Origin of the sequence: Sunxiuqinia dokdonensis (assembly GCF_001270965.1) — a bacterium.
Taxonomy (GTDB): Bacteria; Bacteroidota; Bacteroidia; order Bacteroidales; family Prolixibacteraceae; genus Sunxiuqinia; species Sunxiuqinia dokdonensis.
The window spans coordinates 1-57,671 of record NZ_LGIA01000018.1 but is presented as its reverse complement, the minus strand read 5'-3'; the positions used below and the strand labels follow the sequence as shown (position 1 = coordinate 57,671).

General features: G+C 45.0%; 45 protein-coding genes (1 of these 45 running past the window's edge). 24 read left to right on the top strand and 21 right to left on the bottom strand.

Annotated features, from left to right (window positions below; genetic code table 11):
• Together NC99_RS01865 and NC99_RS01860 are read right to left on the bottom strand one after the other, a co-directional pair.
• On the bottom strand, positions 1–406 hold the beginning of the coding sequence (locus NC99_RS01865; RefSeq protein WP_082326257.1) for a DUF349 domain-containing protein. 1,823 nt of this gene lie to the left of the window's left edge; 406 of the gene's 2,229 nt are visible here — the first part of the coding sequence; the start codon lies at positions 404–406; the stop codon falls past the left edge of the window.
• Positions 407–590: 184 nt separating this feature from the next.
• The gene (locus tag NC99_RS01860) at positions 591–1,049 is read right to left on the bottom strand and encodes an Hsp20/alpha crystallin family protein (RefSeq protein WP_082326256.1); all 459 of its coding nucleotides are present in this window, start codon (positions 1,047–1,049) and stop codon (positions 591–593) included.
• A 253-nt stretch (positions 1,050–1,302) separates the two neighbouring features.
• On the opposite strand from NC99_RS01860, the gene trmD reads away from it, so the two are divergent.
• A complete protein-coding gene (gene trmD / locus NC99_RS01855) occupies positions 1,303–1,980 on the top strand; it encodes a tRNA (guanosine(37)-N1)-methyltransferase TrmD (protein ID WP_053179261.1) in 678 nt (225 codons plus the stop codon).
• On the opposite strand, the gene NC99_RS01850 is transcribed toward trmD, so the two are convergent.
• Positions 1,977–4,814 (bottom strand): PD-(D/E)XK nuclease family protein, encoded by a 2,838-nt coding sequence (locus tag NC99_RS01850; protein WP_053179259.1) that lies wholly within the window; start codon positions 4,812–4,814, stop codon positions 1,977–1,979. The two genes, trmD and NC99_RS01850, sit on opposite strands and share 4 nt — an antisense overlap.
• 248 nt (positions 4,815–5,062) lie before the next feature.
• Between NC99_RS01850 and NC99_RS01845 the strand changes: the two genes are divergently transcribed.
• From NC99_RS01845 to NC99_RS01780, 14 genes are all read left to right on the top strand, one after another.
• Positions 5,063–5,989: an oxidoreductase gene (locus NC99_RS01845; protein ID WP_053179257.1), complete on the top strand. Its 927-nt coding sequence runs from the start codon at positions 5,063–5,065 to the stop codon at positions 5,987–5,989.
• Positions 5,990–5,993: 4 nt separating this feature from the next.
• The gene (locus tag NC99_RS01840; protein ID WP_053179254.1) at positions 5,994–6,392 is read left to right on the top strand and encodes a pyridoxamine 5'-phosphate oxidase family protein; all 399 of its coding nucleotides are present in this window, start codon (positions 5,994–5,996) and stop codon (positions 6,390–6,392) included.
• Positions 6,393–6,431: 39 nt separating this feature from the next.
• On the top strand, positions 6,432–7,208 hold the full coding sequence (locus NC99_RS01835) for a DUF169 domain-containing protein (RefSeq protein WP_053179251.1): 777 nt from the start codon (positions 6,432–6,434) through the stop codon (positions 7,206–7,208).
• A 15-nt stretch (positions 7,209–7,223) separates the two neighbouring features.
• The gene (locus NC99_RS01830) at positions 7,224–7,532 is read left to right on the top strand and encodes a hypothetical protein (protein ID WP_053179249.1); all 309 of its coding nucleotides are present in this window, start codon (positions 7,224–7,226) and stop codon (positions 7,530–7,532) included.
• 20 nt (positions 7,533–7,552) lie between these two features.
• The gene (locus NC99_RS01825; protein WP_053179247.1) at positions 7,553–8,038 is read left to right on the top strand and encodes a glutathione peroxidase; all 486 of its coding nucleotides are present in this window, start codon (positions 7,553–7,555) and stop codon (positions 8,036–8,038) included.
• A gap of 140 nt (positions 8,039–8,178) precedes the next feature.
• A complete protein-coding gene (locus NC99_RS01820; RefSeq protein ID WP_053179245.1) occupies positions 8,179–8,484 on the top strand; it encodes an LLM class oxidoreductase in 306 nt (101 codons plus the stop codon).
• A 22-nt stretch (positions 8,485–8,506) separates the two neighbouring features.
• Complete coding sequence (locus NC99_RS01815) at positions 8,507–9,538, top strand: aldo/keto reductase (RefSeq protein WP_053179243.1); 1,032 nt, start codon at positions 8,507–8,509, stop codon at positions 9,536–9,538.
• A gap of 72 nt (positions 9,539–9,610) precedes the next feature.
• Positions 9,611–10,573 (top strand): 2-hydroxyacid dehydrogenase, encoded by a 963-nt coding sequence (locus NC99_RS01810; RefSeq protein ID WP_158869012.1) that lies wholly within the window; start codon positions 9,611–9,613, stop codon positions 10,571–10,573.
• 125 nt (positions 10,574–10,698) lie between these two features.
• Positions 10,699–11,148 carry a PaaI family thioesterase gene (locus NC99_RS01805; protein ID WP_053179236.1) on the top strand — a complete coding sequence of 150 codons (450 nt, stop codon included), beginning with the start codon at positions 10,699–10,701 and terminating at the stop codon, positions 11,146–11,148.
• 24 nt (positions 11,149–11,172) lie between these two features.
• Complete coding sequence (locus tag NC99_RS01800; protein WP_053179234.1) at positions 11,173–11,730, top strand: NADPH-dependent FMN reductase; 558 nt, start codon at positions 11,173–11,175, stop codon at positions 11,728–11,730.
• Between the two features lie 168 nt (positions 11,731–11,898).
• Positions 11,899–12,489: a DsbA family oxidoreductase gene (locus NC99_RS01795; protein WP_082326254.1), complete on the top strand. Its 591-nt coding sequence runs from the start codon at positions 11,899–11,901 to the stop codon at positions 12,487–12,489.
• A 14-nt stretch (positions 12,490–12,503) separates the two neighbouring features.
• Complete coding sequence (locus NC99_RS01790; protein WP_053179231.1) at positions 12,504–13,376, top strand: SDR family oxidoreductase; 873 nt, start codon at positions 12,504–12,506, stop codon at positions 13,374–13,376.
• Between the two features lie 22 nt (positions 13,377–13,398).
• Positions 13,399–13,758 carry a DoxX family protein gene (locus tag NC99_RS01785; protein ID WP_239684388.1) on the top strand — a complete coding sequence of 120 codons (360 nt, stop codon included), beginning with the start codon at positions 13,399–13,401 and terminating at the stop codon, positions 13,756–13,758.
• 2 nt (positions 13,759–13,760) lie between these two features.
• Positions 13,761–14,219, top strand: coding sequence for a MarR family winged helix-turn-helix transcriptional regulator (locus NC99_RS01780; protein ID WP_053179230.1), 459 nt, complete (start codon positions 13,761–13,763; stop codon positions 14,217–14,219).
• Positions 14,220–14,569: 350 nt separating this feature from the next.
• Here NC99_RS01780 and NC99_RS01775 read toward each other — a convergent pair whose 3' ends face one another.
• Positions 14,570–14,950, bottom strand: coding sequence for a hypothetical protein (locus NC99_RS01775; protein ID WP_053179229.1), 381 nt, complete (start codon positions 14,948–14,950; stop codon positions 14,570–14,572).
• 229 nt (positions 14,951–15,179) lie between these two features.
• Here NC99_RS01775 and NC99_RS01770 point away from each other — a divergent pair, with 229 nt between their 5' ends.
• Both NC99_RS01770 and NC99_RS01765 read left to right on the top strand, forming a co-directional pair.
• The gene (locus NC99_RS01770; protein WP_053179227.1) at positions 15,180–15,914 is read left to right on the top strand and encodes an SIMPL domain-containing protein; all 735 of its coding nucleotides are present in this window, start codon (positions 15,180–15,182) and stop codon (positions 15,912–15,914) included.
• A 56-nt stretch (positions 15,915–15,970) separates the two neighbouring features.
• Complete coding sequence (locus tag NC99_RS01765; RefSeq protein WP_053179225.1) at positions 15,971–17,707, top strand: cellulase family glycosylhydrolase; 1,737 nt, start codon at positions 15,971–15,973, stop codon at positions 17,705–17,707.
• Here NC99_RS01765 and NC99_RS01760 read toward each other — a convergent pair.
• The 4 genes from NC99_RS01760 to NC99_RS01745 form a co-directional block, all read right to left on the bottom strand.
• A complete protein-coding gene (locus NC99_RS01760) occupies positions 17,704–18,162 on the bottom strand; it encodes a c-type cytochrome (RefSeq protein ID WP_204374867.1) in 459 nt (152 codons plus the stop codon). The genes NC99_RS01765 and NC99_RS01760 overlap by 4 nt on opposite strands.
• A 29-nt stretch (positions 18,163–18,191) precedes the next feature.
• Entirely contained in the window at positions 18,192–19,469 is a 1,278-nt protein-coding gene (locus tag NC99_RS01755; protein ID WP_053179223.1) for a PQQ-dependent sugar dehydrogenase, read from the bottom strand.
• A gap of 296 nt (positions 19,470–19,765) precedes the next feature.
• Positions 19,766–21,088 carry an MFS transporter gene (locus NC99_RS01750; protein ID WP_053179221.1) on the bottom strand — a complete coding sequence of 441 codons (1,323 nt, stop codon included), beginning with the start codon at positions 21,086–21,088 and terminating at the stop codon, positions 19,766–19,768.
• Between the two features lie 34 nt (positions 21,089–21,122).
• Entirely contained in the window at positions 21,123–21,836 is a 714-nt protein-coding gene (locus tag NC99_RS01745) for a ThuA domain-containing protein (protein ID WP_053179219.1), read from the bottom strand.
• 293 nt (positions 21,837–22,129) lie between these two features.
• Between NC99_RS01745 and NC99_RS01740 the strand changes: the two genes are divergently transcribed.
• Both NC99_RS01740 and NC99_RS01735 read left to right on the top strand, forming a co-directional pair.
• The gene (locus NC99_RS01740; protein ID WP_053179217.1) at positions 22,130–26,383 is read left to right on the top strand and encodes a hypothetical protein; all 4,254 of its coding nucleotides are present in this window, start codon (positions 22,130–22,132) and stop codon (positions 26,381–26,383) included.
• A 72-nt stretch (positions 26,384–26,455) separates the two neighbouring features.
• The gene (locus NC99_RS01735) at positions 26,456–28,681 is read left to right on the top strand and encodes a sensor histidine kinase (RefSeq protein ID WP_053179216.1); all 2,226 of its coding nucleotides are present in this window, start codon (positions 26,456–26,458) and stop codon (positions 28,679–28,681) included.
• 5 nt (positions 28,682–28,686) lie between these two features.
• Here NC99_RS01735 and NC99_RS01730 read toward each other — a convergent pair whose 3' ends face one another.
• Positions 28,687–29,631, bottom strand: coding sequence for a glycosyltransferase family 2 protein (locus NC99_RS01730; protein ID WP_053179215.1), 945 nt, complete (start codon positions 29,629–29,631; stop codon positions 28,687–28,689).
• A 122-nt stretch (positions 29,632–29,753) separates the two neighbouring features.
• Here NC99_RS01730 and NC99_RS01725 point away from each other — a divergent pair, with 122 nt between their 5' ends.
• Positions 29,754–31,322: an ArnT family glycosyltransferase gene (locus NC99_RS01725; RefSeq protein ID WP_053179214.1), complete on the top strand. Its 1,569-nt coding sequence runs from the start codon at positions 29,754–29,756 to the stop codon at positions 31,320–31,322.
• A 6-nt stretch (positions 31,323–31,328) separates the two neighbouring features.
• Here the strand turns inward: NC99_RS01725 and NC99_RS01720 are convergent, their stop codons facing one another.
• Together NC99_RS01720 and NC99_RS01715 are read right to left on the bottom strand one after the other, a co-directional pair.
• Positions 31,329–32,663, bottom strand: a complete 1,335-nt coding sequence (locus NC99_RS01720; RefSeq protein WP_053179212.1) for an MATE family efflux transporter — start codon at positions 32,661–32,663, stop codon at positions 31,329–31,331.
• A 190-nt stretch (positions 32,664–32,853) separates the two neighbouring features.
• Positions 32,854–35,388: a DUF5916 domain-containing protein gene (locus NC99_RS01715; protein ID WP_162231120.1), complete on the bottom strand. Its 2,535-nt coding sequence runs from the start codon at positions 35,386–35,388 to the stop codon at positions 32,854–32,856.
• 294 nt (positions 35,389–35,682) lie between these two features.
• Between NC99_RS01715 and accC the strand changes: the two genes are divergently transcribed.
• The 4 genes from accC to NC99_RS01695 all read left to right on the top strand — a co-directional run bounded on the left by accC (position 35,683) and on the right by NC99_RS01695 (position 41,959).
• The gene (gene accC / locus NC99_RS01710) at positions 35,683–37,197 is read left to right on the top strand and encodes an acetyl-CoA carboxylase biotin carboxylase subunit (RefSeq protein ID WP_053179206.1); all 1,515 of its coding nucleotides are present in this window, start codon (positions 35,683–35,685) and stop codon (positions 37,195–37,197) included.
• Between the two features lie 11 nt (positions 37,198–37,208).
• On the top strand, positions 37,209–37,718 hold the full coding sequence (locus tag NC99_RS01705) for an acetyl-CoA carboxylase biotin carboxyl carrier protein subunit (RefSeq protein WP_082326250.1): 510 nt from the start codon (positions 37,209–37,211) through the stop codon (positions 37,716–37,718).
• 10 nt (positions 37,719–37,728) lie between these two features.
• Entirely contained in the window at positions 37,729–39,264 is a 1,536-nt protein-coding gene (locus NC99_RS01700) for an acyl-CoA carboxylase subunit beta (RefSeq protein ID WP_053179205.1), read from the top strand.
• 274 nt (positions 39,265–39,538) lie between these two features.
• Positions 39,539–41,959, top strand: a complete 2,421-nt coding sequence (locus tag NC99_RS01695; protein ID WP_053179203.1) for an alpha-ketoacid dehydrogenase subunit alpha/beta — start codon at positions 39,539–39,541, stop codon at positions 41,957–41,959.
• A gap of 357 nt (positions 41,960–42,316) precedes the next feature.
• On the opposite strand, the gene NC99_RS01690 is transcribed toward NC99_RS01695, so the two are convergent.
• From NC99_RS01690 to vgrG, 10 genes are all read right to left on the bottom strand, one after another.
• Positions 42,317–42,721: a hypothetical protein gene (locus tag NC99_RS01690; protein WP_053179201.1), complete on the bottom strand. Its 405-nt coding sequence runs from the start codon at positions 42,719–42,721 to the stop codon at positions 42,317–42,319.
• Between the two features lie 82 nt (positions 42,722–42,803).
• Positions 42,804–43,844 carry an eCIS core domain-containing protein gene (locus NC99_RS01685; RefSeq protein WP_162231119.1) on the bottom strand — a complete coding sequence of 347 codons (1,041 nt, stop codon included), beginning with the start codon at positions 43,842–43,844 and terminating at the stop codon, positions 42,804–42,806.
• Between the two features lie 50 nt (positions 43,845–43,894).
• A complete protein-coding gene (locus tag NC99_RS01680; RefSeq protein ID WP_053179197.1) occupies positions 43,895–45,247 on the bottom strand; it encodes an ATP-binding protein in 1,353 nt (450 codons plus the stop codon).
• Positions 45,241–46,725 carry a contractile injection system tape measure protein gene (locus tag NC99_RS01675; RefSeq protein WP_053179195.1) on the bottom strand — a complete coding sequence of 495 codons (1,485 nt, stop codon included), beginning with the start codon at positions 46,723–46,725 and terminating at the stop codon, positions 45,241–45,243. The genes NC99_RS01680 and NC99_RS01675 overlap by 7 nt, the downstream gene beginning before the upstream one ends.
• Before the next feature lie 22 nt (positions 46,726–46,747).
• Positions 46,748–49,456: a hypothetical protein gene (locus tag NC99_RS01670; RefSeq protein WP_053179193.1), complete on the bottom strand. Its 2,709-nt coding sequence runs from the start codon at positions 49,454–49,456 to the stop codon at positions 46,748–46,750.
• Between the two features lie 64 nt (positions 49,457–49,520).
• Positions 49,521–52,124 (bottom strand): YegP family protein, encoded by a 2,604-nt coding sequence (locus tag NC99_RS01665; protein WP_053179192.1) that lies wholly within the window; start codon positions 52,122–52,124, stop codon positions 49,521–49,523.
• 4 nt (positions 52,125–52,128) lie between these two features.
• Positions 52,129–55,194: a baseplate J/gp47 family protein gene (locus NC99_RS01660; protein ID WP_053179190.1), complete on the bottom strand. Its 3,066-nt coding sequence runs from the start codon at positions 55,192–55,194 to the stop codon at positions 52,129–52,131.
• On the bottom strand, positions 55,191–55,616 hold the full coding sequence (locus NC99_RS01655) for a GPW/gp25 family protein (RefSeq protein ID WP_053179188.1): 426 nt from the start codon (positions 55,614–55,616) through the stop codon (positions 55,191–55,193). The genes NC99_RS01660 and NC99_RS01655 overlap by 4 nt, the downstream gene beginning before the upstream one ends.
• 40 nt (positions 55,617–55,656) lie before the next feature.
• Positions 55,657–55,947, bottom strand: coding sequence for a PAAR domain-containing protein (locus tag NC99_RS01650; protein WP_053179186.1), 291 nt, complete (start codon positions 55,945–55,947; stop codon positions 55,657–55,659).
• Between the two features lie 11 nt (positions 55,948–55,958).
• The coding region (gene vgrG / locus NC99_RS01645; RefSeq protein ID WP_053179184.1) for a type VI secretion system tip protein VgrG at positions 55,959–57,671 on the bottom strand (1,713 nt) is incomplete at its 5' end.

Here is a 57,671-nt window from a genome sequence, read left to right as displayed (position 1 = left end):
AATTACCGGCAACTTCCGCTACCGCCTTTTCTGGTTCCGATTCAGCCTCACCTTCCCGATCAAGCTGATCATCCGGCTCTGCCAATTTCTCGCAACTTTCAGTTTCGGCATCCGAACCTTCGGCTGACGACTCAGGTTGATCAGCTTGGTTGGCCGCTTCAATCGGTGGTTCTTCACGAACGGAATCTCCGTCTTCAGCATCAACTGGCTTTTGTTCTTCAGCCGATTCGGATGGTACCTCAGCTGCAGCTGGCACGTTTTCCAATTCTGCTGCCGATTTTTCTGGTTGCTCCGGCTGTTCTGCCGAACTGGCTTCCGGGTTCGATTCTGGCGTATGAGCAGCACCTTTTTCTTCGGATGTTGCTTTTAACTCATCGTTTGAGTTTTTCAGGTCTTCAGGTGTCATGTAATAAATTTTTAAATTACTAAGTAACTCTCAGAGAATTAGGCTCCCTATTTGCATACGAAAATAGAATATAATGTACGAATACTCAAAGAAATCAGCAATAAAGTAAGAAAAACATCCGATCAGAAACAACAAATGCCACTTATTTAAGTAGCATTTGTTTATGATATCAGACTGAAGCTGATTAGGCAATCTCAATTTGGCGCTTTACCGGTATGGCCTCTTTCTTCTTTTGAATGGTGATTTTAAGTATTCCGTTGTTAACTTCAGCATGAATCTCCTCTTGGTTCAGCTTGTCCGACAATCGGAACTTCTTCTCAAAATTCCGCTTTTCAAATTCGATCCGCGAATATTTCAGTGTTTTGGCTTCTTCGGCGTCAGCATCTTTATCCTCATTGAGTTCACTTTTCACGGTCAAAACATTATTCTCAACAGCAAGCTCAATTTGGTCTTTTGAAAACCCCGGAATCAGAAGTTCCAATGCAATTTCCGTTTCACTTTCCAATACATTGGTCGAAGGGCTATATGCTAATTCAGCCTTCTCCAAACGGTCTGATGCCAAGTTGGTTTTAAAAAAATCATTCAATAAAGAATCTACTGGATTTGTGCGATAAACCGGACGACTAACATTTACTAATTTCATAATTTGTTTCCTCCTTAATTGTTTGTATTGATAATATTTTATTGTTTCTGGCTGTCCTTTTTCAAATTATATTCCAGCTCAAAAAATCGGACAAAACTTTTGCTTCACCTTTGAACAACCAGTCATAATTTCCGAAATTCAATAAAATTAAGTGTCAATATGGCATCTTATACACATAAATAGATATTACAAACGAAAAAATCACCGCTTTGAATTTGCTAAATGTTGCTACTTTTGCACAAAATTTACAATCATGCGCATCGATATCTTAACGGTTGTTCCGGAATTATTGGAAAGCCCGTTTAATCACTCCATCATCAAAAGAGGAAAAGAAAAAGGTTTGGTTGAAATACACGTGCACAACATCCGTGATTTTTCTACCGACAAACATAAGCGAACCGATGATTACGCTTTTAGCGGCGGTGCCGGCATGGTAATGACGATTCAACCCATTGAAGCGGCGATCGAACATCTAAAGGCGCAACGCCACTACGATGAAATTATTTACACCAGTCCCGACGGTGAGCAATTCACCCAGGGAATCGCCAATCAACTGTCACTAAAAGGAAACCTCATGATTCTTTGCGGTCATTACAAAGGTGTGGACCAACGCGTTCGCGAACATCTGGTTACCCGTGAAATTTCGATTGGCGATTACGTTCTGACTGGTGGAGAATTGGCCGCAGCGGTGATGGCCGACAGCATTGTCCGGCTGATTCCAGGGGTAATTTCGGACGAAACATCGGCGCTGACCGATTCGTTTCAGGACAACCTGCTGAGTCCGCCTGTTTACACACGGCCTGCCGACTACAAGGGCTGGAAAGTGCCCCATGTTTTGATTAGCGGCAACGATCGAAAAATCAACGAATGGAAAGAAAAACAGGCCTACGAACGCACCAAACAACTTCGCCCCGACCTGCTCAAAGATTAAGTGCGACGGCAAATGACATTGTACGGACACATGCGGCATTTTCGGTCATCTTCAGTTTGATTGTAAACCTGCCCTACGCTAAACATCTCATTGAGCAGCTCCTCCAAACTCAAGCGAAAATCGCCTTCAACATCGCGATAATTTAACGGATGACCTTGGAAGATGACCTCGGGATGAAATTCATCATGGAAGAAATCATCAATCTTATAAATTGTCGGTAACAAATCGCCGGCTCCGGTTGAACGCCTGAAAATTTCGGAATAAACCAGCGTTTGAAAAATTTCTTTGGGTCGATTGCTGCCATCACGCTCGTAAAACTGGGCGACATCTTTAAAACTCAGGCTCAAGTGGCGTCCGGTTTTGTAGTCGATAATCCGAATACCTTGCGGGGTTTCATCAATCCGATCAATCGTTCCACCCAACAAAATTTGTTGCTTGCCGTTCCCGGCCGCCACATCAAAGGCGGACTCGTATTGGCCTTCCAAAGCAATAACCTTAAAAGGAGCAAATGCCAAATCGTTCATCAACAACTGGTTCAGGTATGTCTCTAAATGATCCTTTACCAGAATATTTTTACCGCTTATCCTCACCTCGTTCAACTCCTTATCCTTGTAATATTCTTTGGCGAAGGCGGCGCGGATGACCTGTTCCAATTTTGCCTTATTGACCAGCAAAGCTTTTAAATGATCTTTCTGCACTTCTTTCCCAACAAAATCGCGGTAAAGCAATTCCATGGCGTAGTGAAAGAGGTTGCCGAACAAGCGCGGATCCACATCTTCCAGCACATCGTCCGACTCTTTAATAAAGGCAATGTGTTTAAAATAGAACTTCAATTTACAATCGAGGTAGGTATTCAGGGCACTTGGGCTCAGCTTACGCGTGGTGTAATTTCGCAGCAATTTTTCCTGGTGGGCCGCGGTGGCCGGAATAGCAATGGGCCTGTTTCCGGACGATTTAAAATTGAAGTCGAAGTAATATTCTTTCGGTTTGGCTTCCGAATCATATTTCAACTGAAAAAGGTACCGGCTCATTTCGCCCGAATTTAAACCATCGGTGGCTGAGTTATACACCAGCACCACTTCTTCGGCGCGATGCAACAAGCGATAAAAGTAGTAGGCATACATGGCGTCGTGCTCTTCGTAAGCCGGCAGTCCAAAGGCTTTTCGCAAATGATAGGGAATAAACGAATGCACGGGTGTCGACTTGGGCATTTTACCTTCGTTGACCGAGAAAAGCACCACCTTTTTAAAATCCAGCAGGCGCGTTTCCAGAAAACCCATGACCTGCAATCCGGTTAGCGGCTCCCCTTCAAAAGGAATAGACACCCGCTGCAAATGCTGAATGAGCAAGCGGAAAAACAAGGGCAACGAAATCTTCGGGCCAGCCAGTTCATCCAGTGTATCCATTAAACGCTGAATGGACAAATAAGCTTGATAAAGATATTCCCCGTCGAGCCGGGCAGGATCTTCTTCGCCACCAGAAAAACGCAAACCCAAATGCCGAATGATCTCCATCAAATAGTCAGCAAAAGTTTTCCAGTTGGCTTGCACAGAAAAGATCAATTCCAATAAAGCATTCCGACTTAGATCGGACTGTGCCACATGGATTTTATTTTTACTTCGAATTTCGGACACCAAGCCTTTGGTTTCGTCGCTGGCAATGAGCTGGTGCTTGAGCAATGCCAGCACCGGACGATGATAAAAAGCAGGCTCACCGTTCAGCTTTCTGCTGTTTTTTTGCAAATCAATCAGCAGCGAAAAAAGGCTGTAAACAGGCGTATTCTGAAGCGCGTAGCCCATGGTAATGTTGATTTGCCTGAAGCGTGCGCCTGCCGAGGAAATAACCGGTACCAACAAATTTTCGTCTGATAGCACCAGTGCCGTATCATCGAAACGGCTGGCCTTGATTTCTTTCTGAAATAAGGCTGAATCATGAATAATTTGCGCCTGTGCCACTTGGCCCGGCACCGAAACCACGCTGATTGTTTGCTTCTTTTGCGCACCGTCGTCGAGTACAAAATCTGCCGGCGACGGAAATTCAACCCGGTTTCGACGGATAAAAAGGCCGGCTTCCTGCGCGGGATCATTCAAAAACTGATCATCGTAATCCCAAAAAAACAGGCTTTTCTCAGCCGCTTGAAAACGTCGAAAAAGCGTATTTTCACATCGATTCAAAGCATTAAAGCCAATAAAGACAAACGGACCGCCGTCCGGCAAATTCTGTTCCCCTTCAGTCAACGCGTCAACCAATTGCCGGTAAACCAGTCCGGTATAACCAAGATTCTGTTGGAGCAACTCCGCACGGAAACGCTGATAAATGGCCGGTAGCTTATTCCAAACGGCCATAAACTTCTCCCGGTTCACCGAGCCTTCCGTGCGGCCCATATTTCCCCAAAAAGCTTCAATGGCTTTTTTCTGTTCTGCTGTGAGGTAATCAAAACGCGTTTCAACTTCTTTGATATCCTTGATATTTCGGAACAAATCGGTCGCATCCAACTGATACTTATCGATATCGTTGAAATCGTTGAGTAAAATTTCGCCCCAGAAGAAAAAATCGTCCAGACTTTCATCATGTCCCGTTTCAGCAGCATACACCCGGTGCAAATGCAGGATCAAACTAATCTGGTCTGATATTTGCATCCCCGACATCCGTGAAACCAATTCATCGATTGTGATCGCTTCGGGGCCAATGATGGGCGATTTCACCAGTTCATTCAGATAGGCATGAAAGAAAACACTGGCACGTCGGCTCGGAAACACCAGCGAAATCTGGTGCAGATCAGAACCGTAGGTTGAATATAAATAGCGGGCAACTTGCGTTAAAAATGGTGTCATGCAGAATTATTTTTGTTAAAGATAATACTTAAATTTAGCCGACCAGAAAAGATTTTGTCTGTCTCTGCTAAATAGATAACACAAAATTAATTAGATGCTGAAATTTACATACGTGAAAGCAATTAATTTATTTTTAAGTTGTATGTTTAAACATTAAAAGTTTATACATATATTTGCATTAGAATTTAAGATGACCTTTTGGTGAAAACAAAAAATAGTACCATTGAAGACTATTAAATATAAGAAAAATGAAAAACGAAAAATGGACAACGGCTGATATTCCTGATCTCACGGGAAAGGTAATAATTGTTACCGGAGGAAACAGCGGTTTAGGCTACGAATCGGTAAAAGCATTCGCTCAAAACGGCGCAGAAGTTATAATGGCTTGTCGCTCAGTTGAAAAGGGCGAAGTAGCAAGGGCAGAAATCATGAAAAATAAGCCAAATGGCAAAATAAAGATTATGCCGTTAGATTTGATGGATTTATCATCAGTAAGGAATTTCACCGATAAATTTAAAGAAAATTACAACCGTTTGGATGTTCTTCTGAATAATGCGGGTATCATGATTCCTCCTTACGGACTGACCAAAGACGGTTTTGAAAGCCAAATCGGGACTAACCATCTGGGACATTTTGCACTCACCGGACTGCTGAAAGACTTAATTGTAAAAACCCCAAAATCAAGGGTAGTTTCTACAAGTAGCATTGCCCATAAAAGCGGAAAGATGGGTTTTAACAATTTTATGTTTGCTAATGGCAACGGTTATACGCCCATGAAAGCATACGGGCGTTCTAAATTGGCAAACCTGCTGTTCATTTATGAACTCCAAAGGCGTTTCGAAGCAAACAACATCAACAGCATTGCCGTTGCAGCGCACCCAGGCGTATCACAAACCAACCTGATGCGATTCATCGAAGGTAAATTCTACTATCGTTTGCTCAAACCGCTGTCTTCGTTTTTTCTTCAAAGCGCGGCAATGGGTGCTTTGCCTCAATTGAGAGCGGCAGTTGACCCGAATGTACAAGGCGGCGATTATTATGGCCCCAATGGTTTTAATGAAATGAAAGGTTCACCCGTAAAGGTTAAATCAATCCCTGCATCGTACAACACCGAAGATGCGAAACAACTTTGGAAATTGTCTGAAAAATTAACTGACATTAACTATAATTTTTAAAAAAATGAGCACACTTACACAAGAAATGAAAGACATGATTGCCACACAGCAGTGTTTCGTTGGAACTGTAGATGCTGATGGTTATCCGAATGTTGCGCCAAAACGTTCAACCCGGGTGTTATCGGACAATTCTCTTATATTTTCAGAAGGTACTGGTGGTGCCACCTATGAAAATATTAAAAGAGGTTCAAAAGTTTCCGTGGCTGTTGTAAACAGGGATATTCTTGATGGATATAGGTTTGTTGGAGAGGCTATTTTACACGAAAGTGGAGATTTATATGAACAGTCGGCTGCCATGTCGGTAAAAATGGGAATGCCCAAACCCAGAGCAGTTGTAGTCATTAACATAGCAGAAATACATACGCTTAAGCCTGGACCTACGGCCGGTAAAAAAATTGATTAGATTAGAATTGATCATGAAATTTTAAAAATTGATAAAACAATGGAAAGTAAAATAGCCAGGGCAATCGGTATGAAGTATTCGCCGGTAGCCGTTTTGTTCACTGATGATAAACCTGAGAACGCGATGCAGTTTAAAGAAGGCCGCTGGGGATGCGTGGTAACTATGTTTATCGCTGCGGCCAAAGGACGCACTGCTGCTTTCGACCGAAAAACTTTTGGCTGCCTCGGTGGAGGAGTCGGATTGGGGTTTGGCAATCAATATGTCAACTTCCCCGGAGGAATTGAGTGTTATATTTCTACCGGGAATAAAGAGTTTGCAAAATCGCCGGAGGCTGCTGGTTTCAGGACATCGACACCCCTCGATGAAGGAGAGGGATATTTCAAATCCCCCAAAATTGCCAAAAAGTTCGTGGATGCCTTGCCTATGACCGAAGTGCCGACAACTTATGTTGTTTTTAAGCCACTGGATCAGTTGACAGAAGAAGAAACCCCTGAAGTGGTGGTCTTTCTGGCCAATGTTGAACAGTTATCAGCCCTGTCTGTCCTTGCCAACTACGAACGAGGAACCGGACAAAGCGTGATCATACCTTTTGGAGCAGGTTGCCATACCATTGGGATTATGCCGTATGCCGAAGGTAAGTCAGCCGAGCCTCGCGCAGTCATTGGGCTGACAGACATCTCTGCACGCCGTCATGTAGATAAGGACATTCTTTCGTTCGCAGTGCCCTTTCCCATGTTTTTGAAGATGGAAGAAAACGTAGATGGTAGTTTTCTGAAAAAGGAAGTCTGGATGAATTTAATGGAAAGGAACAATTAAATAAAACAAAAAAACATGAAGTGGTATCATTATGTAGCAGCGTTTTTTGCAGGAATGTTTCTTGCAAATGCAGTACCCCATTTTGTGAATGGAATTTCCGGCAATCCTTTTCCATCACCATTTGCTGACCCACCCGGACAGGGCCTTTCGGCGCCAACAATGAATGTAATATGGGGTTTGTTCAACATTACAGTTGGGTATTTGCTTTTTAGGTACGGCAAAATATCACATCAAAATAAATTGTCTCTGGTTGTTTTCTTTTTGGGCATAATAACGATAAGCATTATGCTAAGCATTGCCTTTTCAAATAAAGCAACAATGTAAACATTAAAAAGAGAAATATCATGGAATCCGAATTTTATCAGCTAAAAGCTAAAAAGCCCAATGGCGAAATCCTTGAAATGAAAAGCTACAAAGGCAAAACTGTATTGATAGTCAACACAGCTACAAAATGTGGGCTTGCCCCGCAATTTGACGGTTTGGAAACATTGCATCAAAAATATAAAGACAAAGGTTTGGTTGTGTTGGGTTTTCCAAGCGCTCAGTTTTTGAACCAGGAACCCGAAACAAATGAAACCGTGGAAGAAGCTTGCAAAATCAATCACGGAGTAACCTTTCAGCTTACCGAAAAAATTGATGTAAACGGGAAGAATACACATCCGGTATTTGCTTATCTAAAAAGTAAAAAAGGTGGTTTTCTTGGAAATCGCATCAAATGGAATTTTACCAAATTTTTAATCGATAAAAATGGTAATCCGGTAAAGCGTTTTGCCCCGACCGATAAACCGGAAAAAATTGAGGAAGACATTTTGAAATTGATTAACAGTTAGAATACATACAACATTTTTTCAAGGATACGGCGGCCACTAAATACGGCTCGCTGCTCGCGACACCGCGAGCAACTACAATTCCATCGCAATGGATACTAAGTTCCAGTGGCATAAGCAGCTTAATTGCCGCTAAATTTGGAATGGCACTTAGCATTGCCAAATTTATAAACGGTTTTGTCAGTCCACAAGTGGCAGAAACATACCGGAAGAATTTTAAACCATCAGCCGAAAATACTGAACCTCAGGTAATAGTTGCCGTTCAGGTAGTTTGTGCCGAAACCGAAGAAAGAGCAAACCAAATGCGTAAGTTTATTGATTTTGTTTTTGTGCAATTTGAAAAAGGCAATTTCAATGATTTAAAAGATGGAAACTTTATCAAGAATTATAGTTTCTCCCCTTTTGACCAACAAATAATAGAATTACATAAACATTTTATTTTTAAATAATCTACACTTAAAAACAAAAAAAATGAAGTACAGACAATTAGGAAAATCAGGATTAATGGTATCCGAACTTTGCTTAGGAGCGATGAGTTTTGGCGGTGATGGCTACTGGAAAGTAGTAGGTGCTTTGGATTATCCAAGCAGTAAAAAATTAGTGGATATGGCGCTTGATGCCGGCGTTAACTTTTTTGACACGGCAGATGTTTATTCACACGGTCAATCCGAAGAAATCCTTGGAAAAGCCATTAAAGAGAAACGCAATGAAATTGTGCTTGCCACCAAAGTAAGGGGTCGGATGAGCAAGGATATCAACGATGTTGGCTTGTCGCGCAAACACATCATCGATAGCTGTAACCAGAGCTTAAGACGATTGGGTACCGACTACATCGACCTTTATGTGATGCACAGTTTTGATCCGATTACCCCGCTTGAAGAAACTTTGGGAGCTTTATCGGATTTGGTTCATCAGGGAAAAGTGAGGTACATCGGTGCGAGTAATTTCACGGCATGGCAGTTGATGAAAGCATTGGCCGTATCGAAAGAAAATCATTTTGAAAAATTTGTTTCGCTGCAAGCTATTTATTCGCTTATTTCGAGAGATGTAGAATATGAATTGGTTCCTTTGCTCCGGGATCAGGGTCTGGGATTAACGCCATGGTCGCCGCTAGGAGGTGGTTTCTTGTCAGGAAAATACCGGAAAGACAAACCCATGCCCGAAGATTCCAGAAGGACCAATGAACAACAAAACTTTATCCCGATAGATTTGGATAAAGGCTATGCTATTGTTGATGCCCTGGAAGAAATTGCCAACAACCACAAAGCCAGCATTTCGCAGGCAGCATTAAATTATCTGCTCCGAAAACCAGCGGTTTCGTCTGTTTTAATTGGCGCCACCAAACCGCATCAATTGGAAGACAACCTGCAAGCTACAAACTGGGAAATGAGCCCAGAGGAAGTAAGCCGATTGGATGAACTGAGCAAATTAAACCCAATTTATCCGCATTGGATGCTCCAATTTACCTATATGGACAGAACAAGTGTTGAAAATTTCTTTTAATAAATTAAAGCAAATCATTGATTAACTGCTCAGTATATGTTGCCGGAGCGCTTAATAGCAAAATTTGAACAGATGAAGATATTGGTAACTTTTAGAACAATGAACGGGCAAAGGACCTTGCTGGAAATTTGCTTTGACAAAGATGCAGAAATTATCTTTATGGAAGATTATCCCGCTGACATGCGGGGTAACCTTCTATCTGATACAGATATTATATTATCGTGGAATCCGGAACAAGAAGGACTTTTTAGCGCCGGAATAACGTCTGAAAGGGTGAAGTTTATTCAACTGCTATCTGCCGGTTACGATCATATTAATTTAGAATCGTTCCCCAAAGAAATAAAAATCGCCGCCAACCAGGGAGCTTATGCTTCCCCCATGGCAGAACATGCTGCTGCCATGATGCTTGCCTTATCCAAAAGGTTATTTGTTTATCACAATCAGTTGGCCGAAGAAAAATTTAATCAACTAAAGAGTTTTACAAAATCGGTGAATAATGCGGTACTTGGGATTATTGGTTTTGGCTCAATTGGAAAAGCTACCTCTCGATTGATGAATCCTTTCGGCGTAAGGATTCTTGCATTAAATAAAACAGGCAAGACCGATGAAGAGGTTGAGTTTATCGGAACTTTGAAAGACCTGGACTATGTGCTTAAAAATTGTGATATTCTTTTAATTGCCTGCCCGCTTAATGATGAAACAAACGGATTGATAAACAAACATAAACTGGAAATAATGAAAGATGATGCAGTATTGATAAATGTTGCAAGAGGACAGATATTAGATGAGCAGGACCTTTATGAACACCTTAAAAGTCATCCAAACTTTTATGCCGGCATTGATGCCTGGTGGGTAGAACCGTTTAAATATGGCAAGTTCGTGATCAACTACCCTTTTTTCGAATTGCCAAATTTACTTGGTTCGCCGCATAATTCGGCCATGGTTGATGATGCAATCCTAAAAGGAACTGAAAAGGCAGCCAAAAATGTGATAAGGTTTATTAATAATGAAAAAATAGTGGGATTGATTAATTAATCCCATAGAGTGTAATTTTAAAAGGAAATAAAATGAAACGAATATGAGGAAATCTTTTTTACACAGAGGAATAATTATTTGGGAGCCCATCTGGATCTGTCAATTAAAAAACAAATTATAAACACATGAAGATCCCGGATGAATTTCAATATTTGACACCTTATAACATGAATTCCTATACCTATTCGTTTGTTTCTGGTAAGCAACAGAAATACATCGAGTTACAATACTATCGTGATGAGAATTCGTTAAAATTTTACGCCAGAGTTTTATTTCATGTTGAAACACAAGGAGCTCCGGGAATTGTTCATGGTGGCGCCATTGCATCTGTATTGGATGAAACAATGGGAGCGGTATCTTTTTTGAACAAAATGCCTGCTGTTACTGCCAGCTTAACTGTAAATTATCACAGACCTTTACCTGTCGAAAAAACTGTATATATTATTACTCAAGTCGAAAAAACGGAAGGTAGGAAAATTTACATAATTGGGAAAATGGTTGATAAAAACCAGAGGCTTTTTGCCGACTCAAAGGGAATTTTTGTGAAAGTACCGAATGAAAGAATCGGTTTATAAACTAACAATTTAAAATAGCAAGTTATGATCAAAATTGGAATTATCACAGGTAGTACCCGTCCGGGACGCAACGCTGAACAAGTTGCTAAATGGGTATATGATTTTGCATTAAAAAGAAATGATGCAGAATATGAATTAGTTGACCTTAAAGACTACAATTTACCTTTGCTTGATGAAGCTTATCCGGCTTCCTTTGGCCAATATTCGAATGAACATACAAAAGCCTGGGCAGAAAAAATTAAATCGCTCGATGCTTTTATATTTGTCAACGGAGAATATAACCACTCGATACCCGGCGCCTTAAAAAATGCATTGGACTATTTGTATGCTGAATGGAACAATAAAGCGGCCGGTTTTGTAAGTTATGGTTCTGCAGGTGGTGCAAGAGCAGTGGAGCACCTTCGGCTGGTTTTGAGTGAATTACAAGTAGCTCATGTTCGCAATCAAGTATTGCTGTCGTTGTTTACCGATTTCGAAAACTTTAGTGTTTTTAAACCTGTACCAATACATTCTGACAACTTAAAAACAATGTTAGACCAATTGAATAGCTGGGGAAATGCTTTAAAAACACTAAGAAAATAATTACAGATTTATGAAAAATATGCCTGTATATTTCATCCCTCACGGTGGTGGCCCATGGCATGTGATGGACGATGCTATGGGTGACCCTGCGGGAACATTAATGGGAGTTAATGTTTCGGGCTATAAATTCGGATAACCCAATGGTATTAATGTTAAAAAACAAAAAGCATGAAATCAGTAGTAACAATCTATTCCGACAATATTTGTCCGTTTTGCACTATCGGATCCAAACGTTTAAGAATTTTGCAAAACGAATTGGATTTTGATGTGCATTGGCGCCCCTTTGAAATACACCCCGATACGCCAAAAGAAGGTAAGTTGACAGCTGAATATTTTAAGAACCACGATGCGGGGCAAATGAAGCAATACATTGAAAATTTCGGGAAAGATGTTGGAATGAAATTAAATGGCAAATTACTGGCAAACTCAAAGCTAAGCCTTGCAGCCAACAACTTTGCCAGCGAGAAAGGCAAATTCCCTGAATTTCATGAAGCCGTGTTCAAAGCAAATTTTGAGGACGGCAAAAATATTGGCGAAATCACTGTTTTATTGGATATTGCTGAAGAAGTAGGAATAGATACTCAGGAGTTGAAAACATACCTTGAAGACGAAGCCAACCTGAAGAAGGTGGACGAAAGTTCAAAAGAAGCACAAATGCTGGGAATTACTGGTGTACCAACTTTTATCTTAAACAATAAAGTACTGGTTGGGGCCCAGCCCATTGAAGTAATTCGGGAATTCATTCAGAATAATAGTTGACAATTTATAAACACATGAAAATTTTAATAACAGGTTCAACCGGACACTTAGGAGGTGCAACCATTGATTTTTTAATCAAAAAAATTCCGGCAAATAGTATCGCGGCTTTGGCCCGCAACAGCGAAAAGGCAAAAACCTTAGCAGAAAAAGGGGTTGATGTACGAATTGGCAATTACGATGACTACCAATCCCTGGTAAAAGCTTTTCAGGGAATCGATAAACTTTTGCTTATTTCAGCCAGTGAGCTAATCAACCGTTCAGCGCAGCATATCAACGCCATTAATGCCGCTAAAGAAGCCGGTGTGAAGCACATTGTTTATACCAGTTTTATCCGCCAGAAAGACGATCCAAATTCCGCATTGTGGTTTATTGCCAAAGACCATGTGGAAACAGAAAAACATTTAGTACAGACAGGGATTCCATATACGTTGTTTAAAAATGGCTTTTACATGGATATGGTTACTGATTTTATCGGAACCAACGTGTTGGAAACCCAAACTATTTTTCTACCAGCAGGCAAAGGAAAAGTAAACTTTGCTCTGCGAAATGAAATAGCAGAAGCCCTTGCCAATGTGCTTACAACCGAAGGGCACGGAAATAAATCGTACAATATTGGCGGTGAAACAACCGTTTCGTTTCGCGAAATAGCCGATTGTCTTACTGAAATTTCAGGAAAGAAAATTAGCTATATCTCGCCCGATGTGGAAACTTATAAGCAGGAATTATCAAAACATAATATGCCTGAACAGGCAGTTAATATGGTTGCCGCTTTTGCAGTTGCCTTTAGCGAAAATGCAATGGATGTTCCAAGTAAAGATCTTAATAATTTATTAGGACGAAATGCAACCGATGTTAAAACCTTCCTATCAGAAACTTTCAAAAAATAGTCATAACCCATTAAATTTAAAAATGATGACAACAGAAATTTCAAAAACAAGAAAAATAGCCGCATGGGTAATTGCAGGCTCATTAACAGCACTCTATTTATTTAGTGCAATTGGGAAATTATTCCTTCAGCCCGAACAAATGGAACAAATGAACTTAGCCGATTGGCGAATTATTATTGCCCTTGGTGAAATTGTTTCTGCCTTATTGTTCTTGTTTCCAAAAACAAATAAGTTTGGAACTTTACTATTGAGTTCTTACATGGGAGGGGCCATTATCATCCATATGACAGGTGCTACTAGCATTGCAATGCCAGTGGTTGTTCTTCTTTTTGTATGGGTAGGTTTCTATTTAAGAAATCCTAATTTTTTTAAACTAAAATAAAAATGTCTATCGAAGAAGAAATTAATGGAAGGTTTCGGAATGAATACCACAAGGGACTTATCAATTTGATATATACTGCTAAATTGTTAAGTTATGAGTTTCATAAGTCCCTTAAAGCACGCGGACTTGCCGAACAGCAGTACAACGTTTTAAGAATACTTCGTGGTTTTCGTTCCCAGGCACCTCTTTCTATTGGTTTTATAAAACAGCGAATGCTTGACAAAGATTCGGATGTAAGCCGAATTGTTGACAGACTTTTTGAAAAAGGATTGCTTAGCCGGAAGGAAAATCCGGACGACAGGCGGCAAAAATCTGTCGAAATTACAACAAAGGGCTTGGTATTATTGGATAAGATGTTCAATTGTGAACAGAAAGCCGATACTTTATTGAAAAATTTATCTATGGACGAAGTTAAACAATTGAATTACTTGATAGATAAAATAAGAGAGAATAAAGAATAATGCACATGGTGGTAATACTACTGGTATAACCAACTTGACCATAGACAAAGGAAAGGGTTCAGACGATTAATAATTATAGTACTTGTACTTTTGGTTATTGCCATTATTCAAGTAATTCCGGATAATAGGCCTGAATTAATCAAAACACTGGATGCAAGATTTTTAGGAGGAGAATGGACTGATTACAGCCATGAGTATTTCAACATTAATTATGGCCCTGAACAGCCTCTATATCAACATGATAAAATGTGGGTGTATTACTATCCCAAGGAAACTTCACAATAAGGGTAGCAAAAAGCAATAATCAAATATTCGAAATATCAGAAGGCAAAGAGAAAAGATAACATGGTTTAATATTCTTCCCCCCAATAAACATCAATATCCTTTGCTACAATTTCGTCCTCTACAAAGTCTTTGAATTCATCGTTATCAAGATGTCTTACTTTTTCATCAACAGGATGCTCATTCCCCCAATAGGTCTGTTCCCTATAGCCTTTAAGATTTTTTTCCAAAATTTCATTTCTATCCAGGGGGTGAATATCCTGAAGACTATCATAATGTTGAGAGGAATTTGATATTGGAAAATCAAAGTCCTTGGAACTGGTCGGATGTTGTGTTGAGGGAGATGATGAAATATATTCTTTCTTATCAAAATTGGATTTAACGAGTAAGACAATAAAAACGAATAGAAATAGCGGTAGAATTGATACTATTTTATGTTTCTTTTTCATGATCGGAGCACTATTTCAATGACTTGATAAAATTAGAAAAATGTTTTTACACTTTCTCTTCTTCGCTCCGCCGATTTTCATAGACACGAATCTAACCACTTAAAAGAAATTCAATATGCAAGACTACGATTGGACTCATTTTTGTTAAGGATAATACTTAAATTTAGCTGGCCAAAAAGATCTTTCAACTATAAAAATGAATCCATTAGAAACAATAAAATTATCAATCATGAAAGCAAGTAAACTAATTTTGATCCTCCTTCTTTTTTCGGTGAGTAGTTTTGCACAAACAGAACCCAACCCCTTGCATTCAACTCCTTATATTGAAGTAACCGGAGAGGGTGAACTGGAAATTGTTCCGAACGAAATTTTTCTTCAATTTACCCTGAAAGAACGATACGACGGGAAAACCAAAATCAATATTGAAGACCTGGAGAAAAAGATGAAACAGCATCTGAAAGTCAATAAATTTGACCTGTCCAAGCTTTCGCTGGCTGATGCTGACGCCAACTTTGTAACCATCAAACGAAAAAATAAGGATGTGCTGGCTTCAAAAGATTTTATTATAGAGGTCAGCTCGACGCAGGAACTTGCCGATGTTTGGGAAATTCTGGATGAGATTGACGCAGCCAATGCGCACGTTCAACGGGTTGATCACAGCGAGATGGAAGATTTCAAAAAAGAGGTAAAAATAAAAGCGATCAAAAATGCCAAAGAGAAAGCTTCTTATCTGCTAGAAGCTGTAGATGAACAAGTTGGCCGGGCCTTATTTATTCAGGAACGCGAAAATTACAGCCAGCCCTTTGCTGAAAAAATGATGATCAGAGGCGTGGCTTCTTTTCAGAATGACGAACTTGAAATTGCGGATGAACCGGCCATCTCCTTCAAAAAAATCAAATTGACATACAAAGTTTTTGCCCGATTTGCCATCGAAGGACATCCTGTGGAACTGCTAAACCCGTAATTTCGGGAACACGATTGCAACTTGACATCGTTTGCAACCCGTAAACCAATTCAACGATGAAAACTTCGATGATTATTTTTCTGCTACTATTTTCCGCGTCGGCCTTCTCGCAATCACCAGCCTTTGAAAAGAATGCGATGCTTGGACGGGGAATCAACCTGGGCAATATATTTGAAGCCCCGGACGAAACAGCCTGGGGCAACCCTTTTCAGGACAATTACCTGAAACAAATTGCCGATTTGGGCTTCGATCATGTGCGCATTCCCATTCGATGGGAAACCGCCGCCCGAAGCATGGCTGAATCGCCTTATACGATTGACCCTTTATTTTTGGAGCGAATTCAGCATGTTGTCGATTTGGCACTTGAACACCAGCTTCATGTCATTATCAACATGCACCACCACGAAGCGCTGTTTGAGCAGCCGGATGATCAAAAAGCACGCTTTTTAGCCATGTGGGATCAAATCGCCAGCTATTTCTCGGATTATCCGGACCATCTGATTTTTGAAATTTTGAACGAACCGCATGGCCAACTGACCGCCTCCAAATGGAATCTTTTTTTGGCTGATGCCATTCATACAATCCGAAGCAGCAACCCGACCCGATTTCTGTTGGTTGGCACTGCCGAATGGGGCGGCCTGGGCGGCTTATCAAAATTGCAACTGCCCGCCGACGACCGCCTCATTTTGACCATTCACTATTATAATCCTTTTTCTTTCACACATCAGGGAGCTGAATGGTCGGGCGATGAAGCACAGAAATGGCTCGGAACCAGATGGATGGACACCGAAAGTGAGCGGCAACAGATTCAGTCAGATTTTGCCCCAGCCATTCAGTATCGCGAAACCCATCAAATACCGATTCATGTGGGCGAATTTGGCGCCTACTCCAAAGCCGATATGGAATCGCGGGCACGCTGGACAACTTATTTGGCGCGCTATTTCGAGTCGCAGGACTTTAGCTGGGCTTATTGGGAATACAGCGCAGGATTTGGAATCTACGATCGGGCAAACCAGTCGTTTTACACCGAACTTGTTGATGCACTGCTCCATAACGAGATGCCCGAACCGACACCAGTAAATTTCGAAGAACTTTTTAAAACTGATTTTCAAAACGATGGCGATTGGGAAGGGTGGAACCTGAACAACTCGAATGGCGCTTCCTCGGCAGGATTGGTTAGCCAGGGAGTTCTGACCATCGACATTGAAAACGGGGGAACACAAGCGTGGCACATCCAGCTGGCCTATCCGGGCTTGCTGCTAGAGGAAGGAAAGACCTACGAAATCCGAATCCTCGCCACGGCCGAAACCAATCGTTCCATCACGGCTTACGCAGGTATGAACCGTGATCCCTGGAATTCTTACAGCGGATATGAAACTTTAAATTTAGGCCCGGCACCACAACTTTTCACGATAAATTTTCAAATGCCAAGCAGCACGGACAACCAGGCACGGCTGGTTCTGGATTTAGGTTATTCGAAAATCCCGGTTATCCTGCACGAAGTTGCTTTATACGAAGTTAGTTTCGTGACAGAAAGCCCGGACACGATTGTACAAACCTCTTTTTTTTATCCAAACCCAACCAGCGGACTCGTTAACTTCTCTACCGCCGATAGCGCCAGCATCATCTCCGTGCATACTTATCAAGGCAGCCTGATTTGGCAGCAACAAATGCCTTTAAGCCAGCAAATCAACCTGGAAAAGCTTCCCACCGGACGCTACATTATTCGCTGGCAATCAAGAGGAAAAATGCAGGCTGGCAAACTCATCAAACAAGCGTCACCCCGTTTTTAACGGGCTGCTGCCACTTCTTCTTGGCTTACTGCTTCCAAATCGTTACCAAAACTCATTCGCACATACGAAATCACATCGGCAATCTGCTCATCAGACAAGAAGTCATGGGCAGGCATCAAACTGTTGTACACTTCACCATTTACCGTAATTTCTCCACTTTGTCCGTTTAACATCAATTCAATCATCTTGTCCTTATCGGCAATCCATTCGTTTGGACTGAGTGGAGGAAACATGCCTGGAACTCCAGAACCATCGGACTGGTGACAAGTCAGGCAATATTTTTGATAGACCGCCTTTCCCGGATGTGGCTCTCCCAGAGCTTGGGTGCCGGTCACGTCAGATAATTCTTTCGGATTTTCAGATTGTTCTTGATTGTTGTTCGCAGATTTTTTTCCGCTGCAAGAACCAAGTACGAAGACGAATAACATGATTGAATAAAAATAGAACTGTCTCACTACGAATGCATTTTCATTTATAAATTGAATTAATTGGCCGGATTATACATGATCCGCCACACGCGCCCTTTCACGTCGTCGGTAACAAACAACGAACCGTCGGGTCCCTGCGCCAAACCACACGGACGATATTGAGCATCGGCGGGGCTGTTCACCGGACTAACACCGGCAAATCCATCGGCAAATATTTCCCAGTCCCCGGACGGAATCTTCCCTTCAAAGGGAACAAAAACGACGTAGTAGCCTTCCTGCACTTCGGGCGCCCGGTTCCACGAACCGTGAAACGCAATGAATGCGCCGTTCTGATACCGTTCGGGGAACATGTCGCCCGTATAGAAAAGCAAATCATTGGGTGCCACATGTGCGGGGAAAGCCAAAATCGGATCGTCCTTGGCAGCGCACACGCCCACCTCAGTTCCATCGCCACCATATTCGGGCCCCAACACTTTTTGCTGTGTAATGGGATCGTAATAACAGTACGGCCATCCAAAATCCGATCCTTCTTCAACCAGTAGCAACTCCTCTGCCGGGAGCTCAGCACTTTGCTTCTCATCATAAAGCTCCGGGAAAAACTGGTGCAACTGATCGCGCCCGTGCTGTAAGGCATACAAGGTATTTTCTGCGCCATTCCAGTCAACGGCTACGGCGTGCCGAATTCCGGTGGCATACCTCAGGCCGTCTTCCACCTGGTCCTGTTTCAATTGATCAGCCCGGAACTGCCAGATCCCACCATGCCGTTCCAGCAAAGGACAAGGATCCATGCCGGGCGAGCCCTTGGTTCGGGTTTGTTCCATGCAGGCGTTTGAAGGCGCACCAACCGTCACATATAAATTTCCTGCCTGATCAAAAGTCAGGGGTTTGGCAGCATGCTGATTATTGATCGGCAAGCCGGTTACTACAATTTCCTCCCCGTCGTGAGGAAGAAGCTGGCCGTAAACCATTGGGTATCGAACCACCAGGGTGTCCGATCCAAAATAAAGGTGGTTGTTCCAGAAAGCAATTCCCGTTCCGTGATGCCTTCCAAAGTATTGAATTAAATCGGCACGGCCATCGTTTGTGGTATCACGCAGGCAGGCAATTCCGCCGCCCTTGTGCAACCGGTTCAGCGAAATGTAAATATCGCCCTGATCATTCACCTGAATATGCCGGGCCGGGCCCAGGTCGTCGGCCACTACCAAGGCACAAAAATCCTCGGGCAGGGTCAATCCGCCGTTGTCCGAATCGGCCGTAATGGTATTAATTTTATGCGATCCACTGTTGCATGACACAAACACCACCGCCAACAGCAAAAGATTGATGAACTTCATCACACAGTTTCTTTTTTTAAACAATTATAAACCAATATCTTACAGCACATTCTACTTTCTGAAAGCTTCAGAGAAAAAGAACGTCAAGCTGCAATTTTTCGTTTAGAAGAAAACAAGGCACAAGTTGATTTGTTTAGGATTTTCGCGCATCGAAAACAGAGGAAAGCCCAATGAACAGCATAGAAACGCTGATTCGGTGCCCGTTGATGATTCTGTCAGCGCAAAAAAACAGGTCGTTTCAGCACAACACTGAAACGACCTGTAAAGACGGACTCATCTCGTTATTTTTCAACAAGCTATAACGCTGTTGATTTTTTGTTCTTGACAACCAGGTACAACACGATAAAAATCACAATTAAAATAAGCGGCAAAACCGACATATTGCGAAGTGTGATTTGAGGGCCCGCAGTTTCGATCGATTTTCCCATAATTGGCAACACCATGGACGTAGCCACAAAGCCGGCACCACCTAAAATTGACATTCCCAAAGCCCCGCTTTTCGGAATATATTCCGAGGCAACACCAATCATGGTTGGCCAAAAATAGCAAACGCCAACGGCAAAAACGGCTGCAGCGCCCAAGGTCATGGCGGCACCACTCGAAATACTTAGCAAAAGCAAACCAATGGTGGCGATGACAGCTGAGCCCAGCAATACGCCAATCGGATTTAAGCGATGAATCAATCCACCGGCAAAGAAACGTCCAACCGCCATGATTCCGGTAACCACCACCAGAATGATCATCGGGTTAATCCCATTGGTCATCAGCAGGGCATTAATCCACTGTGTCGTGCCCAGCTCCGTTGAAGCCGTGAGCAACATGGCCAACAGGACCAAAGGAAAAATCAGGCTGATCTTATTCACCAATCGCCCTTCAACAACAACCAAAACAACAATAGCCGCCACAATCAAATACGGCCACGTGCTGTCAAAATTTAAACTCATCGACGGGATCGACGCGGCCAAAATCATTAACAACACGGTTGCAATAATTGTGTAGGGAGCCCCAATATTGCGCATCATTTCCTTATAGGAAACGCCACTCGTTACACGCTCAGTTTCCGGAATTTTTTGTCCCAGGAAAAGAAAACCATAAATGGCCAGCGGAATAAACAGCAGGCTAACCAGAATTTCCCAGCGCAAGCCGGCCACGTCCATCACCAACCAGGCCAATACGCCGCCAATGACGATTCCGCCCGGAAACCAAACGTGAAAACGGTTCAGCATTTTCGTTTTATTATTCGGAAATAAAGTAGCAACCAAAGGGTTACATGCGGCTTCAACACTACCATTTCCGAACCCGATAAAAACGTTGGCAACAAACAAGGAAGTCATATCGCGGGCCAGCAGCAGCAAAATAATACCAACCACATGCATTCCAAATGCCAGCCAAACAATCGTACGGGTTTTTACCAGGTCGATAATAAATCCACCAAAAAACATGGCCAGCGCAAAGCCCCAAAATGCCGGACCAAAAGCATAACCAACCTGCTCCTTGGTCAGTCCATAATCGGTTGAAAATACCCCTTCAATTTTTGCCCGAATAGCAAAAGTGATGGCTGTCACCAGCAAAGCCAGGCAACTGGCAATAAATAGTCTTTTTTGATTCACGTTCTCCATAAATTAAGATTTTAGTTTATTTGATTAGATCTAATTATTTTGAAAGATACAGCAAGGCATTTTGCAACAACCTGCGGTAATTGGGGTTTTCGTAACTCGATTTGCCATGCCCGGGTTGCAGGTAAATTACTTTCGACGCGCCGTAAGTATGTTCCCAGCCAATGATCGGACTACTCTCCCGATGATTGGTTCCCAGCAACGGGGTCACATCGGGCGATACCCAGGTGTTTCCGTAAACTTCATCAAACAGGGTAAAATCCTTTAAGCCCGAAGTGACCGGATGTTCAGGCGCCAGCAGCCGAACCGGAATATTGGTATCGTGCAGATAAGTGGAAAAACCATTCTCCGGCGTGTTTTTATAACGTTCCTGGTCGTAATACCGGCCACCCACAATGTTTTGAAATTCATCCCATTCCTGATACGAGACCAGCGCATGATGCAAAAACAGCATCGGCTTTCCTTGCTCAAGCAATTTTAAAAAAGCTGCCTGCTCGTCGTTCGAAATCTCTTGAAACATGTCATAAAAAGCAAGCACATCATATTGCTCAAAGCCAGTTTCCAGCATCAGCTGGTTAGCTTTGGGCTGAACCAGTTCTTCCCAGACAATTTGCTCCAGCGAGTCGAACAAGCCGGCAAAGGCTTGCCGGTCAAAATCATGTCCTCCAGTAACCACCAAAACTTCAGTTTTTTGACCGATTCCAGCCAAACAGAGCAACAAAAACACACCAGACAATACAATCTTTCTCATCGTATTCTTTATCATAAATCAGCCAACAAAAGAGAACGGAACAGAACACCCCGCGCGCAATTCGAAGCCATTCAATTAATTTTCTGAACCGATTCACGACTGATTTTCGTTCAATCGGCCCTAAAAATAAAAAAAATGTGTGTCGGCGCGTTTTAAATTAATACGTTATAAAACACCTTTCATTTTTATGCCGGTCAAAACGAATCAAAATCCGATTTTCCTTTGAATACGCAACTTTTTTTATAAAATTGATCTCTAATATATCATGCATTAAGTTTGCTAGTTGACAAGGAATGAACTCAGCGGATAAAAACATACGGAAACAACTGACCAAGTGGGTATTAATACTTGCTTCGGGACTGCTACTGCTTGGGCTCGTGCTTCTCGCAATCTTTGCTGAAAGATTGGTCAAAGACGAACTCAACGCGCAGTTGCAGGGAAATACCGCAGGTGTTTACTCGTTAAACGTCGAAGACTTATCGGTCAATCTGTTTACCCGGAGTATCGTTTTGACTAAAATTGAGGTCAAAAAGCAAAACGATTCAACCAGCATCGACTTTTTGAATGCACAGACTCTTGCTTTCCGACGAATCAATCTGCTGCAACTTATGCTCGAAAAGAAGCTGCATATAAAAAAGTTGCAAATCGATTCGCCGGCCTGGAATATGCCCCGGGATACGACAGCAACAGCAAAAGAGCAAAGCCCCTTCAGCTTTGTCAGGCAACTCAAATCGCTTTTCAACCGGCATCTTGAATCCATTTCCATCGATCAGATTGAACTGACGAATGCGGGTATTCTCAGTGAACAGCTGGTGGACGAAAATCAAAGAGACCGCCTGGCCGAGCTCAACTTCAACGTCGAAGTTTCGAATTTTCAGACCGACTCGTCAATGATCAAACGACGTGTTGGCTTTTTTGAAGCCGACGATATTTTTCTGGGCATCGATAACTACCAAAGAGCCTTGGGCGACAGCATCCACCAACTCAACATACAAAAAATTCAGTATTCATTGAAAAACAAAGACATTAAGGGCATAAAAATCAAGCTGGCTCCTACTTCAAATAAGCAGCAAAACAATACCCAGTACTTTGTTGAAATACCTGACATCCGGATCAAATCAGATCAATTCAACAAGCTCTTTCAAACGGACAGCATTCAAATTGACTCTTTGTTTTTGCACAAAGCCGACATAAAAGTGATGCCCCGGAAAGATGCACCCGAAATAAATTTGAAGCAGGTCAAGGCCTTCGATTTGTTTCAGCTGGTTGAAGGCGAATTCGACCAGCTATCGATTTTGCACCTGGCAATGAATGCCCGGAAACTGCAGATTGAAAGAAAAAACGACGACAAGCTCAGCATTCAGGAGTTTTATGACCTGGATGTTCAGCTCGACAGTTTTGTGCTCAACGACCACTCGTTTAATGATCCCAACCGGATTTTATATTCTGAAAACCTCTACCTGCATATTGACAATTACTACCTGTTGATGAATGACGAGGTGCACCGGTTTGATGCGACCAACATTGTTGCCAACACCAGAAACAACTACATCCAGGCCGACCAGCTGCAACTCAAACCAAGTTTGAACCCGGCCACCGAAATCACCACGGTTGACATGATGTGCGACAGTATTCGCTTAATGGACATTGACCTGAAAAAGCTGTTCCACTTGCGCGAGATGCCCTTGCAGTCGGTTTTGGCCTTCCAGCCGGAAGTCATTATTAACCAAGGCGAAAAAAAGCGAAAAGAACAAATTGAAACCAACAGTTTGCTGTACCACTTCATCCGAAATTACATTAAAGGGGTTTATGCCAACGTGGTTGAATTTAACAATGGAAGGCTGGTAATTAACAATGAGGATGGGCCGCAACGTTCCGGCGAAATTTCGTCCGACTTCAACTTTAAGCTCACCGACTTTTCCTTAGACTCCATCAGTGCGGAACGAACCGACAAACTCTTTTTTGCCACCAACATCGATTTGACTTTTTCCAACTACAACATGAAATTGATCGACCAAATCCATCGTTTAAAGGTCGATGAAATTGTCGTGTCGTCGCACACAAACAGGGTTGGCATGAAAAACCTGCACTTGTTTCCCGATGCCCCGGGACGAAATGCCCGCTTGCTGAAACGCTACAATCGATCACAGATTTACGACATCAAAATTCCGGCGCTCGTTTTAAGTAACACGAACATCCATCAGGCTTTTTTCAGAAAAAACCTGCGAATTAATAACTTTTCAATTGTTGAGCCCAGTATTTATCTTGAAGTTTTCTCGAATCCCGAAAACAGGAGAAAAAAAACAAGTCCCCGCGAATTATATGAATTGCTGAACAACTATATCGAAAATATATCGATTGGAAAAATAGAGGCACCCAACGGCAATATCGAACTGGTAACACACAGCCGGCGCGGAAAAACCAGCTCATTCAACAACAAGTTTAGCGTTGAGCTGGAGAACTTTCTTCTCAATGAAACCGAGATTGAAAAAGATCGCTTGTTCTTTGCCGATGATTTCGAATTGAAAATTGAAAACCAGCTATTTCAGCTGTCCGATGATGTGCACAACCTGCAAGCCAGCGAAATCGGCATTTCATCAAAAAAATCTGAAATCTACATCCGGAACGCCATTTTGTACCCCGACATCAGCAGCCGCATCTACGGCGATCTGCCCTTGCATTTTCACATCAACATTCCGGAAATCAAACTACAAGGTATTGATTTGGAAGAGGCCTATTTTGAACAGAAACTTGACGTGGACCGCTTTTTAATTCAACAGCCAACCATCAACTTGTATCGTTCGCAGGCACAGCGGAAACAAGTGGTTTTCCAGGATATTGAAGTTCCGCTGCCCAAAGAGATGCAGCGGCTGATGATTGGTCAGTTTAAATTAAATGACGGACAGATCACCATTTATCATACCGATGAGCTGAAAGAATCGAAAGTGCTGACTTCGGGCATTGCCATGACTGGCGACAACAACAGCCTGATCAGCCGGGGAATGAACCAGCCTGCCACTTTTGAGTCCGACAACATCTCGACGACATTGACCCAGGTTGTTTTCAAACCCGAAAAAGGAAACGTGGATTATACCGCTGATCAGCTTCATTTTTCGACCCTGGGGAAAAACCTGACCGTTGATAACTTGATGTTGATCAATACTAACGATCAATCGAAACAGGGATTTGTTCAACTAAAAGTTCCAAAACTTAAGTTTGAACAAGTGGATGTTGAACAGGTCCTGAACGAAAAACGATTTCAATTTAAGTCCATTCAAGCGGAGAAACCGAGTTTAACCGTTCGGACAAACGGATCCGGCGACTCGAAGATCAACCTGTACCAATTAAAAATCCCGTCGGATATTTCTCCACTTGTCGGTGAAATCGCCGCACAGAATATTCAGCTCAATGAGGCCGAGCTGATCCGAATTGGTCCAAATCAAACAAAAAATTATCCAAATCTCGAAATTGAAATGCACGAATTTGCCTTGGACACCATAGCTGCAGATCGGTTGTTAGGCGCCAAATCAGTGAAGCTGAACCTGAAGAACTATGCTTTTTCGGACCAGGCCAAGCAGTACAATTTTCATTTGGGCGACATCCAGTTCAGCAACCTGAACAACCACCTGTCCATTGCCGATATCAAAATTAATCCACGGTACAGCAAACAGCAATTTCAGTCAGTTATTCCCTTTGAGGCCGACCATTACCAGGGAAACATCCAGCATCTGGACTTGCTGAATCTGGACATTAAACGGTGGTTCAATCAGGGTGAGCTGACGGCTTCGGAATTAATTGCCAGTGGAGGATCTTTGCATATTTATCGCGATAAACGAACACCGGACGACACCAACAGACAATCGAAATTGCCACAGGAGTTGATCAAAAATCTGGAAATTCCCTTTTATTTTGACAGCCTGAAACTTCGCGATTACAGCATCCGGTACGAAGAACAAACCGAGGACAGGCCCTTACCCGGCTTGGTCTATTTTGAGGACCTGAACATCCGGGCATTCCCGGTAACCAACCTGCCCTATTTGCTAAATTCAAAACCCCAATTGTTTGTAAAAGCCAGTGCCATGCTGATGGGCGAAGCCTTGCTCGAAACAAGCATGACCTACGATCTTCTCTCACCCACCAACCAATTTACGGTGAGCGGGCATATTCAACCTTTCGACTTAACGGCGTTGAACCCGGTTACCCGAAACGCAGCAGGAATTGCTGTTCGTTCAGGCCAGCTCAACCGATTCGATTTCGACTTTACCGCCAACCAAACCCAGGCCGACGGAAAACTTCGATTTGCTTACGACGATCTAAAAATCACCATTCTGGAACAGAAGGACGGCGATACGAAAGAAGCAAAATTCCTGAGTTTTTTAACCAATAGTTTGGTCTTGAAATCAAAACATCCGCGCACCCGCATTCTGCTGCCCGATGATATTCATTTCAAAAGAGATCCACAAAAGTCAGTTGTGAACTACTGGTGGAAGTCGATTTTTAGCGGCGCAAAAAACACATTCGGAATTAAAGAAAATGAAGACGAATAACATCTTTAAATTCGACAAAAAAAATTACATTTACACTCCTTTTACTAAACAAATCTTTACAAACAACTATTTTTGTCAAAACCGATCACATACCTGACCCTCAGTATTTTGCTGATGTCTTCATTTTTTTGTTTGGGCCAGCCTGAACAAAAAAGAATATTGGTCATCTATTCCTACAATGCCAGTTTTCATACACACCAGGAGTCAGAAATAGCTCTTTATGAGATCTTTCCTGAAAAAGGCTACCTAGTTGATGTTGAATTTTTGGATTCGAAACGCTACCCCGAAGGACAGCTTAATCCCACCGTTTTTCAGCAAATTAAACTGAAGCAACAAACCATAAAGCATTACGATGTGGTGATTGCCTGCAACGACAATGCGTTCAATTTCTGCATGGAATTTCAGGATGAATTATTTCAGGAAACACCGATCGTATTTTGGGGAGTGAACGACCACGAAAAAGCTTTGGCGCAGGAACACAACCCATGGGTGACGGGCTTTATCGAAAATATTTCGCTTGAAAACACCCTGAATTTGATTCAACGGCTTCATCCTGGAAAGACCCAAATGCACGTGATCACTGATAACACAACCACTGCCATCGCCGACTTCCGGGTTTTTCAAAAAAAAGTGGCCTTATTTCCCGATTTGAATTTTGAAACGATAAACACCAGCCACTTCACCCTGGCTGAGTACACCAAAAAACTACAGGAAATACCCGCTGACAACGTGGTTTTGCTCATGGCGTCTTATCGGTTAAAAGATGTCTATCTTGGGTTGGATCAGATTGTCGAACAGCTGCGAAACAATACGCAGGCCGCTATTTACCACGCCTACGACGAAGGGGTTGGCCAGGGTTTTATAGGTGGTACAATCATCAACTATTACGATCATATGTACGCAGCAGGTATTGTTGCCAAACAGATACTGGCTGGTGCTACTCCGGGGCAATTTAAAATAAGCGACACCATGCCCACCACCGCCATTGCCGATTACCAGCAGCTCAAAAAACATCACATTGAATTGGCGCTGGTTCCGCAGCGCGTGCAATTGCTGAACGAGCCAAAGACAAAAGTTGAAATTGCCCGGATTGAATTGGTCAAATTGATTTCGATTGTGCTCATACTTTTCTTTTTGCTTTTTCTGGTCATTTATTTGATGAATGTTCGGAGGAAGACCGAAAAATCGCTTCGCAAAATTGCCGAAAACTACCTGAACATCTTCAACGAAAACCACTCGATGATGCTGTTGATGCATGCACAAACGCAGCAAATAAAGGATGCCAACAAGTCGGCTGCCAATTTTTACGGCTACACGCGCGAAGAGCTCAAAGAACTTTATTTTGTGGATTTATGCCACCTTCCAAAGCTCGATATCAAGGCATTTTTCAGTCAATCGCAAAAGCAGAACAGCCATTTCGAACAGAAACATTATCGAAAAGACGGCCAAATGAAGGTTGTGGAAATTCACAGTGGAAAAATCTTTTTCGACAACACCACCTTTATCTATGCTATTGTTCATGATATCTCGCACCGGATAAAGGCCGAGCAGGAACTCATTGAAGCTAAAAAAAGAGCGGAAGAAAGCGACCGTCTGAAATCCGCTTTTCTGGCCAATATGAGCCACGAAATCAGAACACCGATGAACAGCATCCTGGGTTTTTCTTCGTTGCTCGAGGAGTACCATCAGGATGATGTTGTGCGCGAAGAATTTATCCGCCATATTCAAACCAGCGGAGAACACTTGCTGACCATTATCAATGATATTATCGACCTGAGCAAAATTGAAGCCAACCAGCTTGTTGTCAAAAAGCAGCGACACCAGCTGAATCAATTGCTTGATGATACCTACGAATTGATGAAGAATCAGCTGGCCAACCACAAAAAAGAACACCTGCAACTGAATTTAATCAAGGCAGTCGACGAACCCGAATTCATGATCGAAACGGATGCGGTCCGACTCAAGCAAATTCTCCTCAACCTGCTCGGCAATGCGCTGAAGTTTACTGATCAAGGGGCCATTGAGTTTGGCTATAAGTACCGGGAAGATGGCATTATCCAGTTTTTCGTGAAAGATACCGGCATCGGCATTGCGGGTAGCAAGCAGCAAGAAATTTTCTCGGCTTTCCAGCAAATTGAAGAGCACCTGACACGAAACCAGGGCGGCACCGGACTAGGACTTTCCATCACACGCTCACTTGTTGAAAAACTCGGCGGACATATCTGGGTGATGTCTGAAGTGAACGAAGGCGCTCGATTTTATTTCACCCACCCGAAAGAAAACGAATGCATCACCTAAGGCAACTATTTTTGACCGGTAACCGTGATGCGCCGCACCCGGTAAGGCTTTTTATTTTGGCCTTCGTAGTAGGTACGCATCAAAATTTCGGCCATAATTCCAATGGTCATAAACTGAATTCCCCCCATCACCAGAATCATGCCTAAAATCAAAATGGGTTTTCCCCAGATGTCATTACCCAAAATTTTCAGGATCAACAGGTAGAAATTGATTAAAAATCCAATTCCCAGGGTAGCAATCCCTATTCCACCAAAAAAATGCATCGGTCGCTGCATATATTTTTTGAAGAAAACCATCAGCACTAAATCACTAAAAACCCGGGTTGTACGGCTTAAGTTGTATTTTGATTTTCCAAACTCGCGCGCCCGGTGGTTCACATCTACCTGCGTGATTCGGGTAGAGCCTTCGAGTGCCAACAGGGCTGGAATAAACCGGTGCAACTCGCCATAAATATGGATGCTTTTAATGGCTTCGTGGGTGAACACTTTTAAGGTGCAGCCCAAATCTTTCATGCGGATTCCGGTCGCTTCACGAATCAGGTAGTTGGCAATTTTACTCGGAATTTTCCGTAAAAAAGCCCCATCCTTACGATTGGCCCGCACGCCGGCAACCATATCCCATTGACCATCGATTGCCATTTTCAACATCATGGGAATATCTTCCGGATCATTCTGCAAATCGCCGTCAATCAGCGCAACATACTCCCCCTGAGCCGCATCAATTCCCGCCTGTAAAGCTGAACTTTGTCCGTAGTTCTTCTTCAACTCAAGCAGTAAAAAATGCTCATCGTTAATCGCCTTCACTTCCTCGCACGTGCGGTCAGTCGATCCGTCGTCAACAAAAATGGCTTCGTAATCAAGGTCTTTCAGGGCGGCTTTTATTTGTTCGCTCAGTGGCCGAATGTTCAACTCTTCGTTGTAAACACAAATTACCACACTTAATTGCTTCATGATTTTCTGTTTATGGCGATTAAAGAATATCTTTGCCAAAATCGCTTGATTTAGCGAAGCGAAATTAACAAAAAGACTGAAAGTTATCTAATAGAATCATCATTTAAAATCTGGTTTAACTCATGCTCAAGCCATTGAACAAGCCCAAATACTATCCTTGGTTTATCTTTGCATTTGCCCTTATAAGCTACCTTTTTAATATTGGTGGCAGCAGCATTTACATTTTGGATGAAGCCAAAAATGCGACTTGTGCCGCTGAAATGTTTAGCCGTGGCGACTTGATTGTACCCACATTTAACCACGAGCTGCGCACCGACAAACCGCCGCTGCATTATTTTTTCATGATGCTGAGTTACTCCGTTTTTGGTGTGAACGCATTTTCGGCCCGCTTTTTTTCGGCTGTTTTTGGTGCCCTGACAATTTTAATCAGCTTTTTATTTGCCCGCCGTTTTCATTCTGAAAAAACGGGCTTGTGGACAGCCTTTGTTTTATTGGCTTCCATCCATCTCAACATCCAGTTTCACCTGGCCGTGCCGGATCCCTACCTGATTTTTTTCTTCACGGCCAGTATTTTCTCATTCTATGCGGCTATCAAGGAAAAACGTTTCATCTACCTGCTGCTGCTTTATGCTTCCATTGGCTTGGGAACCCTGTCGAAAGGGCCGGTGGCCATTGGCTTGCCCGGACTGATTTTTCTCTTGTTTCTGATTTTTAGCAAGCGGTTTAAATGGTCTGAAATCAAACAGCTTCGCCCATTTTTGGGCGCGGCCATCGTTTTGGTCATTGCCCTGCCCTGGTACATTCTGGTTCATATAAAAACCAACGGCGTATGGACTGACGGGTTCTTTTTCAAACACAACCTGGGCCGCTTTTCCAGCGAAATGGAAGGGCACGGCGGCATTTTCCTAATCACCATTTTGTTTGTTCTGCTCGGGCTTTTCCCTTTTTCAGCCTTCATCGTGCAAGCCTTGAAAAAGGCATTTGCCAATCGAAAGGATGATTTCACCCTGCTGAGCCTGGTGGCCGGACTGACAATCGTGGTTTTCTTTTCCATTTCGCGCACCAAACTGCCCAACTACACGGTACCGGCATATCCGTATTTTGCTCTTTTACTGGGCCTTTGGCTGGCTCAACTTAAATTCAACTTTGCCAGACCCAAAGCTTCCATGCTTGGACTTTTAATCTTTGGCATCATCCTCATCCCAGCTTTGTACATCGGCATCAGTTTCGATCCGGCGCTGGCTCATTTAAAACACTTGTCTCTTTATTTTCTTCCCATTCCGCTGGGCTTTTCCATAGCCTACTTTTGGTTTGCCAAGCGGCGGCTTAAGTTTGCAATCAAAGTCATCGGGATAAGCAGCCTGCTGGGTGCAGCTAGTTTTATTGCCGTGGTTTTTCCCCGTATTGACCAGGAAAACCCGGTCGCTCAGAGCCTTCATTTGTTGGAAGGAAAAGAGGTTCGATATTTTGAAAAATTCAACCCGTCATTCTCATTCTATCTTCAAAAGGAAATAAAACACCTGGAAGCCGATGAGTTTGCCAACTTTTTCGAAACCTATCCTGATGGGGTGATTATTTCAACCAAAAGAAAACTCGAAGGGATCAGCTTGCCCGATGAAGTGGAAGTGTCGTTCTCGGCCCGCGATATCATGGAGCGGCCAACAACAGTGCTGCTAACGCGAAAAAACTGAATTTATCTATTTGAAATAAAGGTGCTTTCGTAACCGAAAAGAGAAAAACAAAGCCGCAAAGGCCAGTCCGCTCAGGAAGCCGATCCAAACACCAATTGCGCCGAACCCAAGCACGATACCAAAAAGATAGCTGATGGGCAAGCCTAAAAGCATGTAGCTAATAAAGGCCATAAACATGGGGTGTTTTACGTCGGATAGCCCGCGGAGCGACGCCAGCAGAATGACCTGAACACCATCGAATATCTGAAAAAGGGCGGCCACAATTAGCAAGTTCGCAGCAATTAGAATCACCTGCGGGTCTTCGGTAAAAAGAAATGGCAGCTGGTGCCGCAATAGCACAAATAAAATCCCCATGATCGACATAAATAACACCACCAGATGGAACGAAGCGTAAATACTTCGCCGCATTTGCAAGGGGTCATCCAGTCCACGGTTATGGCTCACCAAAATGGTGGTTCCGGCTCCCAGTCCAAGGCTGATCATGTACGTAAATGAAGCCAAGCCAATAGCCACCTGGTGAGCTGCCAGCGCCTCTTTACTAATCCATCCCATCATAATGGCACCAAAACTAAAGGTGCTCACTTCAACAATAATTTGCAATCCAATCGGAAAACCAACCGCGAACACTTCCTTAAGCAGTTTTAGCTGAATTCGCGCACGATAGGCCAAGCGGAATTCTCGTTTGTACTGCTTGTTCTTTAGCAGAAAGGGAATCAGCATCAGTGGCATGATGATCCGCGAAATCAAGGTAGCCACCCCTGCCCCGTTTAGTCCCCACTCGGGAAACCCAAACTTTCCATAAATCAGCAAATAGTTCAAAACAATATTGACCAAATTGGAAGTGAGCGTGATGTACATGGCTATTTTGGTGTTGCCCACACCCTCCAGAAACTGTTTAAAGGAATAGAAAAGTAGCATAGGCAACAAGGAAGCCACGAGCAACAAATAATAAGGAGTGGCTTGTTGCACAACTTCTTCCGGCTGCCCCATCCGATTGAGAAAGAGGCTGACGAAAGCCATAATCACCGCAATCGCCAAGGTTGCCACACCATGCACGAGCAAGCCATTTTTCAGGTATTCGCCTACTTTCTGCTCCTTTTTCTGGCTGTAAACCGTTCCAACCAGCGGGGTCAAGCCCATCGTAATGCCAATGCCCAGTAGCATGCCAATGTGAAAAATATTGACAGAAAAAGCCGCTGCAGCCAGCTCAACAGTACCAACATGACCAACCATCATATTATCGACCAAGCTAACCGTTACCTGGCCAATTTGAGATAAAATAACAGGAAAAGCCAGATGCAGGCTTTTTTTGTACAACGGAATATAATCAGAAAGTCTCACGAATTCAATATCATTTTAGACAGACAAAAACCAGATCAGGCAAAAATGGTTCTTGCACCCAAGCATTAAAATCGCACAAAAATAAGCGAATGTTTCCTCTTTAAGGAAATTAAAACCATGAATTTGATGAAATCATCCAAATTGGAATTTCCGGAAAACAATTACACGAACCAAAACAAACAGGAAAGGCTTACAACGAAAACCAGTAATTAAATTTGATCATGAACACATTCTCTGACTTTAAGCCAAAAAGGTCGCCATAACTTTGAGAGACTGAATGGTTATTGCTTCGTTCATATAAAAAGCGCGAACTGTTCCAAACCAAATACAAGGTCGATCCCGGTCTGAACTCCCAGCGAGCAACCAGGTTCGAGCGCAACTCCTGGTAATTGAAATCGGGCTTGGCAAACGAATAAGTTTCCGACTGGGCATCGGTCATATTATAGGTGTTATTCTCAAGGCTGATGCTTTGCGGGCTCAAATAGCGCTGGTCAATATTTTTGCTGCTTCCATCATTCACCCGCCTGAAATTGCTGTATTTTCCAACCGAGGCATACGGATTGGCATAATACTGGAGCGAAAACTCAGGCGTAATGAAATACTCGAGCCGAAGGGTTGTCGAAATCGTCTTCCGGTCAAGCTGCCCCACGAGGTAGCCGGTCTGGTCGTCTGAAAGGTTGATCTTACGCACATACTCGTGGTAGTCGCTCAGAATTTCGTAATCGGTTTGACTGTTGATGCTGATTCGGTCGCTGATTTGCCACCGCACAAAAAAGGTATAAACTGCCCGTTTGTACACTCCATCAACCGACCAGCTCCAATTTGGGCCGCCAGCCACCAGTATTTTTTTGGCATTGTTGCTCTGCACAAAAATCCGAGTTTTCCAGCTATTTTCTTTATAAAGTTTCGGGCCACCGCGCAGCTCACGCGTATCAAACTGGCTGTAGTCATATTCCAGGTAGGCGTGCATGCGCCACAAATTGGTGAACCGCAAAAAAGCATGCAGGTCCAATTCCTTCTTGGTGGTCTCGCCGCCGTAGCTCCAGCTGTTGTTCTGGGTCAGGTCGAAATAATAGTCCCGCAAAATTCCCAGTGGCTTGTTCACTTGGTAGCGCAATTCCAACTCCTGCTGCAGGTAATCGGCCTGATACATGTACCCCAAATCATTGAGGTCGATTCCAGGCGAGCGCCAGCTGAAGGCGCCAATGGCACGAAATTTTCCACTGCGTTTTCCGCCTTTTAACTCGCCGCCATGTCCGGCCAGTTCGGTTCGCTCCACATCAAAAGTCAGATGATCAGCATCCGGGCGTTGAAAATAATGCTGCGAGGCCGTTTGCAGTTTGCTGATGGCCTCCACACTTCCGCCCACGCGGCTGAAAAAACTCTTTGCATCGAAAAAATATTTCCGCTTTTTCCAGTTGTGTTGTAAATCAATGCCACCAACCAATGCCGAAGAGGGCACAAAATCAAGGTGATCCTCCTTCACCGAACGAAGAGAAGACGTCAGAATCCCTCCAAGAACGGTGTTCCCTTCATTAAAATCCTGCTTTACACGGCCTACAAAATAGCTCGAAAAAGGCTCAACCGTCAGCTGCTCATGTTCATCGCCCGAATAAATGGTTGCCTCTTCACGTGCCGTCAGGCTTTGCACCACGCCCAGCGAAAGGCCCTTCTTATTCTTTCCGGTTACCTTCAAGGCACTAATGATGGAGGTGTTATCAGGCATCGACATGGTTTGACCGTCTTGCAAGCCCGGCGAAAAAACCGGCGCCCGCCCAATCCGTCGCGAATAAAACAGCAAATCGCGCCCGGTGGAAAAATCCAGCACATTGTTTCCCTCCAGAAAAAACGGGCGCTTTTCATTGTAAAAGACCTCGTACGATGATAAACTTAAAACTGAAGGGTCAGCTTCAACCTGTCCAAAATCGGGATTAATCGTATAATCCAGAGTAAAGTCCGAACTCAGGCCTATCTTTCCGTCCAACCCAAAATCAAGCTTCGTTTTATTCTCTAAATCAGTATTGGGCGAAAAACGTGTACTGGCATAAGGCAAAAATTCTTTCTTCCGTTTTGAATCGATGCCCTTGATTCCCCGAAGTTCTCCAAACAAATAAACCATCGCGGGTGCATCAACCGGAATCAACTTCCACTGGGTTTCTTCCATATTTCGGTCAATCCAGCGCCAAATATGCATCCCCCAAACCTGCTCTTCCGAATCGGCAAACCGCAACTGGCTGAATGGGATGCGCATTTCAACGGTCCACATCGAATCTTTAACAGCCGATTTGCCTTCCCAAACCGCATCCCAGTTGTAATCCCACTCGTAGGCGCCCAAGTGCATCAGGTCAACTTTTTGCCCTGCTGCCGAAACGTTAAACTCAAAGGCGGTCTGCTTGTCGGCATACGAGTCGATGGCAATGCCGGCAATGTCACCGTTCATTTCATCACGCCGGCTTAAGATGGAGCGGATCTGCTCCGGATCATTATCATAACAGCGCATGGCGACATACAGGTTGTTCCGGTCGTACGAAATACAAACTTCCGTTTTCTGCGACGGCTCTTGTGCTTGCAGGGGTTGTTGCTGAACAAATCCTCCTCTCCATTGGCCAGTTTCCCAGCAAGCTTCATCCAGCTCGCCATCAACTTTCACTTTTTCAGCCGTAAATGTAGCGTAGTAAACTTTCTTAAGACTGGCTACCTGATTGACAAGCAAATCGGAAGACAAGGAATAACAGAAGGATTGCTGAGCTTGAATAGCGTTGACCGAACATAGGCCAGCCAAGACTGTCAGAAGCAGAAGGCGTGATTTTTGGTGGAACATAATTTTTTTCTAAAGACCATCAAAAATACATAATTTATCATTCAAGTAGGTTTTTTAACATCGATTTTTTTTGAAAATTGAAAGAATAATTACAGATATTGAGAAACTTTTTAAGGCAAATATGGTTTTTAAGTTAGACTTAAAGACAATAGCCAGACTATTTAATAAGACAAATATTTGAAGTATTAAAAGTTAATTATGAGGAAAATCAACAAAATCCTGGTTGCGAACCGGGGTGAAATTGCTGTTCGTATCATGCGCACCTGCCGTGAAATGGGCATTGCAACTGTTGCTGTTTTTTCTGATGCCGACCGGACATCCATGCATGTTCGCTATGCTGACGAAGCCTATCATGTGGGGCCGGCACCATCGAAAGACAGTTATTTAAAAGCGGAAAAAATTATTGAAGTTGCTTTACAATCAAAAGCCGATGCCATTCACCCAGGCTACGGCTTTTTATCTGAAAACGCCAGTTTTGCCAAACTGTGCACCGACAATGGGATCATTTTTATTGGACCAACTCCCGCCGTGATTGATAAGATGGGTGATAAAATTCAAGCCCGGAAAGCCATGATTGCTGCCGGTGTTCCGGTAGTGCCTGGCACCACCGAAGCCATCCAATCCGAAGATGAAGCCATCAAAACCATCCAAACCATTGGCTTGCCGGTCATGATTAAAGCATCGGCCGGTGGCGGCGGTAAAGGCATGCGTCTGGTCGAAAAAGCGGAGAACATCGTTTCTTCAGTCCGCGCTGCTCGTTCCGAAGCATTGGCCTCGTTTAACGACGATGCCGTTTATATTGAAAAGTATGTCCAGTCACCACACCACATCGAGTTTCAGGTGTTGGGCGATGAACACGGCAATGTCGTTCATTTGTTTGAGCGGGAGTGTTCCATCCAACGCCGGCACCAAAAAATGGTGGAGGAAACGCCCTCTGTGCTGATGACCCCGGAATTACGGGAACAGATGGGAAAGCACGCTGTTGACGCTGCCAAAGCGGTGAACTACGTCGGTGCCGGAACCATTGAATTTTTGGTGGACAACGACCGGAATTATTACTTTCTGGAAATGAACACCCGTTTGCAGGTGGAGCATCCCATTACCGAGCGCGTGACCGGAATCGATTTGGTCAAAAAGCAAATTCAGGTAGCCGAGGGACAGACGCTCAATCTGGAGCAAAGTCAACTTGAACAAAAAGGGCATGCCATTGAATGTCGGATTTACGCGGAAGACTCGGACAACAATTTCATGCCAAGTCCGGGAAAAATTCACACCATCACACAACCCCTTGGATTGGGCGTTCGCACCGATGGTTATGTGTATGAAGGTTACGAAATCCCGATTCATTATGATCCACTGATTTCGAAATTGATTGTGTGGGCAGAAACCCGCGCCGAAGCTATTGAACGCATGCGAAGAGCCCTGTATGAGTACAAAATCACAGGAATCAGAACTTCGCTGAAATTTCTGGAACGCATCATGGATTCAGCCGATTTTGTCAGCGGGAATTATGACACCAATTTCATCGAGAAAAACAGAAGTACCTTAATGGCCGACGATTCCAGCGAAGACGAAAGCCAGGACATGGTCATCATTGCCGCCTACTTCGATTTTATCAACCGGAAAAATAAAGTCATCCCAACCAAAGAACTCAATCCGGCAAAGAATCGGTGGAAAAAATACACATACCAAAAGAATTTTGATCGCTTATAAAACAGAGTATTATGCCTATTGAAATCAAATTAGGTGACCGCATAGCGTCCGTTAAGATTTTAAACCAAAACGAAAATCTCATCGAAATCATGGTCGATGACAAGGTTTACAATGTTGACCTGATGCATAATGACGAAGGAACCTTTTCCATCATTGAAAATAACCGTTCGCACAACATCTCGCTGGTCCCCTCCCCAAAGCCAAAATCGTACACGGCTCATACCCTGTACAACACCTACGATTTGGAAATCATTGATGCGGAAGCACGATATATCCGCAATCGCGGAGCCGGAGCCATTGCACAAAGTGAGAAACAAATTGCGGCGCCCATGCCAGGCAAAATCGTAAAAGTTTTGGTGAAAGAAGGTGAATCAGTCACCCAGGGACAGACCGCGGTGATTATTGCCGCCATGAAAATGGAGAGTGAGTATAAAGTGGCGCTCGATGGCGTTGTCAAAGCAGTTCACGTTGCCGATGGCGACACGGTAGAATCAAACCAAGTATTGATTGAAATTGATTAATTGAAAAACTATGGACTTAAAAGGCAAATTTGAAAAGTTAGAACTACTCAATAACGAAGCTGAAATTGGCGGAGGCCAGGAGCGAATTGAAAAGCAACATGCTGCCGGAAAGAAAACCGCCCGTGAACGAATAGAAGAACTATTGGATCCGGGTACATTCAACGAGATTGATAAGTTCGTGCTACACAGGGCAACCGACTTTGGCATTGACAAAAAGAAATTTCGCGGCGATGGAGTTGTTTCCGGCTACGGAAAAATCCATGACCGCCTGGTGTATGTTTTTGCCCAGGACTTCACCGTTTTTGGAGGAACAATGAGTCGGTCGAACGCCGATAAAATTGTTAAAATTCAGAAAATGGCCATCGAGAACGGAGCGCCGCTGATTGGGCTGAATGATTCAGGTGGCGCCCGCATACAGGAAGGCGTACAAAGTTTGGCGGGTTATGCCGACATTTTTTACAACAATGTGCTTTCGTCGGGTGTCATTCCGCAAATCAGTACCATTTTGGGGCCATGCGCCGGAGGGGCAGTCTACTCTCCTGCCCTCACCGATTTTATTTTTATGGTGAACGAAACCAGCCACATGTTTGTCACCGGACCCGATGTCATTAAAACCGTGACCCACGAGAATGTGAGTAAGGAAGATTTGGGTGGCGCCGTCACACACACTTCCAAAAGTGGCGTGGCTCATTTTTCGGGCGACAATGAAGAACAAACCCTGATGATGGTGCGCGAATTGGTGAGCTTCATTCCTTCAAACAACATGGAAGAGCCACCGATTCAAACAACCACCGATCCGATCGACCGCAAAATTGATGCGCTGCACGATGTCGTTCCGGCCGACCCCAACAAGGCGTACGACATGAAAGACATCATCCTGAAAATCATTGATGATGAACATTTCCTGGAAGTGCAACCCAACTACGCAGCCAATATTGTCATTGGGTTTGCACGCTTTGGAGGAAAATCAGTCGGTATTGTGGCCAACCAGCCCGCGGTTTTGGCGGGCGTGCTCGACATCAACTCATCGGCCAAAGCCGCACGCTTTGTGCGTTTCTGCGATGCGTTCAATATCCCGCTTGTCACCTTGGTTGATGTTCCCGGATTCTTGCCGGGCACCCAGCAGGAATTTGGAGGAATCATTAAGCATGGCGCCAAATTGCTGTATGCGTTTGCCGAAGCGACTGTCCCTAAAATTACGCTCATCACCCGTAAAGCTTACGGTGGTGCTTACGATGTGATGTCGAGCAAGCACATTGGCGGCGATATCAACTACGCGTTCCCAACGGCCGAAATCGCCGTTATGGGCCCCGAAGGCGCCATCAACATTCTGAACCGAGATATTACAGATGAGGCCGAAAAAGCCAAAGCCGTTGAAGAATACCGCGACGCTTTCGCTAACCCATACCGTGCTGCTTCGCTGGGTTATGTCGATGAAATTATTTACCCGGAGGATACTCGAATCAAAATCATCAATGCGCTGGAGATGACGCACAACAAGCGAAAATCGAACCTTCCGCGAAAACACGGAAACATTCCATTATAATCTTGTCGCATGGCTGCCCGGATCATCGTTTTGATCCGGGCAGTTTGCTTTCTGTAGCAAATGATGGAGGTTCATTGCGCCCAGCTGATAAAAGCAAGCGATCTACACCCTGCAGAACAGCCTGCTTTCCCTAGAATTCTGAAACTGAGGCCAAAATGTTTCTTGTGAATAAACTGTTCATTTTCGCTGGTGCCTGCAAATAAACAAATCGTACAAACGAACGTTGTTTATGGTAATTCAGACCAAATAGTCTTAATCATATAAATCACAATACATGCTTTTAGAGAAAGCTGGAATGCTGACCACAAGCGATAAAAAAACCGAAGAGATCCTAAACGATTACTACATCGCTTATTTGAGTCGTCAACTAAGCCTCTTGGGAAAACGCGAGGTTCATAATGGCCGGGCCCATTTTGGTATTTTTGGAGATGGAAAGGAAATTGCACAAATAGCCTATGCCAAAACCTTCCGCAAGGGCGACTGGCGCTCGGGATACTATCGCGACCAAACCTTTATGCTGGCCCTTGGGTTGTTGCAACCCGAAGAGTTTTTTGCCATGATTTATGGCGACACCGACGACGAAATGAACCCGTCAACCGGTGGGCGCAATTTCAACAATCACTTTTGCACGGCCAATATCAATGAGGATGGTGAGATAAAGGATCTGTCCACCCGCTTCAACTCCAGCTCCGACATCAGCTCTACAGGCGGACAAATGCCGCGTTTGCTTGGACTGGCGCAGGCTTCAAAAATTGTTCGCGAAGACAAAAGCCTGAAGAAGCACCTGAACAACAATGTGACTGGCAATGAAGTCGCATTTGGAAGTATTGGCGATGCCAGCACCTCGGAAGGTATGTTTTTTGAAACCATCAATGCTGCCGGCGTCATGCAGGTTCCGCTGGCCGTTGCGGTTTATGATGATGGTTACGGAATCAGCGTCCCTATTGAGCTGCAAACAACCAAATCCAGTATTTCAGAAGCTCTGAAAGGATTTCAGAAAGAAAAGGACACCAACGGAATTTTGATCTATACCTGCAAAGGTTGGAACTATCCTGAATTGGTGAAGACCTTTGCCGACGGAGTTTCAAAATGCCGGAAAAATCACACCCCGGTATTGTTTCATGTGCAGGAAGTCACCCAACTGTTGGGGCATTCCACGTCGGGTTCGCACGAACGCTACAAAAGCAAGGAACGCCTGGAATGGGAAAAAGAATACGATGGCATTTATCAGTTTAAACTGTGGCTGATTGAAACAGGCCAGGCAGACATGGACACCATCACCGCCATTGAACGGAAAGCTGAAAGCCGGGCCAAAGAAGCGCGGAAGACAGCCTGGGAAAATTTCACGGGTGGATACACCGAAGAGGTTTCAAAATTGGAAGAAATCCTGCGCCAACTAAAAAAACAATCGGATGGCGAAATCGACCACTTGGCAGAGCTGACCGAAATCAAGCAACGCATTTTCCCCACCCGCCGGAAATTTCTGAGCTTTGCCCAGCGAATATTTTATGACATTCACGGCGATGATGTTGTTCGCGCAGAGCAGCAAAATTTACACACGTGGATTGAACAGTTCAAAGACAAAAGCAGCGACCTGTACAATAGCCGGCTTTACCGCCAAGGCAACGACTCGGCGGTCAAAGTAGCAGCGGTGCCAGCCACATACGACGACAATGCCCGTGAAGTAAATGGCTCGGCCATTCTGAATGAAAATTTCGATGCGCTGTTTCAAAAATATCCCAACCTGGTTACCTTCGGACAAGATACCGGCAAACTGGGGGGCGTCAACCAAGGCATGAAAGGCATGCAGGAAAAATACGGCATTCAGCGCGTTTCCGATGCCGGCATTCGCGAAACAACCATTATCGGACAAGGTGTTGGATTGGCCATGCGCGGCTTTCGGCCCATCGCCGAAATTCAATACCTCGATTACCTCATTTATGCGCACTCCACCCTGAGCGACGATGTGGCCAGCATGCAATACCGGACCAAAGGCAAACAGGCTGCGCCTTTGATTGTGCGCACCCGCGGACATCAGCTGCAAGGCATGTGGCATGCCGGTTCACCCATGCAAATGTTGCTTGGCTCGTTGCGCGGCATGTACCTTTGTGTTCCGCGTAACATGACCCAGGCGGCCGGCTTTTACAACACGCTGCTCTCGGCCAACGATCCGGCACTGGTTATTGAACCCCTCAAGGGCTACAACATGAAAGAAGAACTTCCCGAAAATCTGGGCGAATTCAAAGTGCCGCTTGGGATTCCTGAAGTCATGGTTGAAGGCGATGATGTGACCTTGGTGACTTATGCCTGGAATGTGAACCACGCCATTAAAGCAGCTGAACTGCTGAAAACAAAAGATATTTCCGTCGAAGTGATTGATGTACAAACGCTCCTGCCTTTTGATGTGAACCATTGCATTTTGGAGTCGATCAAAAAAACCGGTAAAGTAATTTTTGTAGATGAAGATGTGCCCGGAGGAGCTACCGCCTACATGATGCAAAAAGTGATGGAAGAACAGCAGGCATTCAACTACCTCGACACTGCACCACGCACCCTATCGGCCAAAGAACACCGACCGGCCTACGGCATTGACGGCGAATTCTTCTCCAAACCCAATGTGGAACAAATTTTCGAAAGCATTTACGAAATGATGCGCGAAGTGGATGTCAAACGGTTTCCGAAACTGACCCCATAGCCGTCTTTACCCCTTAAGCAAGGGACGATTGCCCCTTCGGAAGGGACTGTTACCCCTTAAGCAAGGGGCTGTTACCCCTTAGACAAGGGGTTATTACCCCTTAGGCAAGGGGCTGTTACCCCTTAGACAAGGGGCTATTACCCCTTATGCAAGGGGTTATTACCCCCTAGGTAAGGGGCTATCACCCCTTATGGAAGGGGTAGCAAGCTGGTTCCAGCTTCTTTTATTCAACTTTCGATTGATATTCGATCTTGCTGTTGGGATTCATATACACTTCCTGCCAATGAACCTGTCGTCACAAAATACTGATGGCGACTTCCTTTTCAAATCAAATGTCGCGTAAATTGACGAAAGCACTTAAGTTTGGCCATCGAGTTTGAAAATGATGATGTTGTCGGTTTTAGTATGGAGCACAATGATGCCTTGCTGCGTTAATTTAAGCACACAACTTCCAACTTCGTTTTGAAGTCCATTGTTATACGATAGATTCAACACAATTCGGCTGGCTGGCTTTTCATCGTAAATCGTGTGGTTGGTCGTGATGTTGACTTGAGCCTCGGACTCTGGTATTTTATCTGACTCGGGTACCTGAATAGATATAATCCTCAGGCCAGCGTCATTCGTCTCAAATTCCACAGCCACCTTCAACAGAAGGCAATCGAGCAAGCTGACTTGAAGCTTTTTCTCCCGTCGCTTCTTCGGTGGATCAAGTGGAGGATATTGACTATCGACGTTGTGCACTTTAATGTGAATTTCGGGCATACCAACAGTGTATTAAAATCTTATAAAAGTAATTTGTTGCATTTACACGCGATGAAACGTATTTTGAAGGCAAAGCTCCGTGTTATCCAATTTCTGTAAAACCATAAAAATTATCGGCAACTAAGCGCAGATCACCGTCACCTCCTCTTAAAAGTAATTGCACGGATCCTGGCACTTCATTTAATCCCATGAAATTATTGACGCCAACATTTATCGTAAACCGGAATGAGGCAAAACCGCTGGCCAGACTTCTCGACGTAATATTGACATTGACATTGCCTCCCCAGGCTGCCCAGTCATACACTTCAATAAGGCTCAACGAAATATTCCCAATAGCTCCGGCATCATCATACAGAAAAGTAATTCCAAATTTGATCCCCATCTTCCGGGTGTCTTCCCATCCTTTCCAAATGGCAAAATAGTGGGTCGCTTCGTAAATCTGCGCATTGGGATGCGCCGCACGATGAGCTGCAACATCACTACCTCCGGTAGGAAGTAGCACACCATCAACTTCATCAAATGAATAACTCACGTCGCCCGATGTGGTAGACAAAACATCATTGGCAATGGTATAACCTAAAGCGCCGGCAGCAATCCACTCGGCGGCTCCCATGGCCGCGACAACTGCCGGTAGCGCAAACTGAGTAACATCGCTTGACACAGGAGTAGGTTTTACTTGCTGCACAAAGGGAGTTTTGCTAGCCGGAAATTTAGCTTGTGCCGCTTGCTTCCCCATCGTATCAGCTTCACTTTCCAAGCCTTTGTCCCGGTTCATGGGCATGCCGTTTACCGTCCCGGTTGAACTGACTCTACCTTGCCGCTGCTGGGTGACGTGGGCCATTTCGTGTCCAATTAATTCCTGACCAGATTTCGAATGCGGATTAAACTGGCCTGGCGCAAAGTGAATTTGTTCACCTTGCGTAAAAGCAAGCGCATTCAGTTTGGCAGCCTTCTTTGAATTTTTATGAATTTTGACGTTCGAAAAGTCCGAGCCAAAGGATGTTTCCATTTTAGCTTGTAATTCTTCCGGCAGATCGTTGTTTCGCTTGGCCTGAACCGGGCTCACGGTATTGGCAACCGCTCTGCTTTTTGTTTCGCTTGATTCCTGTATGTTCCGTTTCATATCGTCTCCGTTTTTAAATTTCATCATTTAATGCCTCCCATTTCCTCAACTCAAACCGTTCGTCCTTCTTTCGTATATTCCTTTCTCACGCCGGCAATCAGATCAGATTTACTGATTTCGTGCGAATTCTTTTTTAAGGTCATCAATGAGGCATAGCCTACGGCGTTCATAATAGCCCCTCCCGAGAGTTCATAGCCTTTTGCAATTTCTTTGAGCGAGATATCGCCGGCTAAGGTCGATTTCTCCGCAAAGGCTTGCTCCCATATTTTCAGTCGCTGGTCGGGGCGCGGCAGGCTAAAGTTGATGATGTTGTCGAACCGGCGGGTGAAGGCTTCATCCATGTTATCCTTTTGGTTTGAAGCCAGCAACACCAGCCCGTTGTAATCTTCAATGCGTTGCAGCAGGTACGACACTTCCTGGTTGGCATAGCGGTCGTGTGCATCCGAGACACTCGTCCGCTTACCAAAAAGCGCATCCGCTTCATCAAAAAACAGGATCCAGTTTTTGTTTTCGGCCTGGTTGAAGATGTTGGACAGGTTTTTTTCTGTTTCGCCAATGTATTTCGAAACCACCAGCGACAAATCAATCCGGTAAACATCGCGGTTGGTATCCTTGCCCAGCAAGCAGGCCGTCATGGTTTTCCCCGTTCCCGGCGGACCGTAGAACAAGCAACGATACCCTTTCCGCAGCTTTTTGCTCATTCCCCAATCATACAGCAAGGCATGGCCATAATCGAGCCAAGTTTTGATCTCTTCAATTTGCTGAAAAGTCTTTTCATCCACCACCAAGTCGCCCCATTCGCGCTCCGTGGTAATCCGTTTGGCCGGAAAGCGCGAACTCATCACCGGCCGGTGAACTTCGCCAACCGTTAGGTAGTCCAGAATATCGCGCGAAATCTGGATCGTTCCCGACAGGAAAGGCTCGCCGTCGGGCGCATGTTCCAACTGTAAAATCTGGTGCTTGGCAAAAACATGTTCAGCACCAAAAATGTCGGTCAGCACAAAACGATCTTTCAGCGAACCACCAGCCATCATAAAAATGAACGTCTCGCCGGTCGGTACAAATCCCCCATGGTTTTTACCCTGAACGCCGCCAAACTCCGTCCATCCGCGGTTCGTTTGTCCGTTCGACGCAAAGAGCGGATCGAGCAATTCGGGTTTGATATGTGGCACCAAAGCCAGTAGGAGCAAAATCCGCTCGGCAAATGATAAATTGTAGTATTGAACAAACTCGGAATAAACAGACTGCTCGTCGCCAAAGTCCGGTGGCGTCAAATCATAGATGGATTCAACGGGAGCGTCCTGCTTCAAGTAAAGCTTCAGTCTCGCCTCCAAAACCGCTGCAAACCAACGCAGTTCGCTTTCAAGCGACAACGCATTTCCTATGAGTTTATCGGTCACCATTCCACAACCAATTTATTATTCATCCACGGCAATCGAATCAAGCTAATCGTGTAAGGCATCGATTCCAAAAGCATATCGTAGCTTTTGCGTTCTACGTGCAAGTACCACCCTTCATCCTTAAATCTGAGCACACCGGTGCGCCTCAAAAAGGAATGCCGATAGCCTTCAGGCGATGTATTTTTCAACACCACCCAATGCTTAATGGCCGAAGTCAGCAAGTCGTTTGCTTCTTGTTTCTCATTTTCGGAAAGAACGAGCAAAGGATTTAGCGATGCTTTTGGGTCAATTCCGCAAAGGATTTTATTGAGAATCATTTGGTTTTCGGAGGCTGTACCTTCCTCACCAAAAACAAGATAATCGGTCAGCAAAAGCGCTTTGGATTGTGCATCGTTGCTGACAAACCGCTCCTTGTGCAGCCAATTCAGCCGGCTGAAAATCGTTTTGAGATACGGATAAAGCAGGATCAAGCCTGCGTTGTTGATGTTACAAACAATTTCGCTCTCCGCTGCCGGTTCGCGGACATCGCTGGCTTCCGTGGTTTCCGTCCGGCTGACGTCTGACTTGTCTTTTGTACGCGATCCCCAGATAGAAGCACCGGATTTCTCCAGCTTTTTCAACGCTTCCGGAAGATCTTCAAACTGAGAAAGAAACCGCTCTTTTTGAGCAAAGCGTGCAAACCGGCCACTGAACTTCAGCCATTGTTCATCATCTTGTTTTAGAGCGAGAAACAGTTCATACAAGGCCAGCGCAATCGTTCGTTCGGTGAAAATAACTTCGTTGTGAGCTACGCGCCGAAAGGCCTGTTTGTAAACCGCAAGTCCAATTTGCTGGCGGCTCCAGTGCAGTTTCCGCAAGTGGCTATAGCGAACAAGCTCACCAACGAGCAGCAAGGCCCGGGTGGCAACATCCGAAAAGGTGAGCTCAGCCAAAAGCAGATCGAGCGTATCGGGTCGTAACGTGCCGATCAGCCGGTTAACCAAATCCTCATGCTTGAGCAGTGGCTTCAATTGCCTCGTCAAGTTTTCCTTTTCAGCATGAAGAATCTGCAGAACCACTTCATCAAGGGTTTGGTAGGCTTCCTGATGATGCTGCCAGGGAAATACGCCCTCTTTCAGGTAAAACAACAGTTGATCGAGCAAGGCAGCTGCTTCTCCACTTTGCCGGATCTTCTTTTTCGATCCGGTCTTGTCATGAACAAACAGCTTTTTCAAAGTTTCCTTGATCTGGCGTTCGTAAGCATCGGGCAGGGCATCCACAAATTCATCCAACGGAATGGTGCCCAAATCAATTTCCAGCCGATCCAGATGAATGTTCCGGTTTTCATCGGCCCACTCGTTCAGAGCCCTTTCAGTGATTGGAATGATTTTACCCTTCATCAGCGCGTTGGCCGAATCCAGCACCTGTTTTCCACTTTTCTGATTCTCCATATCTAACTCCATCCTAAAATCCTGAATGATATGTGTATTTGTTTTCTTCATTGTTCTGGGGTGTTATGCTTGATTAAAAATTAAACTTATTCAATTGGTCTAAATAAATCGCTTTGGAAGTCGATCCGGTCTTGACGCTTTCCACAGCGCCCCGAACTTTGCTGACTGCACCTTCCGTTTTCAGGTTTTTGGACACATCCGCCACTATTTCCAACGATTTGGCTTCGTCGCTATCGCGGGCAATATCGGTCGATGTTTTGGACGTTTTAACGATTGTGTCCTCTACAATGCCGGCCATAACAAGCTCCATATCATTGTAAACCGCCTTTTCTGCTTCTGTGGCCACACCAGTATTGATTTGGTTTTCCAAATGCATTTTATAATCATTCATTTGATTGAGGATGCCCAAATTACCAGCCAGATCCGCATCCTTCACATTGACACCCAAATCTCCGATCTTTCCGTAATCGATCTGGTAGTTTGGTATGGTTTGAATAAGCGTGTTGATACTTCCCTGGTACGAATTGAGGTTGGTTTTCTGCGTATCCAATTCGAATTTGAACTGATCCAGCTGTAAGTTCAGTTTCGAAATGCTTTCTTTCAGCTTGTTGTTTTGGTTGGTGTACACAAAAATATCGTTGTTGAACTTCCAGTCCAGCACCAGGTTGTTGTCCGAAACATCCGACTCTTCGGGCACTTCCGAAACCGGCTCATCGACATACCAATATGGCAGGCTCATGTCGGCCACGACCCTGCTGGTGGACGAACTGTACAGCAACACAAATGTTCCGCCGCGAGGTACACCACCCGTGTGTTCCAGTCCGGGGTGGCTTTCAATAAAGCTTTGCAGCATCGATTTCTCCTTGTCTTTTTCCTCCCGCTTTTTGACTAAGTCAGCCAGGCCTTTCAGTTTGCTGAAGTTGATGTTGTTCACCGTTTTTTCAAGCGGCGTATAGGCCGAAGCAAAGGTCACGCCTTTGATGCCTTTGTTGAGCACTGCGCCCTGCGATACCACTTCTTTATAATTATTCTCGAACGACGTGTGGTCAAAATCAACGATGGATTTGGCCAAAAAGTTCTTCGTTTCGGTAATCTTCTGGTTAACCAAATTGGTTTGCTGCGCCGTGAATGCTTTCAGCGATAAGGAATTGGATTCGATATTCAACGGCGGCAGTTCTTCGTCATTGGCCGCCTGCACTTTGCTGTTCAGCTCTACATTGAACACTTTCAGTTCATTCAGGTTGTTAACCAGCTCATCGCGGTAGAGTTTATGCAGAATTTCCATTCCATAGTACTTCAAGCCCGGCCAAACCCACGCCCGGTTAAAGTCCGTTTCAATCATGATGGGCAGCACCTTGATTGGTAAGTTGTGTGCCCGAATCATGCTTTGTAGTGTATCAAATGCGGTTCGAAAAGGTTGTCCCAAATGGCCTTCAATCCGGAAATGATCGTAAGCCGTCAAATCATAACTCAGCGGGCTCCGAACCTCGGGCAATTGAGAATACTCCGGCGCATGATAGGAATAAATGCTAAGCTCCTCGTCTCTCTGTGTCCGTTCAAAACTCCATTTTTCCAGCAGCTGCGCGTCTCCCATCACCTGGTAGTAAGCCGGAATTGCCCGATTCCCCAAACAAGTATGCAGGGTTGAAGGGGTGATTTTCAGATCTTCCCGATTGGTGAAATCAGCCGATTCGATCAAGGCCCCTATCCGTTTAAAAAGAAACAAACACCGCTGGAGTTTCTCTTTCCCGTCAGATTGAAATGGCGTTTCTACAAAATGCTGGCGGAACGGATCCTTTTTGTCTTCAATTTGCGCGGCAGCATCGCCAATAAACAGATGCTTGGGTGACAAATTAATATCCGGCAAACAGGCCACGTTCAGCTGGTAGCACGAGTCCACAAACTCATTGTAAGCTTGCACCAGGTCTTTCAAAAAAGCGTAGCGATATTGCTTTCCTGCCGTAGTCGTAGCTCCGGCCAGTTGTCCCAATTTCTGGTTCCATTCCGGCGTCGGATTTTGGGTGCTAAATGAGTCAGCGAGCAAAAAGCTCAATTGCGAATAGCTTGATTTCAGGGCAGCCTGCAGCGATTGGCTGGTTGATGAGATGATGGATTGATAAGCATTGGCCAGCTTCGTGTAGCTGTCAATCGATCCGGGCGTAAGCACCAAACGCTGAATCGAAAGCTTGCTAAGCTGGAAGAAGGATTTGCCGGCTGAAAGCAAACTGGGCTGTTTTGAGGCCAATGATTTTGGAACCAACAGCACCCGCAACTGATTGAGCTGTGTTTGTCCTTTGTTGTCGCAATCGCCGCCGGTACAGATGTCCGGATCGAACAAGTAGCTTTCCAGGTAAAGCACGACCGCAAAATCACTCAGCTTTTTCTGACTTTGCTGGCTGAATTGCGAAAAGCTAAATTGCCCCTCCTTTTTGACTCCCGCCGGCAACAACTCATAAACAACGGCATCCAAAAGCATGGGATAGTTGACGTTGTCATCCTTAAACAACCTGAAGTTGGGGAAAGTCGTATCCGAGGGCCATTCCAACAAATCGCCATCACTGGTCAACCCACAACCTTTGGAGAGCTGAATCAGCCGGTTAACCAAGCTGACATGCAAACCACAAACCGTTCCGTAGCCATGTAAATTCCGACGGCTCATGCGGGTTTGCTGATCGAGATAAGTCACCACCTGGTTGAGCTGTTCTTCCGTTAAGACCTGGTTTTCCTCAAACACCTGGAAATGATCCAGTCTGTTTTTCAATTTTAATAAGTTACTTTCCATGATGCTGTTTCTTAAAAAGTTGCTGCTAGTTGCTTATCATTCATCCTGTTTATTATCAAAAGAGTCATTTTTTCTGATCTTTATTTTTCATCGACCCCAGGCTTGTCATATTCAAGATCATGGGATTTTCATCACCTCCATCCACGCAGTCGTGTAAAGTTCCCTGTGGATAAACCGAATTCAAACGAACCAAAATATCCAGCAATTGGCCCAGCGCATTTTTATATTGGGTAGCCTTTTGAGGAAAAATGGCATGGGCAAACAACCAATCCTGGTAGCATTCTTCAAACTCGGACATTTGAATTTCGTTCACCCAGCATATTTTCGGAAAGATGTGGGCCGGTGTTTCCAACCGAATGGTTTTCTCCACAAATTTTCGAAAATCCATGTTTTGAAATCGCTTTTCCCACGCCGGCAAAATCACCGAAATCTGGTACGTATATGGATCTTTATAAACGCAACCGGAATCATCGCTTTGGCAAATTTTAAACACCGGATGCCCCTTCACACGTGGACGAAGCAAGACGTGTTCAACGACGAAGAGCCCTTCGCTATTGTAGTTTGCGCGTAAAAACCGTCGCAAGTATTTTATGGCTTCCCCGCGTTCTTCAGGTGTTTCGAAATACTCAATCCGCCGGCCAATCACTTCTTTTGTCGTATCGGTTATATTGAAATAATAGCGCCCGTCGCTTGTTTCTTTCAATTCGTAGTTATCCAAATCCACGCCGTAGGTTACGCAGGCTTTCATTTCTGCAATGCAATCGTCCTTGTCCAAATACCGGGTACTGCTGCTGATTAAAATTTTATCTGTTTCGCTGTCGATCACCCGAAACCGGTATTCTGTCAGATCATCGTCGTCTTTTTCATCGTAAATGTCGTAATGGATACGCGCCAGATCGCGTCGCTTATAGTTTCGGATCCCAAGCAGGTGGGCCACCCGGTGTTGCAGACCCGACACATTCAAGGTATTCCACAAATCATCTTTCAAGGTGAAGTTGAACCCCGCCCCGCGATGACGCGAGATCCATTCGTAATTTTGAAGGAAGTTGGCTTTATCTTCCAGCATGTCTTCTCTTTCGGCCAACTCGCCCGACATGGAATACATCAGCAAAACATAGTCGTTGAACTGCTCATGAAAACGGGCCAGCAGATGATCCAAAAACTGGTGACGACGGTTGTAAAACAAGGTTTCATCTTCGCTAATCTGTTTCAGATCATCCAATAAATTCCCCCAATCGGAAAACAAACTTTCGCGATCTTCCATCCCCGCAACGAGCTGGTTGAAATAGGTTTGTTTAATGGTGTTATCTGTTAGAAATAACTCCTTTACCCGAGATAACTGGGCAAGGTAATTGGCCATCAACTGATCGAAAAATAAGAGGAAAGCCTTCAGTTGACGGGCCTGGGCTTTGCGCTCATTGCTCGCGTTGCCGGGCAAACCAATTTCGCCAATGCCGTAGTTTACCGGAAATTCTGTCGAAACCGAAACATAGGCTGCCGGATCGACAAACTGCCCGCGAATCATAGGTAAGTCGCTCACTTTGACTGCTTCCTGTGCAGCCTTTTTCGCTGCATTCAATTGCGCCAGCTCGGCATCAACCTGCTCCTGCCTGGAGCGAAAAGCCAGCAAATCCTTGTAAAACACAAAGCGCGACAAACCGGTATCAAGCTGGGCCTGATGACCTTTCTTAATGGGAACCACCCACTTGTCCCAGTTTTCAGGCAATTTGGCCACATTGGGTTTAATGATTAAATCGCGCACCGATTCAACGCCTTCAATATCCATAATCAGATGAATCAAATCGGACAGGTAAATGGTGGTTTTTAAGCTGGAAGCTTCCAATTCATCATCATCAATGAAACCGCCAGTCAACAACTGATCGGCATCCTGATAAAGCGGCCCTTCAAAGATTTCTTCTGCTTTCTTGCCTTTATCCAGCATTTGCTGCAAGGTATAGGAACGAACAGTTGGCGACAGGTAATTCTGAACTTCAAATAGAATCCGGGCTTCCACCTTTTCAATAGCTGCATTGGACGCCAAACCGATTTCGCCACAAATGATGAAGTCCTGGGGAACAATTGGTTCCACGCCGGTAAAAGCTTCGCAGAGGTTTCGGTTCGCGTTTAAGCGACGGTAAACTTCATTCAAAACCTGCTTTTCGTTCTCCAGGTCTTCATCATATTCAACAATCACCTGATACAAGCCCTTAATCTCAACCGGATCAAGCGTTGCCGAACCGCCGGTCAAGGTTGTCAGTTCCTCTTTTTCCCGATCGAAATAGAGGGGAACTTCGCTTTCGCCCTCGTGCAGCCAGGCATTTTTGACGCCGGGAATGTCGATCAGCAGCTTGCGGTAATCAGCGATGCTTACCGGCCGGGAGGGCAAGGCTTTGATGGCCGACAGAAACTGCTGGTGCATGGCTTGTTCATTGTCTTTGGGCTCGGCCAGCAAATCAGTAATCGGGAAATTGGTCCGATAATCCAGATCGGTCAGCGCGAAGCACAAAATTTCGAGTATGGTCACTCCCGGATCGTGCGTATTGTAATCCGTCCACACACGGCCCGACAATTCCTGAATATGCTTCAGTCCTTCGGAACGCAACCAATAATAATTTCCAGGATGCTCATCCTGCTTGTTTATTTTTGCTATGACCGGACTTTCCTTCATCTAATTAGCTGTTATAATTATGAATGACATGCTTGCTGTGCGACACCAAAATGGCCCGCGAATTTGTTGCCACGGCCGACTCAACATCAAGCGGCTGTTTGCCCGAAGCCAGGTGAAACATTTTGAAGTGCGACACAAAGTCAACGTAGCTTCGGGTTTCAACAAACTTGAGTAAAACCGACTTTTCAATTCGTCCGCCAAAATGAATTTCAGCCTGGCTGCCTGTTGACCAGGGCGACAGAAATTCGATCAACTCGCGGTTCAATTCCTTTTGATAATATCCAAATTCATAGTTCGTTCTGAACTTTACTTCAAACTCCAGTTGAACTTCTTCGTACAGGGGATTATTGACATGAATTTTGATCAGCGATGGCGCCAGCGGCTCCATATACGAGCGTACATCTTCGAGCACGGCTTTGCTCACGCGCGGCTGCAGCACATCGACCGCGTTCTTGTTTTGCAGATCGGGAACGACGATCAGGTTGACGTGGCCCGGGGCCCGCTCCAGGGTTTCGCAGGTATGGTTCAGGCATTTTACCTTGCTGATATCCGGAAACTCCTGCAAGACCAGCCGTTCATAATCCCACAGCGTAATGGCCCGGTTTTTATGCCGCAAGCGCTCACTGACACGGGTGTAATACGCCCGGGCCTTTTCCTCCGCCCGTCCGCCAAAACTGGCATATGGCTGCATCACTTGTTTGATGGCTCCGTTTGGCTTCAGCAATTTACTGATCGTTTCCGCCTTCAAGGGCATCAGCAAATGCGCCGGGTGTTTTTTGGCCTCAAGCAGTTCTGCCCGCGCAGCCTGGGCGTGGATCCCAATCAGCTGGCAAACTGCATCGGGATTGGCCTTGACCGAGGCCCGCAACCAAACCAAACCGTCAGGCATCCAGCTGTGGCTGGTTCCGGTGTCTGCCGGCAGGCTGATTTTCACAATTCCGCTTTTCAGCAATCCGTTGGTGGCATCGGCCAGCAACTCGTCCGACCGAAGCGCCCGCCAATGGTCGTGTGCCAAAATCGACCAGCGCACGGGTTCTTTTTCCTTTTGCGGGTTAGCGCTCCCTTCAGCCACTTGAATCAGCAAGTTCAGGATCTGTCCTTTCGCGATATTTTTCACGCCAATCAACAGTTCACCTTGCTGCGAATAGTCCGCCAGCAGTGTGATTTCGTTTGCCGACAGCCAATCAGCCTTCGACAACAAATGACCATGAACCTCACGCTGGCCAAAAGCGCCCAACTGGAAAAACTCCACATCTTTTTCTGCGTACGCCGCTTCGCTCGTCTGTGCAAAATTGATTGTTGACGAGGAAGCACGATAGTCAAGCGAAATGCTTTTTATTTTGGGTTGATAAGGTTCCTTTGGCAAAACCAGGTCGCCTTCGACATATTCAACAGTCGCTTTCACATATTTTTGCCGGTAATCGCGATGCAAAAAATCATCGAGCAATTCAAGTTTCACAAAACCGTTTTTGGGCACTCCCGTTTTGACGTTCAGCTTGGGAAGCTTAAACTTCGCCAGGTTATTTCCCGGCAAAAAGTTGTATTTCTTCTGAATGAGATTGAAACTCTTCGATCCTGCCGATAAATTCAGCTGCGCGTTGATCAAAACCTGCGGAATGATGGAGACCAGGATCGGATTTTCAGAAACCGTGTAGCTGGCCCGGTTTTGGTTATTCGATGGATTGAACAAATCAATGGTTTTGGTACTGATCTGGTCGTTTTTGTTGCGATAGCTCAGGCTGGCCTTAAATTGGTTGCCAGACAAGGAATAGCCGCTATAATAGGTCCGAAGATTGGATGAAGGCACATCCATCCAATCCACATGAATCTTAAACTCATTCAACTTTTTGGTGAAAGCTTCCTCGTAGCCCAGATCGAAGGACGAACCCCGCACCGGCTCGGAGCCAAAAGGAAGAAAAGCTTTGGCCGGGTCGAGACTTCCCTGGTCATTTTGAAGGGTCAGGGATTCAATACCCGAGACCTCCACATCAATTCGGGCGGTTTCGAGCGAAACATGTTGTAAAAAGCCGTTCAGGTAAGCGGAAGATGAAGTATCCGGAATCACTTTCAAGACAGGGAAGATTGAGTGAAAACGACTGTCCAGAACCTCGCCGTTATAATAGGCTACCGGCTTCTCCGAGGCTGGAAGGTTCAGGATCAATTGCATTTGAAAGCGTCCGGATACTTTTCTCAGGGAAGGTGTTGAATGATATGGTCCTAACCATTCTTCCTCTCCACTTAAGTATATTTTAAAAGCCTGGCTTCGGGCCGATGCCGGAATATCGAAGTCATCGTCCGCACGCAGTGTCAGCGTGACGGTGATCTTTCTTGTTCCTTCCTGCAACCACAACACCGGGCTCGCCAACGCAAAACCAATATCAGCTTTGACAAAGCTGGTCTTCCCGAATGGCGGCCACTTCGCATCATCTTCGGGCAATTCCTCTTCCAGTCCATCCAGCGTATTGGCAGCCTGCCCGGCATGTACCATCTGGTTGTTTTCCACATCCACCACCACCGATTTGATGGCTTCGACGGTGGCGTGATTCACGATCAGGTCCTCAGTCAACGCGTAAACCAACTCCTGCCCTGCTTCATCTTTTCCAGCTTTCAGAGCTGTTCCGGCCTGAAGCAAGGCTGGCTCCACATTTTTGGCCAGCTCAAAAAGCACATGCACCTGGTCGGCAACAGGGCCTTTGGGCTGAATTCGAAGCACATCGCGAAAAAACGTATCCAGGTGCTTTTTCGTCAGGCCGTTCAGCTGATCTTGTTGTTTTTTGAACAGGCGAAGAAACGACAGGAACAGGCTGGCCTGCGGCGACAAGTCACCGGTCAGCACTGCTTTCGGATTTTCTTTCAATTGCTGAAGAAAAGCTTGCCAATCGCCATCCACCTGGTTCTCCAGGTTGTAAAAGTTGAGCAATCCGGCAAAGTTGTAGGCAAAGTCAATCAGGTCGCTTTCCGAACGACCGTCAATTTGTACCGAAGCCGGATCCAAATCTTTCGGATAACGCGCCGCCTGGCTGGTTCCATCGCGGACAAGAACAGGAATATGATCGTTACAGTCTTTCATTTCTTAATGTTTGTGCCTTCCTTGATATAAAAGGGATAGACATAATTCTTCCTTGAATTCGTGGTGCTGATCGTATATTCAAGGAGGATTTTTACCAAACCCTGATTCTCGCCGTCGTCAATCAAATCAATTTTATGCAGCAAAATTCGTGGTTCGTGGTATAAAATGGCGGTTTCAACCAAGTTGAAAATATAGGTCTTTACCGAAATGCTCAGCGGCTCAAAAATCATATCGGTCAAATCACAGCCGAAGTCGGGATGCATGATCCGCTCACCCAGCCGGGTTGATAATAGAATCTCCAGGCTCTCTTCAATATCTTTTTCATCGGACGACATGCTGACCTGTCCGGCTGCCTTTGAAAAGGTGGGCGGAAAGCTCCAGCCGGTTCCCAAAAATGAAGTGTATCGTTCGTTGTTTTCCATGATGCGAGATGCTTGATGCTTGATACTTGATGGTTGATAGTTAACCTCCTATTATCACGGTTGGGGCGCCAATAATGATTGTTCCGCCGTGTGCCGTTGAGTCGCCCATGCGGGCAGCAGGCATGCCCCCGATCATGACGGTGCCTGAGCCTGCCACAATGGTGTCGGGCGGACCGGTGCAGGTGAGCATGTCGCCTAAGCGTGCGGCCGGCATGCCAGCAATCAGTACGGTTGGACATCCGGGTGGCAGGACCGGCCCCCCAACATGCGGAACCGTTCCGTTGACCATCGGACAAACATGCATATCTCCTACTCTTGCTGCTGGTGGCATTGTTTTCGTTTTTAATTGATTTGTACCAATGAACCTTCAACTTTCAAGACACCGGAGGACTTAAGCGTAGTCATACCCGATCCTTCCACCGTCATATTAGCATTTGCCTTCATCTCCACGTTGGTTCCCTCGAAAGTGAGGTTACCTCCGGCTTTCAGAATCAGGTCTTTCGCCGCCTCCAGTGTGATGCCTGAACTGTTCATCGTGATGCTGTTTCCATTTTCATCTTCAAGCAAAAAATCGCCTGAGTCTTCGCTCAGCTGCAATTGTTTGCCACCCGGCGTGCTGATGGTAATGCTTTTCTCCTCATCGTTGAAAACCAGTTTCAGCCCGTCGCGGCTGGCGTAGCCTTTCTCGTGATTATCGTCTTTGGCCTCAAAAGCTGCGGGTTTGCTGCTACTATTCAACATGCCCAGCACCACGGCATCACGTGGATCATCGTTTAGAAAGCCAACGATGACTTCGTCGCCAATTTCGGGCCGGAAGAATGTGCCCCGGTTCTCGCCGGCATCGAGCGTGGCCACGCGGGTCCAAATTCCTTCGTCCTGCGCGGAGACCAGCGGCAGCTTCACCTGGATGCGAAATTCGCCTTCCGGGTCGCCCTCCAGGGCCGAAACGATGCCGATTTGCAAGCCGTTGACGCCCGGTAAAACCCCTGAAGCCGGCTGATCCATAACATCTTTCAAATGGTTGCCCAGCCAGTTTTCATCCAAGCCAAACTGAACATGTGAGATCCAGCCACCCCGCGAAATTTCGTGGTTCACCGATGACACAAACACATTCCCATTGAAGCGGTCACCCAGACCATTCAGTTCAAGCAAATGGCCGGGCTTCACATCAGGAAAGCCCTGAAAGCTCAAACGTCCTTTGATTTTTGAAAGCTTGCTTTTCAACTTCCGGCCGTTAATCCAGGATTGCAATTCATCCGACTTTAACTGTCCACCATGTTTGAGATGGAATTTCGCCACGCCTGTTGTTTCTGCTAAATCTGAACTGCTCAGGTTGCCCGGTTCCTCGCTGCCATCATCGGCTGAATCCAGTTCAAGCACTTCCAGCGTGGTGTTGTCCCACGACTGGCCATTCACTTGGCCATACTGGCTGCGGGCATCCATTTCGGCTTCAAACTCCAGAATATTGGCTCCATAGGTTAAACTCAAAACCGGTTCGCCACTCAAGTCAGGCGCTTTAAAACTGAGCTTGCCATCGTCTGTAAAAACCAACTTGTTACAGGCATCGGCCCGGCTCAGCAAGAAGTCCCAGTCGGTAGCATGCATTTGCACCAATCGCGTGTTGCTAAAATCAGAGGCTTCAATTTCATCTGCCTGCAGCCCATATTCTCCGGCCAACTGCTCACAGACATCGCTGTCAGCCAGATCGTGAAAATACCGGCTGTTCCGGTTTAATGTCATTTTGTAAGCCTTGTCGCGACATTCAATCATCAAAACCGACGAATTATTTTTGCGGGTCTTTAAAGCATGTTTGGTAATCACGCCTTTAAACACCGTTTTTTCTTCGGAATTGTAGCCCACCTGGATCTCCAGCTCATGGCCTGGTAAAAACAACTCACCGCTGCTGATCGCAAAATCCTCGTCAGAAGCCGACCCATCGCGAATGTTTACCTTGGCAAAAGCAATCCGGTTGACTTCCTTGACAACTTGGATTCCCATGATTCCTACCGTATCGGGAATCGGTTCACCGTTGATCAAAAGCGTGCTGGTCACGAC

Coding starts and splice junctions, on each gene's coding strand:
- NC99_RS01860 (WP_082326256.1), bottom strand. CDS start 1,049: ATGAAATTAGTAAATGTTAGTCGTCCGGTTTATCGCACAAATCCAGTA.
- trmD (WP_053179261.1), top strand. CDS start 1,303: ATGCGCATCGATATCTTAACGGTTGTTCCGGAATTATTGGAAAGCCCG.
- NC99_RS01850 (WP_053179259.1), bottom strand. CDS start 4,814: ATGACACCATTTTTAACGCAAGTTGCCCGCTATTTATATTCAACCTAC.
- NC99_RS01845 (WP_053179257.1), top strand. CDS start 5,063: ATGAAAAACGAAAAATGGACAACGGCTGATATTCCTGATCTCACGGGA.
- NC99_RS01840 (WP_053179254.1), top strand. CDS start 5,994: ATGAGCACACTTACACAAGAAATGAAAGACATGATTGCCACACAGCAG.
- NC99_RS01835 (WP_053179251.1), top strand. CDS start 6,432: ATGGAAAGTAAAATAGCCAGGGCAATCGGTATGAAGTATTCGCCGGTA.
- NC99_RS01830 (WP_053179249.1), top strand. CDS start 7,224: ATGAAGTGGTATCATTATGTAGCAGCGTTTTTTGCAGGAATGTTTCTT.
- NC99_RS01825 (WP_053179247.1), top strand. CDS start 7,553: ATGGAATCCGAATTTTATCAGCTAAAAGCTAAAAAGCCCAATGGCGAA.
- NC99_RS01820 (WP_053179245.1), top strand. CDS start 8,179: ATGGCACTTAGCATTGCCAAATTTATAAACGGTTTTGTCAGTCCACAA.
- NC99_RS01815 (WP_053179243.1), top strand. CDS start 8,507: ATGAAGTACAGACAATTAGGAAAATCAGGATTAATGGTATCCGAACTT.
- NC99_RS01810 (WP_158869012.1), top strand. CDS start 9,611: ATGAAGATATTGGTAACTTTTAGAACAATGAACGGGCAAAGGACCTTG.
- NC99_RS01805 (WP_053179236.1), top strand. CDS start 10,699: ATGAAGATCCCGGATGAATTTCAATATTTGACACCTTATAACATGAAT.
- NC99_RS01800 (WP_053179234.1), top strand. CDS start 11,173: ATGATCAAAATTGGAATTATCACAGGTAGTACCCGTCCGGGACGCAAC.
- NC99_RS01795 (WP_082326254.1), top strand. CDS start 11,899: ATGAAATCAGTAGTAACAATCTATTCCGACAATATTTGTCCGTTTTGC.
- NC99_RS01790 (WP_053179231.1), top strand. CDS start 12,504: ATGAAAATTTTAATAACAGGTTCAACCGGACACTTAGGAGGTGCAACC.
- NC99_RS01785 (WP_239684388.1), top strand. CDS start 13,399: ATGATGACAACAGAAATTTCAAAAACAAGAAAAATAGCCGCATGGGTA.
- NC99_RS01780 (WP_053179230.1), top strand. CDS start 13,761: ATGTCTATCGAAGAAGAAATTAATGGAAGGTTTCGGAATGAATACCAC.
- NC99_RS01775 (WP_053179229.1), bottom strand. CDS start 14,950: ATGAAAAAGAAACATAAAATAGTATCAATTCTACCGCTATTTCTATTC.
- NC99_RS01770 (WP_053179227.1), top strand. CDS start 15,180: ATGAAAGCAAGTAAACTAATTTTGATCCTCCTTCTTTTTTCGGTGAGT.
- NC99_RS01765 (WP_053179225.1), top strand. CDS start 15,971: ATGAAAACTTCGATGATTATTTTTCTGCTACTATTTTCCGCGTCGGCC.
- NC99_RS01755 (WP_053179223.1), bottom strand. CDS start 19,469: ATGAAGTTCATCAATCTTTTGCTGTTGGCGGTGGTGTTTGTGTCATGC.
- NC99_RS01750 (WP_053179221.1), bottom strand. CDS start 21,088: ATGGAGAACGTGAATCAAAAAAGACTATTTATTGCCAGTTGCCTGGCT.
- NC99_RS01745 (WP_053179219.1), bottom strand. CDS start 21,836: ATGAGAAAGATTGTATTGTCTGGTGTGTTTTTGTTGCTCTGTTTGGCT.
- NC99_RS01740 (WP_053179217.1), top strand. CDS start 22,130: ATGAACTCAGCGGATAAAAACATACGGAAACAACTGACCAAGTGGGTA.
- NC99_RS01730 (WP_053179215.1), bottom strand. CDS start 29,631: ATGAAGCAATTAAGTGTGGTAATTTGTGTTTACAACGAAGAGTTGAAC.
- NC99_RS01725 (WP_053179214.1), top strand. CDS start 29,754: ATGCTCAAGCCATTGAACAAGCCCAAATACTATCCTTGGTTTATCTTT.
- accC (WP_053179206.1), top strand. CDS start 35,683: ATGAGGAAAATCAACAAAATCCTGGTTGCGAACCGGGGTGAAATTGCT.
- NC99_RS01705 (WP_082326250.1), top strand. CDS start 37,209: ATGCCTATTGAAATCAAATTAGGTGACCGCATAGCGTCCGTTAAGATT.
- NC99_RS01700 (WP_053179205.1), top strand. CDS start 37,729: ATGGACTTAAAAGGCAAATTTGAAAAGTTAGAACTACTCAATAACGAA.
- NC99_RS01695 (WP_053179203.1), top strand. CDS start 39,539: ATGCTTTTAGAGAAAGCTGGAATGCTGACCACAAGCGATAAAAAAACC.
- NC99_RS01690 (WP_053179201.1), bottom strand. CDS start 42,721: ATGCCCGAAATTCACATTAAAGTGCACAACGTCGATAGTCAATATCCT.
- NC99_RS01685 (WP_162231119.1), bottom strand. CDS start 43,844: ATGAAACGGAACATACAGGAATCAAGCGAAACAAAAAGCAGAGCGGTT.
- NC99_RS01680 (WP_053179197.1), bottom strand. CDS start 45,247: ATGGTGACCGATAAACTCATAGGAAATGCGTTGTCGCTTGAAAGCGAA.
- NC99_RS01675 (WP_053179195.1), bottom strand. CDS start 46,725: ATGAAGAAAACAAATACACATATCATTCAGGATTTTAGGATGGAGTTA.
- NC99_RS01670 (WP_053179193.1), bottom strand. CDS start 49,456: ATGGAAAGTAACTTATTAAAATTGAAAAACAGACTGGATCATTTCCAG.
- NC99_RS01665 (WP_053179192.1), bottom strand. CDS start 52,124: ATGAAGGAAAGTCCGGTCATAGCAAAAATAAACAAGCAGGATGAGCAT.
- NC99_RS01660 (WP_053179190.1), bottom strand. CDS start 55,194: ATGAAAGACTGTAACGATCATATTCCTGTTCTTGTCCGCGATGGAACC.
- NC99_RS01655 (WP_053179188.1), bottom strand. CDS start 55,616: ATGGAAAACAACGAACGATACACTTCATTTTTGGGAACCGGCTGGAGC.
- NC99_RS01650 (WP_053179186.1), bottom strand. CDS start 55,947: ATGCCACCAGCAGCAAGAGTAGGAGATATGCATGTTTGTCCGATGGTC.